The sequence below is a fragment of the Sphingobacterium tabacisoli genome, assembly GCF_017908035.1.
In the GTDB taxonomy this organism is placed as follows: Bacteria; Bacteroidota; Bacteroidia; order Sphingobacteriales; family Sphingobacteriaceae; genus Sphingobacterium; species Sphingobacterium tabacisoli.
On record NZ_JAEQMU010000006.1, the window covers coordinates 230,686 to 288,356 of the forward strand.

At 42.0% G+C, this 57,671-nt stretch carries 43 protein-coding genes (2 of these 43 only partly in view); 19 read left to right on the plus strand and 24 right to left on the minus strand.

Annotated features, from left to right (window positions below):
- Both JKG64_RS19745 and JKG64_RS19750 read left to right on the plus strand, forming a co-directional pair.
- On the plus strand, positions 1 to 190 hold the 3' end of the coding sequence (locus JKG64_RS19745; protein WP_210355993.1) for a helix-turn-helix transcriptional regulator. 803 nt of this gene lie to the left of the window's left edge; the window shows 190 of its 993 coding nt (coding positions 804-993); the start codon falls outside the window, past its left edge; it ends in the stop codon at positions 188 to 190.
- Positions 191 to 457: 267 nt separating this feature from the next.
- Positions 458 to 805, plus strand: a complete 348-nt coding sequence (locus tag JKG64_RS19750) for a hypothetical protein (protein WP_210355994.1) — start codon at positions 458 to 460, stop codon at positions 803 to 805.
- Positions 806 to 876: 71 nt separating this feature from the next.
- On the opposite strand, the gene JKG64_RS19755 is transcribed toward JKG64_RS19750, so the two are convergent.
- From JKG64_RS19755 to JKG64_RS19765, 3 genes are read right to left on the minus strand one after another with little or no spacing between them, the layout of a single operon-like run.
- Positions 877 to 2,253 carry a RagB/SusD family nutrient uptake outer membrane protein gene (locus JKG64_RS19755; protein ID WP_210355995.1) on the minus strand — a complete coding sequence of 459 codons (1,377 nt, stop codon included), beginning with the start codon at positions 2,251 to 2,253 and terminating at the stop codon, positions 877 to 879.
- 21 nt (positions 2,254 to 2,274) lie between these two features.
- The gene (locus JKG64_RS19760; protein ID WP_210355996.1) at positions 2,275 to 5,343 is read right to left on the minus strand and encodes a SusC/RagA family TonB-linked outer membrane protein; all 3,069 of its coding nucleotides are present in this window, start codon (positions 5,341 to 5,343) and stop codon (positions 2,275 to 2,277) included.
- Between the two features lie 27 nt (positions 5,344 to 5,370).
- On the minus strand, positions 5,371 to 6,741 hold the full coding sequence (locus tag JKG64_RS19765) for a TlpA family protein disulfide reductase (protein ID WP_210355997.1): 1,371 nt from the start codon (positions 6,739 to 6,741) through the stop codon (positions 5,371 to 5,373).
- Between the two features lie 842 nt (positions 6,742 to 7,583).
- On the opposite strand from JKG64_RS19765, the gene JKG64_RS19770 reads away from it, so the two are divergent.
- Positions 7,584 to 8,138 (plus strand): hypothetical protein, encoded by a 555-nt coding sequence (locus tag JKG64_RS19770; RefSeq protein ID WP_210355998.1) that lies wholly within the window; start codon positions 7,584 to 7,586, stop codon positions 8,136 to 8,138.
- Positions 8,139 to 8,897: 759 nt separating this feature from the next.
- On the opposite strand, the gene JKG64_RS19775 is transcribed toward JKG64_RS19770, so the two are convergent.
- The 5 genes from JKG64_RS19775 to JKG64_RS19795 all read right to left on the minus strand — a co-directional run bounded on the left by JKG64_RS19775 (position 8,898) and on the right by JKG64_RS19795 (position 16,887).
- Positions 8,898 to 9,725 (minus strand): endonuclease/exonuclease/phosphatase family protein, encoded by an 828-nt coding sequence (locus tag JKG64_RS19775; protein ID WP_210355999.1) that lies wholly within the window; start codon positions 9,723 to 9,725, stop codon positions 8,898 to 8,900.
- A 107-nt stretch (positions 9,726 to 9,832) separates the two neighbouring features.
- Positions 9,833 to 11,506: a RagB/SusD family nutrient uptake outer membrane protein gene (locus JKG64_RS19780; protein ID WP_210356000.1), complete on the minus strand. Its 1,674-nt coding sequence runs from the start codon at positions 11,504 to 11,506 to the stop codon at positions 9,833 to 9,835.
- A 6-nt stretch (positions 11,507 to 11,512) separates the two neighbouring features.
- Positions 11,513 to 14,827, minus strand: coding sequence for a TonB-dependent receptor (locus JKG64_RS19785; RefSeq protein WP_246512700.1), 3,315 nt, complete (start codon positions 14,825 to 14,827; stop codon positions 11,513 to 11,515).
- Positions 14,828 to 15,045: 218 nt separating this feature from the next.
- Positions 15,046 to 16,242 (minus strand): FecR family protein, encoded by a 1,197-nt coding sequence (locus tag JKG64_RS19790; protein ID WP_210356002.1) that lies wholly within the window; start codon positions 16,240 to 16,242, stop codon positions 15,046 to 15,048.
- Between the two features lie 60 nt (positions 16,243 to 16,302).
- On the minus strand, positions 16,303 to 16,887 hold the full coding sequence (locus JKG64_RS19795) for an RNA polymerase sigma factor (RefSeq protein ID WP_210356003.1): 585 nt from the start codon (positions 16,885 to 16,887) through the stop codon (positions 16,303 to 16,305).
- Positions 16,888 to 17,610: 723 nt separating this feature from the next.
- Between JKG64_RS19795 and JKG64_RS19800 the strand changes: the two genes are divergently transcribed.
- From JKG64_RS19800 to JKG64_RS19855, 12 genes are all read left to right on the plus strand, one after another.
- The gene (locus JKG64_RS19800; protein ID WP_210356004.1) at positions 17,611 to 18,270 is read left to right on the plus strand and encodes a MarR family winged helix-turn-helix transcriptional regulator; all 660 of its coding nucleotides are present in this window, start codon (positions 17,611 to 17,613) and stop codon (positions 18,268 to 18,270) included.
- Positions 18,270 to 19,736, plus strand: a complete 1,467-nt coding sequence (locus JKG64_RS19805) for a phytoene desaturase family protein (RefSeq protein ID WP_210356005.1) — start codon at positions 18,270 to 18,272, stop codon at positions 19,734 to 19,736. The genes JKG64_RS19800 and JKG64_RS19805 overlap by 1 nt, the downstream gene beginning before the upstream one ends.
- Positions 19,737 to 19,741: 5 nt before the next feature.
- Entirely contained in the window at positions 19,742 to 20,578 is an 837-nt protein-coding gene (locus tag JKG64_RS19810; RefSeq protein ID WP_210356006.1) for a phytoene/squalene synthase family protein, read from the plus strand.
- Between the two features lie 43 nt (positions 20,579 to 20,621).
- The gene (locus JKG64_RS19815) at positions 20,622 to 21,080 is read left to right on the plus strand and encodes an SRPBCC family protein (RefSeq protein WP_210356007.1); all 459 of its coding nucleotides are present in this window, start codon (positions 20,622 to 20,624) and stop codon (positions 21,078 to 21,080) included.
- A gap of 6 nt (positions 21,081 to 21,086) precedes the next feature.
- Complete coding sequence (locus JKG64_RS19820) at positions 21,087 to 21,548, plus strand: sterol desaturase family protein (protein WP_210356008.1); 462 nt, start codon at positions 21,087 to 21,089, stop codon at positions 21,546 to 21,548.
- Complete coding sequence (locus tag JKG64_RS19825) at positions 21,542 to 22,225, plus strand: lycopene cyclase domain-containing protein (protein ID WP_210356009.1); 684 nt, start codon at positions 21,542 to 21,544, stop codon at positions 22,223 to 22,225. Before JKG64_RS19820 ends, JKG64_RS19825 begins: the two co-directional genes overlap by 7 nt.
- A 49-nt stretch (positions 22,226 to 22,274) precedes the next feature.
- Positions 22,275 to 23,039 carry a hypothetical protein gene (locus tag JKG64_RS19830; RefSeq protein ID WP_210356010.1) on the plus strand — a complete coding sequence of 255 codons (765 nt, stop codon included), beginning with the start codon at positions 22,275 to 22,277 and terminating at the stop codon, positions 23,037 to 23,039.
- A gap of 48 nt (positions 23,040 to 23,087) precedes the next feature.
- Positions 23,088 to 23,648 carry an isopentenyl-diphosphate Delta-isomerase gene (gene idi / locus JKG64_RS19835; protein WP_210356011.1) on the plus strand — a complete coding sequence of 187 codons (561 nt, stop codon included), beginning with the start codon at positions 23,088 to 23,090 and terminating at the stop codon, positions 23,646 to 23,648.
- 101 nt (positions 23,649 to 23,749) lie between these two features.
- Positions 23,750 to 24,121, plus strand: a complete 372-nt coding sequence (locus tag JKG64_RS19840; RefSeq protein WP_210356012.1) for a hypothetical protein — start codon at positions 23,750 to 23,752, stop codon at positions 24,119 to 24,121.
- Between the two features lie 15 nt (positions 24,122 to 24,136).
- Entirely contained in the window at positions 24,137 to 24,601 is a 465-nt protein-coding gene (locus tag JKG64_RS19845) for a hypothetical protein (RefSeq protein WP_210356013.1), read from the plus strand.
- 219 nt (positions 24,602 to 24,820) lie between these two features.
- The gene (locus JKG64_RS19850; protein WP_210356014.1) at positions 24,821 to 25,798 is read left to right on the plus strand and encodes a hypothetical protein; all 978 of its coding nucleotides are present in this window, start codon (positions 24,821 to 24,823) and stop codon (positions 25,796 to 25,798) included.
- A gap of 144 nt (positions 25,799 to 25,942) precedes the next feature.
- On the plus strand, positions 25,943 to 26,605 hold the full coding sequence (locus JKG64_RS19855; RefSeq protein WP_210356015.1) for a YoaK family protein: 663 nt from the start codon (positions 25,943 to 25,945) through the stop codon (positions 26,603 to 26,605).
- A gap of 325 nt (positions 26,606 to 26,930) precedes the next feature.
- Here JKG64_RS19855 and JKG64_RS19860 read toward each other — a convergent pair whose 3' ends face one another.
- The 9 genes from JKG64_RS19860 to JKG64_RS19900 all read right to left on the minus strand — a co-directional run bounded on the left by JKG64_RS19860 (position 26,931) and on the right by JKG64_RS19900 (position 43,862).
- A complete protein-coding gene (locus JKG64_RS19860) occupies positions 26,931 to 29,774 on the minus strand; it encodes a M16 family metallopeptidase (RefSeq protein ID WP_210356016.1) in 2,844 nt (947 codons plus the stop codon).
- A gap of 22 nt (positions 29,775 to 29,796) precedes the next feature.
- A complete protein-coding gene (locus JKG64_RS19865; protein ID WP_210356017.1) occupies positions 29,797 to 32,466 on the minus strand; it encodes a MutS-related protein in 2,670 nt (889 codons plus the stop codon).
- Positions 32,467 to 32,487: 21 nt separating this feature from the next.
- On the minus strand, positions 32,488 to 34,815 hold the full coding sequence (locus JKG64_RS19870; RefSeq protein WP_210356018.1) for a Gldg family protein: 2,328 nt from the start codon (positions 34,813 to 34,815) through the stop codon (positions 32,488 to 32,490).
- Between the two features lie 22 nt (positions 34,816 to 34,837).
- Positions 34,838 to 35,764: an ABC transporter ATP-binding protein gene (locus JKG64_RS19875; RefSeq protein ID WP_210356019.1), complete on the minus strand. Its 927-nt coding sequence runs from the start codon at positions 35,762 to 35,764 to the stop codon at positions 34,838 to 34,840.
- An 87-nt stretch (positions 35,765 to 35,851) separates the two neighbouring features.
- On the minus strand, positions 35,852 to 36,802 hold the full coding sequence (locus JKG64_RS19880; protein WP_210356020.1) for a hypothetical protein: 951 nt from the start codon (positions 36,800 to 36,802) through the stop codon (positions 35,852 to 35,854).
- Between the two features lie 29 nt (positions 36,803 to 36,831).
- Positions 36,832 to 38,256, minus strand: coding sequence for a RagB/SusD family nutrient uptake outer membrane protein (locus tag JKG64_RS19885; RefSeq protein WP_210356021.1), 1,425 nt, complete (start codon positions 38,254 to 38,256; stop codon positions 36,832 to 36,834).
- Between the two features lie 20 nt (positions 38,257 to 38,276).
- Positions 38,277 to 41,885, minus strand: a complete 3,609-nt coding sequence (locus JKG64_RS19890) for a SusC/RagA family TonB-linked outer membrane protein (RefSeq protein WP_210356022.1) — start codon at positions 41,883 to 41,885, stop codon at positions 38,277 to 38,279.
- Positions 41,886 to 41,967: 82 nt separating this feature from the next.
- Complete coding sequence (locus JKG64_RS19895) at positions 41,968 to 43,134, minus strand: FecR family protein (RefSeq protein WP_210356023.1); 1,167 nt, start codon at positions 43,132 to 43,134, stop codon at positions 41,968 to 41,970.
- Positions 43,135 to 43,292: 158 nt separating this feature from the next.
- Positions 43,293 to 43,862 carry an RNA polymerase sigma-70 factor gene (locus tag JKG64_RS19900; RefSeq protein WP_210356024.1) on the minus strand — a complete coding sequence of 190 codons (570 nt, stop codon included), beginning with the start codon at positions 43,860 to 43,862 and terminating at the stop codon, positions 43,293 to 43,295.
- Positions 43,863 to 44,126: 264 nt separating this feature from the next.
- On the opposite strand from JKG64_RS19900, the gene JKG64_RS19905 reads away from it, so the two are divergent.
- Entirely contained in the window at positions 44,127 to 45,023 is an 897-nt protein-coding gene (locus JKG64_RS19905; protein ID WP_210356025.1) for an Imm51 family immunity protein, read from the plus strand.
- 200 nt (positions 45,024 to 45,223) lie between these two features.
- On the opposite strand, the gene JKG64_RS19910 is transcribed toward JKG64_RS19905, so the two are convergent.
- From JKG64_RS19910 to JKG64_RS19935, 6 genes are all read right to left on the minus strand, one after another.
- Complete coding sequence (locus tag JKG64_RS19910) at positions 45,224 to 46,039, minus strand: endonuclease/exonuclease/phosphatase family protein (protein ID WP_210356026.1); 816 nt, start codon at positions 46,037 to 46,039, stop codon at positions 45,224 to 45,226.
- Between the two features lie 4 nt (positions 46,040 to 46,043).
- On the minus strand, positions 46,044 to 46,916 hold the full coding sequence (locus tag JKG64_RS19915) for an endonuclease/exonuclease/phosphatase family protein (protein ID WP_210356027.1): 873 nt from the start codon (positions 46,914 to 46,916) through the stop codon (positions 46,044 to 46,046).
- Positions 46,917 to 46,919: 3 nt separating this feature from the next.
- Positions 46,920 to 48,518, minus strand: a complete 1,599-nt coding sequence (locus tag JKG64_RS19920; RefSeq protein ID WP_246512702.1) for a RagB/SusD family nutrient uptake outer membrane protein — start codon at positions 48,516 to 48,518, stop codon at positions 46,920 to 46,922.
- A gap of 12 nt (positions 48,519 to 48,530) precedes the next feature.
- A complete protein-coding gene (locus JKG64_RS19925; protein WP_210356028.1) occupies positions 48,531 to 51,806 on the minus strand; it encodes a SusC/RagA family TonB-linked outer membrane protein in 3,276 nt (1,091 codons plus the stop codon).
- A 103-nt stretch (positions 51,807 to 51,909) separates the two neighbouring features.
- Positions 51,910 to 52,956 (minus strand): FecR family protein, encoded by a 1,047-nt coding sequence (locus tag JKG64_RS23270; RefSeq protein WP_210356029.1) that lies wholly within the window; start codon positions 52,954 to 52,956, stop codon positions 51,910 to 51,912.
- A gap of 117 nt (positions 52,957 to 53,073) precedes the next feature.
- A complete protein-coding gene (locus tag JKG64_RS19935) occupies positions 53,074 to 53,640 on the minus strand; it encodes an RNA polymerase sigma factor (RefSeq protein WP_210356030.1) in 567 nt (188 codons plus the stop codon).
- Between the two features lie 508 nt (positions 53,641 to 54,148).
- Between JKG64_RS19935 and JKG64_RS19940 the strand changes: the two genes are divergently transcribed.
- Entirely contained in the window at positions 54,149 to 54,814 is a 666-nt protein-coding gene (locus tag JKG64_RS19940; RefSeq protein ID WP_210356031.1) for a hypothetical protein, read from the plus strand.
- 263 nt (positions 54,815 to 55,077) lie between these two features.
- On the plus strand, positions 55,078 to 57,096 hold the full coding sequence (locus tag JKG64_RS19945; protein WP_210356032.1) for a BCCT family transporter: 2,019 nt from the start codon (positions 55,078 to 55,080) through the stop codon (positions 57,094 to 57,096).
- 168 nt (positions 57,097 to 57,264) lie between these two features.
- Here the strand turns inward: JKG64_RS19945 and JKG64_RS23345 are convergent, their stop codons facing one another.
- On the minus strand, positions 57,265 to 57,408 hold the full coding sequence (locus tag JKG64_RS23345) for a hypothetical protein (protein ID WP_380892547.1): 144 nt from the start codon (positions 57,406 to 57,408) through the stop codon (positions 57,265 to 57,267).
- A gap of 120 nt (positions 57,409 to 57,528) precedes the next feature.
- On the opposite strand from JKG64_RS23345, the gene JKG64_RS19950 reads away from it, so the two are divergent.
- Positions 57,529 to 57,671, plus strand: partial view of a TonB-dependent receptor gene (locus tag JKG64_RS19950; RefSeq protein WP_210356033.1) — the beginning only. It continues 3,061 nt past the right edge of the window; 143 of the gene's 3,204 nt are visible here — the first part of the coding sequence; its start codon is at positions 57,529 to 57,531; its stop codon lies off the right edge, out of view.

Genomic DNA, 57,671 nt, shown 5'->3' on the forward strand with positions numbered 1-57,671 from the left:
AGGTGAAACGGACACCACCCCTTTGCAGTACATCAATGAAATGGTCTTGATCAGGGTCAAAAACATGCTCGATGAGCGCCAAAGCATACGCAATGTAAGTGAGAAATGTGGCTTTGCCGAGCTATCGGGCTTTTACAGGTTTTTCAAGCGGAAGACCGGTATGACGCCAAAAGAATACCAAAATAGATAGCTTTCAAGGATTTGCCTATAGACTATCAAGGATCGGACAAAAAGAAAACCAATACCTCCCCCTATCTTTGATTTATCAAAACGCAAGTACAGCGGATCGGCGACACCAGGTGTCAATGAGAAGGGGAAGCTCACCAAAAGGGTACACCGTGCAGGCTGTGCCCAGGTGTATAAAGAAAAAGCGACAGCTACAAAAAGTGGGGTACCAGTGATCACTCCGCCCCCAATAGAATAATGAGGGAGATCGGCTGTTATTAAAATTAATAATATGGAAAAGTTAAAAAGAAATTGGCTACGTGCCATAGGAGTATTAACATTAGTTTTGGGAGTATTTTTCGTTGTAAAAGCAATGGATTACAACAAATTAAAAACATCTGAACCGGAAGAGTTACATTGGTTTCAGATTGATGGAGCCTACACAGATACAGATGCTGTCTCTCCGAGCAACGCTTCATACATCAACTCCAATCCTATTCCTCCCGCAGGAACAGGTTGCAACGGCACAGCAAAACAATGCGTGTCGGGATTCTTAGAGTCTCAGACTGTAGTAGTAGGTGGTGTACGTATGCTCAACGGAGCTCAAACACCAGCAGAAGTTGCCTATTACAAAAACTAATCATCCGTTATACTTAACGGTTAAAAGTCTTCAAAGTCTACGCATCGACTTTGAAGACTTTTTCTTTCCCCCTACCTATAATTGAGATTCTGCTCCATCTTTGGATTGTTTGTTATTTCATCCTGAGGAATAGGGTACCATACATCCCAAGAATTCCATTTAGATTTTATTGCCGATAACACCGCGTCAGCACGACCTGTTCTTTTCAGATCCAACCAACGATGCCCCCATTCGCACATAAGTTCCAGTTTTCGCTGCGCTTCAATCTCTCTTAATACGATATCTTTATCATCTACACTATGAAAATAAGGTATCCCTGCTCGTTGTCTTATATAATTGATATCACTTCTAGCTTCATCAAAATTAGAAAGGTGCGTTTTAGACTCCGCCCGGATTAGATACTGTTCAGCAAGCCTCAACATAACATACCACTCCTTTTGGGCAGCAGGTGTGTATTGCCGGTATTTGTTTGGAAAATGGTATTTGACATTTCTGACCGTACTTGTACCAATCCAAGCCAATTTTCTTTTATCGTCAAGATCAAAAGAATTCAATAGCCCATCGGTCACAATGTACCGTGGTACAGTGGTAGCTCGTGCAGGCACAAAGTAATAACCTTCCCATGTAGCTCTATCAGCAATTACAGGCATCAATGCCCAGATCGTCTCATTGCTATTTTGCTCGAAAACCCGCTCAGGCGTAGATTCCAAGTTGAAACCACCTTTATCAATGACCTCGGTTGTTAACTCCACTGCCGCTACATAGTTTTTTTCGTAAAGATATACCCGAGCCAACAGCGCGAGAGTGGCATAATAACCGGGTCTTTTTATATTTTTTTTATTTTTAGAAAACACCTCTTTGCAATAACTCAGATCCTCTTTGATAAGATCATACACCTCTTGTTCAGAAGATCGTGGTAATACACTGTTCACCTTATAATCCGTACCCAAAACGATTGGTACGCCACCGAAGATATTGACGAGATAGAAATTGATATAAGCCCGAACAAAACGTGCTTCTGCCAAAAGGGAGGCTTTCTGTTCCGCTGTTATTGTACCACTATTCGCTATGCCTTCCATACAGGCATGCACAGCATACAGATACCTATATGCCGAAGTCCACAGATAGCTCACTGTAGAATTGGTACTGGAAATAGTATTCACGAAAAATTCATCATTACTGTTTGATGCTGTCTGTCCGATTTCGTCGGCCGACATACCCGGAAAGGCAGTCATGCCTCCAGAGCAAAAGTCCAATGAATACGCCTGCATCATCGCAACATATACTCCGGATATCGCTGCACTTGCATTTACACTATCGGTAAATACGTTATTATCTGTAATTTCATTTTTGGGTAGGTCAATATCGAGCAATCGACTACAGCCTACATGGAGCAAGAAGAATACACCCAAAACAGCTTTCCATCTATTTTTAAAATTTGGTCCCATACATAATATAGTTTTAATAAATTACAATGACAGTTGTATACCCCCAGTTACCGTCCTGAGAACAGGCACACCGTAGAGCATCTGTGTCTCCGGGTCATTGCCGGCATAATTACTTATCGTGAATAAGTTTTGCGCAGCAACATACAACCTTAGTCCCCGGATTTTCAACTTTTGTGTTACTCCGCCAACATCGTATCCGATTGCGATATGTCGACACTTGATATACGAAGCATCTCCGTATGTGCCAGAGGAGTTTTTAAAGAATCTACTGGTATCAAACACCTCACCATAGGCCGTAGAAAGGCGTTGAAAATCGGAGACATCTCCGGGTTGCCGCCAGCGATCCACCATGGATGCGGGTACATTAAATGCCATACCTGGCATCGATGCATAGACCTGCTGTAGATAATTTGCCCCTATCTGCTTCCGAAAATCAAAATGTACATCTAAAGATATTTTTTTGTATCTAATCGAATTGAGCAACCCTCCGTAATACTTAGGATCAAGACTTCCAAATGCTACATAATCATTCAGCCGACCGTACGAAGGCATTTCAGGAGCAGAACTGACTGCCCCATCCTCCTTTCTAAACTCAAACAAACCACTCGTCGAGTTGACACCCACATAGTCAAATCCTAAAACGGTATTGACCGACTTGCCTACCACATATCTGGTATTGTAACTGGAGGATTCTATCCCCGGAAAGCTGACCAATTTATTCTTAGGGAAGGTTATGTTGAACGAAGTCGTCCATTTCAGACCTCCAGTCTCAATATTCTTGGATGTAATTGCAACCTCTAACCCCTTATTCTCCACTGTAGCATTCCAATTCTGCGGCACCGTATTAAATCCTGCAATTGCAGGTATAGAATAAGTGATAAGCTGATTGCCCGAACGGTTATTGTAATAAGAGGTATTCATCAATATCCTATCCTGTAAAAAAGCTAGGTCTAATCCCACTTCCATTTTTTTTGTTGTTGCCCAGTGTAACTTTGGATTATACAGGTTTTGCGGGAGGTAGCCAGTCTCTCCATCATAGGGGTAGGTAGAACTCGCCCATCTCGGCAGATATAAATAATCCCCTATGGCATCCGATCCTGTCACACCATAGCTCCCTCTCAATTTCCCGAAACTCAAAAACGACAACATATCCTTCAGGAATCTCTCTTCTGTAAGCAGCCAGCCTACTCCAAGCGCTCCAAAGGTACCATACTGCTTTCCGGGGCCAAACCGACTGGATCCATCCCGACGGATACTGACATTTGCAATATACTTATTGCCCCAGCGATAGTTCATCCTTCCGAATGCAGCCGCATAACTGTACTGACTAGACCCATCGGTCACATTTCTAACGGCAGCGGCCGAAATAGACTCGATCAGATCGTCATTACTATAGCCCGATCCCGACATCTCGACCCTACCGTTGCGTTGTCTCTGCAATGTTGCACCGGCTAAGAAATCTAAATTGCTCTTTCCGATAGCGGTATAGTAGGTCAATTGTGGTTCCACAATCCAGGTCTCCCATTCATTCGTCCCGAAACTCGCCGTAGCGGTAGTTCCGAACACAGGATTTTTGGCAGCACGCGGCACTCCCTTATATTCTTTACCATCTACACTGTTATACCCTAAACTGGTCTTAAAAACCAAGCCCTTTAAAATCTCATAGCTCATCATTAGATTACTATTTAGCGTCGTATTACTGATGCTGTATTGATTGCGAAGATAGGACAGCGGATTGTCCGTAGACCCGACACCAAATGGAACGCCCTTATATTCCCATAACAGCTTACCCTCTGCATCGATGAACTCGGGAAAATTTGGTGGCAATCGATATGCCGATAACAGATCTGGGGTACCAGACGAATTATTCTTATTATATGCGTACAGAGCAGACATGTTGACATGAAATTTTTGATCTATCGAACTGTGGTTTAGATTCCATGAAAGACTTCCCCTATTGTCCGAATAGTCCCCCGGAAAAATGAACGTATTTCTATTGAACCCTGCTCCTATGCGAAAATTGGTGGTTCTAGCTCCACCCGACAGCGACATATTAACAATGGTATTGTGAGCTGTATTTCCCATAAAATAATCTTTCCAATCGGTATACCTGTTCTGATCAAACAGCAATAGGTCCGGTGCATAGCCTTCATCCAAAATAGTTAGATTAGGACTTAGGTTTTCATTTTCCAAGGCTTCACTCCGCATTGCCAGATATTCTTTGGTATTCATCATACGCATGGTCTTACCGATCACACTAACTCCAGATACTGCATCCATAACAAAGGATGTCTTTCCTTCCTCATTTCCACCACGTTTGGTCGTGATCAGAATTACACCATTCCCCCCTCTCGCACCATAGATCGCTGTAGCATCAGCATCTCGCAAGACTTCTATACTTTCGATATCAGCAGGATTTATGCCGTTGAATGGACTTATACCTCCACTATTCGTATTGCCTGAACCTATCCCTTGGGTAGCAATTGATCTGAACAAATTAAGGTTATTATTTTGTGGAGCAAATGGCACACCATCTATTATAAACAAAGGATTATCCAACGGCACGCCCTGTTCCTGAATATTAGCGCGCAAACTATTCTGTCCCCTCACCTGTACTGTGAATGCTGCTCCGGGTAAACCACTCGTATTTGCAACAACAAGACCAGGAACTCTCCCCTGTAGCGCTGCCAATGGATTTGAAATCGGCTGGTCGGCAATATCCTCCGCCCGCACCGTAGTTACAGAACCTACATTGTAACGTTGTGTAGTCGTACCATAACCGATCACCTGCACTTCGTCAAGCACGCTAACAGCCTTTTTCAGGACTACCCTGATATCGCGCAATTCGTTTACTAGAACTTCCTGAGCTTCATATCCTGTCCCAGTAAATCGTAGTATGGCAGATCGGTGCACACCTTTTATTAGGAACCGTCCACGATCATCGGTAATGGACATCTGACCCGTACTGATATTTTTTACGGTTATCCTCATTAATGGTATGCCTTCCTGATCAGCAACAGATCCAACGATCTGCTGTGCTGATGCCCACAATGGGAATAGAATAAATAGCAATTTTAATAAATGTCGCATCTTTATTTAATTTATGTTTATTGGTTTTCAATTCGTCGCTTCAGAAATAGTGACTACCCTTATCAGTTGTTGTTTTTCTATCACCTGTAGCCCCACATTCTTCAATCGCTGTTTGATATGATCAATATCAAATCCCTTATTTCCAAATTCCAGTTGACGCCCAGTCCCCCATCCTGTTTCGTCAAAGACAAAAAGTCCTGATGTCTGCTCTAACCAGGAGGCCAGCTGAGGCAATGTATAGGTATGCTCATCAGGAGGCAACTCTAGGGAAATAGGTGATTTAGCGTCGATATCGCGGATGATCCAACAAGGGTATTCCTGCTCTTTCACCGTGACTGTATAGCCAAAAAAACGTTTGAGATCAGCTTGCATGACACATCTAGCCTCTGCCATACTTCTTTCAGGAAATTGCACTTCGTAGACGAAACTATTATCTGCCAGCCAGGTCTTCGAAACACTATCAGTCGAAAACCGTTCGCGATTCACGACATCCAATACAACCTTAGTAGGAATACTCTGCTCTTCTGATGTATAAGCATAGTGGTACAGGTTAAATAGTGGTGTATTGGTGAATGTAATGCGCGAAACTGCTTTGTTGATCTGCTTCTGTACAAAACGCGTGCGCACCAGCCCCGCAGTAAAGGGGGTAATTACAGACCTATATAGATAGGCAGCCGCGCTACCGCCATTTCCCTTCTCAAATAGCGGTTGATCTCGGCAATAATCTAGAGGCTTTACATAAGATGACAATATGGGCTGTCCCTGTATGGCGCGTGCGATGTTAGCATCTGTGATATCTTCACCTTCGGTTACAGCGACAAGTCTATTATGCATTATCCAGACATAATGTGGTACCGTGCGATGCGGAAACAACTTATCTAGAATCGTATCCTTTACTACTGAAGTAAAGTTATAGCGATTTCTGTTTTCTTTGAGCAACTTGCCCACTTTTTCGGGGGTATCTCGTGTAGAGGCGGCGTTTACAAGAAGAACATTGATATCTTTCGCATGGCCCACTTTATGGTCATAGAGATTCGGAAAATTCTTGATGCAGCTACCGCACCAAGTAGCCCAAAAATCTAAGATGATTAACTCCTTATCACTATAGTCAATGAGTTTGATATATTCTTTTCCCTCTGGATGATTGACTACCTGTAAGGGCATGTGCCACAATTCGTCTGGCATGGCATCTCCTATCTGCAAAGCATTAGGCTTAAGGCCTTTGGCCTCCTGCGCCCAAGCAGGAGAAACCAAAAGACCACTAAACAACTCACAGAATAATATTATAACATACGACACGTCATTGCAAACGTAGTGACGCAATCTATTTTGTTTTATCGAGCAGACATCCCCCTGCCCAACAGACAGTCCTCTCCCACCCCTTAAAAAATTGTTCATTTTTTTAAAGATTTAGATTTGAGGCAAAACCGTAAAAGAGCAAATAGGTAAATTTGACGTAGTGATTTTACGAATTCTCAGCTTTACGGTTTTACCGCAATAAAATAATATTGAAAGGCAGACGAGGATTATTGGGTTATCTCATAAGGGTCTAATAATTGGTGACGCCTCATCTGCGCATGAATAAAAACCGACTCGTTTCTTATAGAAAATCTATATTTATTTGATTCGTATCCTTGCAAGTGCATTTATATTTTCCTACTTTTAGATTGCGAAGTCCATAATTGTGGAAAACAAGCCTGCCTTGTGTGGAAACAGTCCATAAGCAAGTCGGAAAAACCAAAAGAGAAGTACTGATTATTGACCATTCAGGCCCTTAATACGTATTAGTTTATAGACTGTGATCTATGTCCCCCCTTCTTTGGTTTTTAATGTTTTGAAGCATTATCCGGGTGGGCAAAGCTTGTTCTTTATCAGTACGCGTAGCGCTGGGTAGCAGTCTCGACCTAGGGTCGCTTGCTGTACACTAGTGTTGGTGAAAGACTCTTGTGTCGTCATAGTTTATAAAATTTGGTTACACATTTAAGAGTCTCGCTGAGGAAAAATAGAGCTAATAAAAAAGGATAGGCTTCTACCTTCCCCCGCCTAGTTGGCACCAGCAAGGGCCGACACGGGTTCCAGTAGAAGCCTATCCCATAGATTGTACAAAGATATACAAAATAGGGAATATGCTCCTAAAGGTCTCGCGTCTTTTAAAATTGCTGGTTTCACTAGACGAGACTCAATCAGCGAACTGATTGTTAGACAAATATAATTGATAATTAATTATAATCAAAATATTGATGAAAAATAATTCAGATTCCACAAAAACATCTTCACTGAAGACCTTGGCCATACTTCAAAACAAACAGATAGGAGAAAGGCTGAAAGGGTTAAGAAATTTGTTAGCCAAGCGACCTGAAGAAATTTCTAGTGTACTGTCAATGAGTACAAATACATTAAAAGGGGCAGAGAATGGAGAAAATGTTGGGATAGAGGTCATCAATGAACTTATACTCTTCTACGGGTATACTCTGCAAGAGTTCTATTCCCTTAAGAAGCTCCCTAGTTGGAAAGCTCTTATGCAAAGAATTATTAAATACCATATATCAATAAAGAGTGTTGCTCACGGGATACTAGAAGAGCGTTCTGGCTTGATGGAACTACTTGAACATAGATTAATACCAAACACAAAGCTTTTTGAAAATTGGGTGGATGAACAAGGGGTCATAGATTATTGTAAGAAAAACTACTCATTTACATATGATACTGCAACAAATACATTGAATAGCGCAGTGAAGAAAGGTTGGTTGCAAAGAGATGATAATATTTCCCCTAAAAAATATAAATTGTCTTGAGTTCTAAATTGAAACAGAAATACCATTCTCTTTAACCAATTATACGACAAACGTCCAATAATAGGTCAGGTATCTCCTGCGGAAGAGAAGAAATAGAAAACGGGAAAACGAACATATAGTTTGTAGATGTCTCGACAAATAATAGCCACCTCCAGAAGAAAACCAAAAGGAGATAAAAAATAAGGGGGAATTATAAAGGCCGCCCCCGATTAGACTTCGATAATGGGTCAAGAATTACCTACGGAAGAGAAAATAGTTTAACACCAGATAATCCAAAATTAAAATCCAGATATTCCAAAGTTTAATATTGTATCTAACTTAAACAATGGAAGTTAATTATGTAGAAAGGATTACAAGAATATTAGCTGAGGAGATTTGGATTTGAAGTGTATGAGATAAAATCCACTCAAACAATAAGCGCACCTTTATTTAAAAACTTAAAGCATTTCGCTGAATTGGTCGAGCATCAAATCGTAATACCTCATTTGATCTATGGTGGTGAAGAAAGCCTGATACGTAGCGGTGTAAAGGTACTGCCCTGGAAAATGACGGTAAAGTAATTGAGACTTCACTGAAAGACCTGGGCAAGAAATGGTTTGCCTTTTCTAGAATGGATAGCTTGGTTGAGGAGGTGCTGGAATAGCGACTATATAAATAAGCCCCTGCTGACGCAAGGGCTACCAAGCCAATTATGACGTCCTCGAGATGAGGATGTCTTAAATTATACTTTTTTAAAAAAGAATAAAATCTCTGCTCTTATTAATCTAAAATCAAAAAATTAGCGACATGCGGCAGATGATCTGAAGCCTCCTCACCAACCATAACATGTGATCCTTTGAACTGAAATAGATCTTTAAAAAGAGAATTAAAAGCAAAAAAGTCAATAGCACGCTTCGGAGTTTTTACTGGAATAGTAAAACCGCATCCACCAAGAGGACAAGAGAGACTAAAGGATTCCTGCAAAAGAAGCATTTCCTCACTGGTCGGTGTCGCATTAAAGTCCCCACCGATTATCAGTGCTGCGCCCAATTTATTTTCCAACTCTCTGATAGCCTGCACCTGAGCTGTTCTATTGGGCACATTCAGATCTAGGTGGGTAGATCCAAAGTAAAACTCTTTGCCATTGGGCAATCTGATCTGGGCCAAAGCTATACTACGCTGTTCTCCAGCTACAGCCATAGGGAGATTAACTCTTTGTGTCGATACCAGAGGGTACTTACTAAACAAAGCAACACCATACTCTCCTCCATCGTGGTCGATAGATTTAGAAAAATAGGCTTTCATATGTAAGAGTTTCTCCAACTCGGCAATCTGATCAACATTGCCCGAACGCCCTGTAAAACGATCCAACTCTTGTATAGCCACTATACTGGCTCTACTTTTTAATACTACATCTGCAATATTTCTTAGGCTTATTTCCGTAGAGTGAGCAGGAGCTCCGTGATGACTATTGTAGGTCATCATGGTGAGTGTATCGCTTTTTATTTCTTTTGTGCCAATACTTACTGAGGAAGTAAGAAACATACTCAGGAACACCAAACCTACGAGCTGTAAAACAGCGAAATTAATTTTTTTGTATCTTATCATAACTATTACTAACAGTTGACTAGAAAGAGGAAAAAACTACTTAAATGATACTAAAAGAACTATATCTTACTATAGTCCTTTTAGTACCTGAAGCTATACGCTCCTATTTACCATCCGACATTTTGTCCCAAATTAGGATTTTTCTCCCACTGTGTCTGTGGCACAGGCCATAGGTAATTTTTTGGAGATTCGAATGCCCGATTCCATTGCACAAGCAAATAACCATCTTCGCTTTTGCGAAAAGTACCGGCGCTCAACTGTGGAAACCACGAAGCCTTGACTCCCTGTATATCACGTGCCAGAATATCACCTTGTTTCCAACGTCTTACATCAAAGTAACGATGCCCTTCTAATACTAGTTCGACACGGCGCTCTCGCTGTATCTCTGTACGCACGTCCATACCGTGCTGTGCCAAAAATGCAAGGTCCATACGCTTCATACCGACTCTATCACGAAGGAGATTGATTGATATATCTAGATCTCCCTGAGTCAGCTTCCCCTGCTCAAACCGGGACTCGGCATAGTTGAGCAACACCTCCGCATAGCGGATATGATGGATATCATTGTCATCACGGTTATAATTCGGTACGGCAGAAGGCTCTACATATTTCTTATAATAGTATCCTGTGGTAGTCACGGAGCCACGTCCGTCCTGACTAAATTTTGGCACCTGAAATATAGTGGGATCGGGATTCTGGGCTATAGGTCTTCCATCGTATCGACCTCCCCAAGTATCTCCTGGTGTCAATATAGTCTGTGTCATACGGGGATCACGGTTTTTAAATACATCGGCATAAGACGCATCGCTATATAGCGGTGACTTATCAATAGGAAGTCCATCCGCACATAAATAGGATTCTACCAGCGATCGGGTAGGTACAAACCGTGCGAACTGATCAGGAACCTGTATCTCACGGCTCAGATTGTGCATGATGATATCTTCGAGATGCATACGGGCAAAGATGGTCTCTTTATTGCGTCCGGTCGCGAGCTTGCCGGCACGGGTAAACAACTCCCAGTATGCTGTCTTCGGGTTACCATTATTATAGAGCTGATATACGCCCAGATCCATAACTGCCTTCGCGGCTGCTTCAGCCTCCTCAAAACGGCCATAGGTCAAAGCAATACGGGATTTGAGCGCCAGAGCGGTACCTCTGCTCACGCGGCCGAGATCCTTGTCTGTAGGGATCTTGACGGGCAGTACTGATGCCGCTTCGTCTAGTTCTTTCAACAGGAAATCCACTACCGTGCTCTGAGGATCTCTAGGGCCATAGAGCTCAGGATCCTCTGGGTTAAGAGTTTTCGTAATCAATGGAATATCACCATAAAAAGAGGTCAGAAAACTGTAGGCCAAAGCTCGGATAACGCGCACCTCGCCAGCTAACCGTTCTTTGGCTCCGGTCTCATTTTCAGTAGCCCCACTATAATTTTCTAGAAAGGCATTGCACTCGCGTACATCCCGATACATATTGGCCCACTCACTATTTACCGTAGGCTGTGTCACGGGGAAAACACCCGAACCTATATCTTTATACTGATTGGTGGTAGGCCACATCGTATTCTCAGCCAGGTTCTCCATATCAACAAGGTTCTTAGCCTTGACACGGGAGTAGATCGCCGTAACCGCCATCTCCAGATGTTCTTGCGTCTTCCAATAGGTCTCATCTACAATCTCGTCCTGTGGAACCCGATCTAAAAAATCACTACAGGATGAAAACACCCCTACACTGAGCAACAAAACACAAGCTAGCCTAGTATATTTTTTATATTGAATTTTCATTATTATCTATCTTAAATTTAAGTTGACACCAAACACAAAAGTCTTGACCTGAGGATAGTAAGCTCCATCGTTGCCGGAAGGTACTTCCGGGTCGTAACCGTAGAAGAAATCTGTTTTGGTAAATAGGTTGTCCGCCGACGCGTAGATACGTAACTTGCTAATACGTGCTTTTTCGGTCCATTTAGGTGAAAAAGTATAACCGACCTGAACATTTTTGAGCCGTAGATAAGACGCGTCTTCTATCCATTTGGATGATAATCGGGTATTGTGGGTACGCATATACACTAACCGCGGGTACGAAGCATCCTTATTATCTGGTGTCCAACGGTCTAAGTGTATCTCTTGAGGCATTGCACTGTTATTGATGAATGGATGTCTGGCATTCCCGGCAAGGTAACCATCGGCTTTGCCGACCCCCTGTAAGAAGAAGCTAAAATCAATATTTTTATAATTAAGATCTCCACGGAAACCATAGGTATATCTGGGAATATCACTACCCAATACATGTCTATCATCTTTTACGGTGATCTCTTTAGCATTGGGATCAGTAGGCACATAGATCAAATCACCTGGAGCGACTAAATCGCCTTTTTGAAAAGGAAACTTAGGTACATATTGGCCATTGACCAAATCAAAATCACTCGCCTGTGCAATACGGTCGGCTTTAAATCCATAAAAAGCATCAAGAGGCTGACCAACCAACCGTACTTTGTCTCCCAAGTTGACTGCATAGTTATCCAAACTTGTAATCTTATTGCGCACATCAGACAAATTGAAGGTGGCACGGTAGCCGACTTCACCTATTTTGTCCTGCCAACCGGCAACTATCTCCCACCCTTTATTCTGCATAGCTCCAGAGTTTTGAGCAGGGTAACCGCTGCCTACACCAATGACATCTGGAAGGGGTGGATATAATAACAGATCATTCGTATTATTGATAAAATAATCTGCCGTAAGATTCAAGCGCCTATTAAAGAAGGCTAAATCTAAACCAATATTAGTTTTTTCTGAAGATTCCCACGAAACCATTTCATTCGGAATAAAGCTAGGGCGGAAACCGACAACCCCGATATTTCCGATAGGATTATTCGAATTGACCTGTGAAGAGGCCAGTGTAGACATATAAGGATGATCGCGCCCTACCTTGTCATTACCCTGTGTCCCGTAAGAGAACCTTAACTTACCAAAATCCCATACACTGCGAAGCTCTTCAAAGAAAGCTTCTTCGGAAAATACCCATCCGGCAGAAAATGATCCGAACCAATTCCAACGTACACTAGGATGGAATCGGGAAGATCCATCCCGGCGGAAGTTACCCTCTAAAAGGTATTTGTTCTGAAAATCATAGTTGACCCGTCCAAAGAATGACATCAAGGCATTCTGGCTACTACTGCTACTATTCAACTGATTTTCTGTTCCTATAGCTAGAGATGGAAGGTCTACAGGCAGATGCGTGCGTGATGCACCAAAATCTGCTCCAACAGTCTCTTCTAAGGAGTATCCTAAAAGGGCCTTAATGTTATGCTTTTCTGCTAGTGTCTTTGTGTAGTTGGCTGTTGCGATAAAGGTCTGATAGGTACCCGAATAATGATCCATTGATACTTTGTTAGGATTATTGGTCTGGTAGATCAACTTGTCATCATCTGGACTATAATAGTTGATGGTCTTTAACAATGTCGTACGCTTGGAGTTGTACTTTACCAAGCCATACTGTCCTTTCAGATCCAATCCCTCAAATAGGTTGATCGTAGCACTCATGTTTGCTGTAATCTCCTGAGAGGTAAACGTATTAGTCCCCCCGTCGGTAGCAATAGCGACTGGATTGCTCTGCCCCCCGTGGTAGCCCCAGCTCCCATTGGTAAAACGAACCGGTACCAATGGCCGAATACTGAGCGCAGCAGTTAAAGCTCCTGTACCAGAAGCGCTACCATCGTATGAGCGGTCTACATAGCCTAAATTACCATCAATCTTCAACCGGTCCAAAATCTCTGTGTTCAACCGGAGACGCGCATTGTGACGGCCCGATTTAAAATTGTCTCCAACGACTAGCCCTCCTTCATTAAGATAACCGTAGGAAGCATAATACTGTGTCTTGTCTGACCCTCCGTTTAAACTTAAATTGTGGCTCTGCTGCGGTGCACTCTTTCTATAAACTTCGTCAACCCAATTCGTATTGGCAAAATAATTTGGATCGCTCCCGTTACGGGCGATCTCTATCTGCTCGGGTGTGTAGGTTGGGTTGGTACCTGCATTGATATTGGCCTCATTCTGAAGGGTCATATAATCAGCGGATCCCAAAAACTTAGGTAACGCTGTAGGTGTTTGATAACCGAAATAGCTATTTAAGCTAACATTAGTCTGTCCAGACTTACCCTTTTTCGTAGTCACCATAATCACACCGTTAGCCCCACGGACACCATATATTGATGAAGATGCAGCGTCTTTCAAGACTGAAATGCTCTCTATATCATCAGGATTAATAATATTTAGATTACCTCCTGGGATACCATCAATAACGATAAGTGGATTGGCATCTCCCCAAGTGCCTACTCCACGTATACGGAACTGTGGTGCCCGATTGCCTGGCGCAGTATTGGCTGTGCTCCGTACTGTAAGCCCAGGCATCTGGCCTTGAAGCCCTTGTCCAACATTAGCCAGCGGCCTGTTCTCAAAGGCCTCGCCCGACACCATGGATACCGCCCCTGTAAGATTGGCTTTACGCTGGGTACCATACCCTACAACCACGACCTCATCGATATCATCGGTACCCTCAGCAAGGACAATGTTGAGTTCAGGCTGACCATTCCAATTGACCTGTTTGGTCACATAAGAGATATGTTTAAAAATCAGGATCGCATCAGACTGATCAATAGTGATACTAAATCCGCCATCCTGCTGCGTAATGTGACTTCCAGCCCGTTCTCTAACAGAAACCGATACCCCCTGTATGGGAGCCCCAGATTGATCGGTGACAGTACCACGTACAGTGGTCTGCTGATGAACCAGAGAAAGGCTCCGTGCCTGATGCCCTCCACGGCGGACCAGGATATGATCGTCCATAATGGTATACTCCAGTCCATTTTGATTAAGCACTCTATCCAAGCCTGGCTTTAACTCTACAGACTGAAGATTGATACCTTCTACATATACATTGCCAAGCTCTGCATTATTGTAAACAAAACGAAAAGGAATCTGCCGCTCAATCTTTGTCAACAAAGTGGTGAGCTTAATCTTAGACTCCCGTAAAGAGATTCGCTGGGCATAAGTCTCTGCACTTACGGTGGTAAGTGTCAATAAGAACAAGACTATTACAAATTTCATGATTCTTAAAAATCGAAAAAGTTTATCTTGGCTCCCGCCGTAAACTTTCAAATTAAAATACATACTTTTAACTTACTTTAGTTCATTAAATAATTGATCTGTACAATTCACGTGGACAAAAGAAAACAAGTCTCAGGGAGTGTTACAGCACTCCTTGAATTTTTATATTCTTAGTCATTTTTTCTAAAATCTTCCATCTATCTCATAGGCTTTGTTTTTTATAAAATGATTAATTTATTATTCAGGTATTTACTTTTTATCCCCAGGTAATCCAACATCTCTATCATCTGAGATAGTTTGATTTTACGGGATATGGTACCCGTAAACTCTTGATAAGGATTTGCACTCTGCACAACCACTTCAATATCATACCAACGGGCAAGCTGAGCGGCAACGCTATAGGCGTCTGCACGATTAAAATAGAAAAATCCGTCTTTCCACAAGATGTGGTTGTTGATATTGTCTACCCTAGTAGTAACAATACGGCCATCAGTCCCAACTTTGGCCAGCTGATGTGGATGCATTCGTACTTGAGCTGTACTGGATTCTAATCGAATGGAGCCTTCTACAAGTGCTGTAGTACTAGACGACCTATCATAGGCATTGACATTAAACTTGGTCCCTAACACATCAATCTGCCCAAAGTGTCCATTGACTAAAAACCGCTGTCCCTGTCGCTTGACTACTTCAAAATAAACTTCGCCTGTCATATCAACGACTCTATCTGCTGACATCATATTTGATGAAAATGTAAGGGAAGAAGACGTATTCAACCATACTTTGCTACCATCGGGCAACAAAAAGTTAATCTGACCTCCGCGCGGTGTCCTAACGGTATGCCTTTGAGACGACTGCACCTGTCCCGTACTCTGATACTGAATCTCTCCTGATTCTAAACGGACAATACTAAAAGACTCTGACGATTTTATAACACCGACCTGTTTACTATCTAATGCCACCTCTTCGCCACTTTCTGTAACGAGAATAGCCCTATCAGTACCTGGCTCCACATCCTGAGCTGGGGTATTAACGGCTAAAGATTCTGCAGGGGAGTCAATACGATCGGTATAGAGAAATAAGCCAACACCTACTGTAATGAGCAACACAGCCGCAACCATATAGCGAACTAAAACCTCCCGACGTACGCTTTTACCGCTTGGGTATGAGATTTTAGCGGGGCTATCTCTTCGTAAAACTTTATTAAGAATGCGCTTCTTTTCCATGTCTGTGAAAGTCTGCACAGTTTCTTTGCCTTCGGACAACACTTCCTGCCATACATGGTGAAAAAGCTCCCTTTGCTCTTCTTCTGGAATACTATTTAAAAATCGATCGAATACAGTCGTATCATCTGCGGACAATTGCCCATTAATGTACTTTCTAATAAGATCTGAAAAGTGCTGTCTATCGCTTTGCATATACTATAACAACATAATGTTCTATATACACTAGACAACAGCAGAGAGAAAAAGGGGGTATTAAAAAATAAAAAAAGCTAAAAAGATACTTATAACAGAATCTTTACGCCTCAATAAATAGTTTTTTACAGAAATAGAGGCTAACTGTAGGTACTTTTTGACCGTTTCGCGTGATATCTCCATATCTGTAGCAATTTCCAAATATTTTTTGCGTTCAAATCTGCTCAGTACGAATGCGCGCTTTTGCTGATGAGGTAATTGCGCTATTGCTTCATCTAAAAGCTTGTCGAACTGCTGCTGATCTGAAGTTGTATCTATGAAATCAAAATTGGGGTTATTTTCAGCAAAAAAATCCTGCTCTAGTTTTTTACGACGAACATCAACTTTAATCCTGTTCAATGCAGCATTACGAGCCAGGACAAACAAATATGCCTCCATATTCAGAACCGAACAGATCTCAATGCGACGGTTCCATACTGTGCAAAAAACATCCTGGAGCACCTCCTCTGCCTGTGCCTTATTTTTTAAAAGACACAAAACAGCTGTAGCTAGACGATCAAAGTGTATGCTGTAAAATGTAGCAAAAGCTCCTTCATCTCCTTCGGATATAGCCTTATAAAGGTGTCTACTTTCGTGTCCTTGCATGCTGGAAAATACTCCTCATAATTTAGTAAAATTAACACTATATTCTGTTTATTAGTGGCTTAATGAGGTTAAGTTTATATTAAGGTTTTTACTAAGACGATAGTCTTCCTCTATCTAGCTAGATACAAATCTAAAAAATTCTAATTAGAATTGCTATCCCATGGGTATTCATGAGCAGTATCTCTCTAAGGAGCTAAATAACAATTACATCTTCAACTGGTTCCACAGCTCCATTAATTCTATTTCTTATTCAATCTCTAAACTCACAAAAAACATTTTACGCTTCGGCAGACATAGAAAAAACCAGATTTAGCAGGATATTAAAACTTGGGAGATTGGACGAAATATATGCAGACGAAGTTTACGGAATCGTAGCAGCTATCGGCGTAGAGCCATTGGTTCTTTTTGAATATTTCTTTGAGGAAGCTAAGCATACAACTTATGAGCTGTAATTTAAGATTCTAGAGCTAAATGCTACGCACAAAAAGGAGTCAATCCATGAACAACCAAGAAAGACAATAGATATAAGCAATAATAATTATCCAAAACAAAATAAACCTAAAAACCTATAAAACAGCACAAATACACTAAAACAACGTATTTCTATGTGTGTTATAATATAACCAAGTGGGTGACCATTAAAACGAAACAACAGAAAATATAAGTATAAAATTATACCATATATAAATTAATTAGTATGTTTGTATACTTAAATGCTCTGAAATGAATTACGATTTTATTAAGGATATACTGGATTTGGTAGAGGAATTTGAAGATCAAAACGTTGGTCTGAACAAATCGACAGTAACCGTCGAAGATTTCAAAAAGTGGATTTCAACAAATTACGACCCCCAGAGCCTAAGTGCTGAACCAGATTGGGAAGGAAAAGAAAAGGGCCGCTCGCCCGAAAGTGTTATAAACACGCTGATCGTACATATGAACCGTTATGCTAAAAGCTATTCAAAATCGGCTATTTTCGGTTCTGATTTTTCTTCGCAGGAAGATTTCATTTACCTCATTAATCTCAAAGCTTTTGGTGAAATAAAAAAAATGGACCTTATAAAAAAGAACGTGCACGAAAAACCTGTCGGAATGCAGGTTATTAACCGCCTGATCGGAAAAGGGTGGGTAGAGCAGGCTGATTCGAAAACAGATAAAAGAAGTAAGGTCTTAAAAATTACACAAAAAGGTATCCAGACTCTGGAAGGCCAAATGGATAAAATCAGAAGAGCAACTGAAATTGTAACAGGCGACCTAACCACAAATGAAAAAATGGAATTGATCCGCCTACTCAATAAGCTGAATGATTTTCATAGGATGATATATGACAAAAATATAGAACCAGAATATCTGTTGGACAAAGCCTTAAAAAATATCGGCTGATGAAAAAGAAAATAGCTGTGATCGGTGCAGGATTTTCGGGTTTGTCGGCGGCGGCATATCTGGCCAAAGCCGGTCATGATGTACATGTTTTTGAAAAGCACGACCGGCCTGGAGGTAGAGCCAGACAATTTACTACGGGACAGGGATATATTTTTGATATGGGACCAAGCTGGTATTGGATGCCAGATATAATGGATGGTTTCTTTGCCGACTTCGGTTATAAAACGACTGATTTTTTTGAGCTGGTACCCCTGAACCCACAATTTCAGATGATTTTTGCAGAGGACAAAATTAATATTCCTGATAGTATAGAAGAGCTAAAAATAGTATTTGAAGAGATCGAAAAAGGTGCAGGCCGGCAATTAGAAAAGTTTATGCATTCGGCAAAATTTAAATATGAAGTGGGAATGCAGGATTTTGTGAATAAGCCATGCCACAGTTGGACTGAATTTATTTCTATACAGATAGCAAAAAGTGCACTAAGATTAGATTTACTTACGAACTTCAGGTCCTACGTATCCCGATATTTTAAAAGCGATAAACTAAGAACATTAATGGAATTTCCGGTGATTTTCTTGGGTGCCTCTCCTAAAAATATTCCTGCATTATATAGTCTTATGAACTATGGCGGCTATGCACTGGGGACTTACTATCCGATGGGCGGGTTTTACGAATTGGTATTGGCCATGAAAAAAATAGCCGAGAAACAAGGAGCCAGCTTCTACTTCAACAAGACTATCGAAAGTATCAATGCGCAGGACTGCGAAGTAAAATCTTTGATTATAAATGGCCAAAAACATGAATACGATGCGGTGATCGCGTCTTCGGATTATCATCATACGGAAACTCTTTTGAAACCGGAGTATAGAAACTATGATGACAATTATTGGAAAAAAAAGATGTTTGCACCATCTAGCCTAATCTTCTATCTGGGTATTAATGAAACCATCCCAAATCTTAAACACCATACGCTCTTTTTTGAAAACGAACTGGATGAACATATAGACTGTATATACAAAGATAAAAAATGGCCCGAGAAGCCACTATTTTACGCCTGTTGCCCTTCTAAGACGGATGGCAATGTTGCTCCTAAAGGAAAAGAAAATCTGTTTTTGTTAATGCCGCTGGCCACCGGCATAAATGATGAGGAGCCGATGAGAGAAAAATACCTATCAGAAATGCTTTCAAGAATTGAAAGACTTACGGGGCTATGCAATCTGCGGTCTAAAATTGAATACAAAAAAAGCTACTGCGTCAGTGATTTCCTATCTGACTACAATGCGTATGGTGGTAATGCCTATGGATTGGCCAATACGCTCGGACAGACGGCGGTCCTAAAACCTAAAATAAGAAACAAAAAGTTAAAAAATCTATTCTACACAGGCCAGATTACTGTTCCGGGACCGGGCGTACCACCGTCGATTATATCAGGAAAAATTGTAGCAAACGAAATAAACAAAAACTGAGTACTATGAAACAGCTATTTGATGAACTCTCTTACTCGGTAAGTAAGATAACCACGCAAAAATACAGTACAAGCTTTTCTCTGGGGATCCTAGCTCTAAACCCCAAGATCCGAACAGCGGTATATGCTATTTATGGTTATGTAAGGCTGGCGGACGAAATCGTAGACAGCTTTCACGGTTATGATAAAAAACAGTTGCTGAACCGATTGAAAAAGGAAACAGATATCGCTCTAGCAGAAAAAATATCGCTGAATCCGATTTTGCAGGCGTTTCAGGAAACAGTACGTAAATATGCTATCGAAAAAAGTCTGATTGATCAATTCTTACATAGTATGGAAATGGATCTACAGCAGATAGATTATAATTCTGATCGGTATAAGGAGTATATCTTTGGTTCGGCGGAGGTGGTAGGACTGATGTGTCTGAAGGTATTTACAGAGGGCAACAAACAACAGTATGAGGAGCTGAAACCTTATGCCATGAAGTTGGGTGCTGCGTTTCAAAAAATAAATTTTTTGAGGGATCTGAAAGATGACTATCATATTCTAGGACGCTCTTACTTCCCGAACATCGATATGAGGGTTTTTGATAATAATGTTAAATCGCAGATAGAAGTAGAAATTGGAGAAGACTTTAAAGTGGCACTGACCGGAATAAAGAAGTTACCAAGTTCTTCCATATTCGGGGTGTACCTGGCTTATAAATACTACTTGTCTTTATTCAAAAAAATAAAAAGAAAATCGTCCATAGACATATTAAATAAAAGGGTGAGAGTGCCCAATTCTGAAAAAGCTTATGTAGCGTTAATAAGTTACCTTAGGTACAAAACTGCTTTTTTATGATGTCGGCGTTCGGAAGAACTGATTTATTATTGGATAAAAGATAATGAAACATCAACTATACAGAGAACAACAATTGCACTGCGATATACAAACGGCCTGGGATTTCTTCTCATCGCCAATGAATCTCTCAAAAATCACACCGGATGATATGGGATTTACAGTGCTGTCCGACTTCAGGAACGAGCCGATATACGAAGGAATGATTATCGATTATACGGTCTCGCCGATACTAGGTATCCCTCTGAAATGGAGAACAAGAATAACACAGGTTGATAGCCTCAAAAGTTTTACCGATCTGCAAGAAAAAGGACCTTATAAATATTGGAACCATTTTCACGAATTTATACCCAACGCAGATGGCGTGCTGATGAAAGATACGGTAGATTATGAATTACCCTGGGGGATACTAGGGGCCATCGCACACCAGACATTTGTAAGAAATAAACTGGAATCTATTTTTGATTTCCGCTACCGAGTATTAGAACAAAAATTTAAAATATAACTCTGGATGAATGTACTAATCGTATTGTCAACATTTGTGCTGATGGAAGGGGCAACCTGGCTGATACATAAATATATCATGCATGGTTTTCTTTGGAGCCTGCACAGAGACCACCACGACCATACCACTGCGGGCAACCTGGAAAAAAACGACTTGTTTTTCGTGATATTTGCATTGCCCACCATAGCGCTGATGTACTTTGGCTCATTAGAGCATTTCAATCATCTTTTTTATATAGGCCTGGGAATAATGCTGTATGGAATGGCTTATTTTTTTGTGCACGATATTTTTATTCATCAACGGCTTAAATATTTCGCACGCACCACAAACCCTTATTTCTTAGCGCTTCGTAGGGCACACAAACAACATCACAAGCATATGGGAAAAGAAGGAGGTGAATGTTTCGGATTTCTATATGTGCCGTTTAAATATTTCAAGATAGTTTTAAATGCTCGTAAAAAATGGTAGCATATACATACGCATTGATATTATTTTTCACGGTCATCATTTGCTTTGTCGCATCTTTTGATCGGAGATTACTTTTTAATTTGCATTTCGGTGCATTTTTGAAAGCGGCTGTTCTGGTAGCCATTCCTTTTATCACATGGGATATCTGGTTTACGGCCAAAGGGGTCTGGTGGTTTAATACGGATTATACGCTCGGAATAGTGATTGCAGGATTACCGATAGAAGAATGGCTATTCTTTATTTTTATCCCGTTTTCCTGTGTATTCACTTATTTCTGTTTCGATAAGTTTTTCAAATTAGAATGGCTCTCGGGATTTAATAATTTAATCATTTTTGTGAGTGTAATTGTATGCGCGGTGATAGCTCTGTTATATCACGACAGAATTTATACCCTAACCACTGCTGTAGTTACGATTGCAACCTTAATATATCTCCATTTCATTGTCAAAGCAGATTGGATTGCCAAAGCTTCTCTTGTTTTTACGATTTTGATGTTAGGTTTTTTTCCGGTAAATGGTGTCCTGACAGGAACAGGCTTGGAATCTCCTATCGTAAATTACAATCCTGACGACTTCTTGGGAATAAGAATACTCACAATACCGATCGAAGATGCTGTATATGGTTATACCCAATTCCTTTTGATCTTATATTTTTTCAAAAGGTTTAAAAGAGACTAAAAACGCAAACCAGCACTAGAAAATCATAAATCATTTAAACTAACAAGCTATGAAAACAAGTCTTGGAATATTAAATATTGCCGCTCTGTTACTCACTGTCTCTATTAGTTATTTGTCTAACTTGGGATTTTTAAACGGCGAAACAATGGCGAGTATATCGGCAAAACATCAAACGCTGTTTACACCTGCAGGATATGCCTTTTCTATCTGGGGTATTATTTATTTGGCATTGACGGGTTTTGTGATTTACTATAGTCCTGGAAAGAAAAGGGCCAATCAGAAAGAAAAGGTGGTTTTAGCTATCGGATGGTGGTTTGTTGTATCCTCTGTCGCCAACAGCTTGTGGGTAGTCACATGGATGTATGGCTATACCTTCATTTCTATAATTTTAATGCTTTTAATTTTTGCCTCATTATTGATCATAATACAAAAAACAAAAACCGAAGTAAAAAATTGCAGCGTGAAAACATGGCTTCTTCTACAATTGCCATTTCAACTATATGCTGGTTGGATTTCAGTAGCTTTGATTGCCAACACTGCCTTTTGGTTAAAAAAAGTAGAATGGAACGGCTTTGGTATTTCAGAACCTATCTGGACAATAATGATGATCATTATTGCTGCTTCTGTCCACTTGTATATGATATGGAAGCAACACATGCCTGTATTTGCTCTAGTTGCTGTATGGGCGTTCATTGCAATCGCGGTGGCCAATCAACAAGTTAACTACGCTGTTGCCGCTACAGCATTAAGTCTGGCGGTATTCATATTTCTAAATATTGCTATCTATGCTTTTATCAGAAAATCAGTCCAATAAAAAATAGAGTGATACCAGCGGTCAAAAGCGTTTTCTAAAAATTTATATATGGAAAGAAATAAAGTTGTGCTTGTAGACAGGAATGATAATGCTACCGGAGAAATGGAGAAGATACTCGCACATCAGCAAGGTAAGCTACATCGGGCCTTCTCTGTTTTTATTTTTAACGATAAAGGTGAACTACTCTTACAGCAAAGAGCTAAAAATAAATATCACGGCGGAGGTCTATGGACAAATACTTGTTGTTCGCATCCCCAATGGGAAGAAGATGTACGCACTAGCGCCATAGAACGCCTGAACTATGAAATGGGGCTGCGTACTGATCTATCATTTGTATTTTCATTTATATATCGTGCTCCTGTCGAGAATAATCTGACAGAACACGAATTGGATTACATTTTTATCGGTTATTCTAACCAAGATCCCGTCCCAAATCAAGAGGAAGTTCAAGACTATAAATGGATCGGTACAAATACAATACTTTTGGACATAATTGAGAATCCATCGCATTATACGGTTTGGTTTAAATCAGCTCTCCCGACACTGCTTTCAAAGATACAGTTATGCAAAAAAGATTTATTGGAAGAGGAACGTGTTTCAAAGGGCTAGCAAGCACCTTGAACTAAAACTGATAAAACTTTGTATCTTTAGATTGACCGGGTGTCAGCTGTGTTGAATTACAAGGCAACAGCGAACATAAGTAAAAAGATATGAAAAGACTACTATTAATACTCCTAACGACGACGATTGGTTTCACCGCTCTGGCACAGGAACAAAAAGCAACAAGCCCTAAAATATCGGTTACATATGCTTACGTGACGGTGAGCAATAAATTCCTATCAAAAAAGCTAAAGGTAAATGTTGACCTCGGCGACAAGCCCGAGCAGCAGGAAGAGGGAAACCGTCTCTCTGACGAGCTATACAACAAAGAATCGCACGCAGCGATACTCAACTATATGGCAGAAAAGAACTTCGAACTGGTAGAGACCATAGCAAAACAACATCCGCACTCTACCGATGCAGGTGCACTGGACGGTATCGTATTCATCATGCGGAAAACACAACAAACCGACAGCTATTAGAAAAAAAACACGATCATGAAGTCAAATTATTTTATACTATTACTACTACTGGCAGTTGGTACCATTCAGGTTGTCTATGGACAACTGCGTATAGTAGAAGAAGTCGAGCATGAGATATACCGATCCGGAAAGAATACGACATATGAGATAGGTAGTCTCGAACTAAAAAATGGGCAGAAAAAAATATATTACCGCAATGCCTCCGAAGAAAAGGATGAAATAGCCTTTGGTGAAATTGTGATTCAGACCCGCCAAGATTTTGACTATCTCTATACCGTCATCATGGACGGCTTTACGGAGAAAGCAGAGCTTCCTATCAAAATGGATCTAGGAGACTCCTACCTCTTTCTGTACTATGACAGGGTAATAGGTGGACGCGTATTGAGAATAGGCCACGCGTATAAAAGCGCTCCTTATCAAAAGATGTTAAGCCATAGACTAAACGAGAAGGATATCAATAAGCTTTTTGGAAAGATGTAGGTTCTGCTAAATTATCGTTACGATCAACAATCCTTGCATGATGAAAACGATTATTGATTTTTAACCGACGAATTGTAAACGGCTCAGAAAATATTTGAAAAAACCGATTATTTTAGAAAAATGATTTGGAGAATATTCGCTATGGACGCGTTCAAAAATTCGATATACGGACTATGTTTATCCTGGTTCATCCTAATACCATATATGCTCCAGGCAAACATGGCACAACCTTATTTTGAAGGCAGCCGCAATGCGGCGATGTATGGCAATGGCAATTATAGCGTACTGGATGAAGTAATTGATATTGATATCAGAAAGGACTCACTTGAAAACAACCTTTACGCTGTATTTAAGGTGCGTTACACCATCCAATCGCCTGGCAAAGTACAGCTTCCCCTATTGTTTTTGGCGCTATACAGATCGCCTAGCCACCGGATCAAGGTAAACGGCAAGACAATTTCTAATCAAGAGCTCACTCCACTCAATTACACAAAGTTCCCGTTCATTTCAAAACTAAAAGAAACGACCGACGATTTATCCTACAGCATAGCTTATGCAGAAAACGAAGGTATTGCCGTCAGATTGGACGATCTGATCTATTTTAATGCGCCACTACAGGAGGGCAAGAATGAAGTTTACATCGAATATGAAACGGATCTTGGATCGGACACCTATGGCTTCTTAAGAAACTATAGCCTTAAATACTCGCTCTATCCGTCAAAGTTCTGGAAGTCATTTGGTCCGATACAAGTCCGCCTGCATCTGAACGGCCTGGCTGAACTCACCGAATCTAATCTCGGAAAACCTGAATACGAGACAGGTACAGCAAAGTGGACTTTACATACAACGGACAACGATCTGGATATCGTGATCAATCATAAAACCAGTCTAGTAGGCAAAATAGTATTATGGCTACACCCTATAGGCATTGCCTCTTTGCTACTGATCGGCATGGTTCTGCTACATGTAAAGTTGATGTCAAACTATCCAAAAAGTAGAAAATATATTTATTGGCTAGGAATCATCATTGTCCCAGCTATTTTTTACACGGCATTTTTTCTATCCTTTGATGCGATAGAATGGATTTTGGGATATACTTCCAAACACGGATATGTATTCTTGTATGTGGTTACCTATCCAATTTTTGTCTTGCTTTATGGTCTTTCCCTATCTTTTCTGAAAAGAAAATACAAATAGCTTACTAAAATATTATTCAAGACAGTCTCTAGGCTTACTGACTACTAGTAATATATTCATTACCTTAGCGGTAATCGCTCTAAGACAATGTTTCGTCACAAAGGAAAAAGAAGGAATTACACACACAATCTAAGACTAGCTTCGATGCTTTCATTTGTCGCGGGCCTGGTAAATGTATGTGGCGTAATGCAGATTCAGATCTTGACAACAAATGTCACTGGTCACTTTGCATATTTTGCGGAGAATATAGTACTTAACAAATATGCAGTGGCCATTACCTTCATCTTGTATGTCACCGCATTCTTAGCGGGTGCATTCTGTTCTAGCTTATTAATCGAGTTATTTTCTCGAAAATCGGTTGTAAGCTCCTATGTCTTTCCAATTTCTATCGAAATAATATGCCTACTCTTTGTCGCATTTTTTGGAGATGCAACCGTCCATCCGTATGTGATAGCCTCTATCCTACTATTCGCGATGGGAACTCAGAATGCATTGGTGAGCAAAATATCAAATTCAGTAGTACGCACGACTCACCTGACAGGTTTATTTACAGATTTAGGTATAGAGCTTTCACTGTTGCTTTTTCATAAAAGAAACAATCAGAACATACGGAAAATCAAACAGAATATTTACTTAAAATTTGTCATCATTTTATTATTTTTCTTTGGATCTGTATTAGGCGGATTTCTCGCTTTACAGTTTCACTTTAAAACGTTGTTTGTGGCAGTAGTCTGTTTGATACTAGCAATGTCCTATGACTATTTTAAGCTGAGCTACGTGCACCTAAGACGAAGGCTATCACATTGACACTAGACAAGCCTCCATTCTTATTCTAAATTGTGGCTAGAAATTGAGCAAATAAAAAAAGAAACTCGATAACCAAGACAAAAACTTAGAGGTTGTATTTTAGTATCTCCACGAAATGGCAGACAAAGAGAAACAGCCTATAACGGAAAGGCAACTGATTGGGTACGAGCCAAAAACCCGATGGGTGTAATCCATAGTCTAGAAACAGTAATAAGTAAAGTGCCCTACCTGTATGGTAGTAAGACAGACATCTTACTTACAATAATCCCCTACCTCTGCACGCATTGGCAATGATAGGGGATTATAATTACATTTTCGACAGAAGTTATGGAACCTCTGGATACAACACAAACTTAAATAGTCGCTCTGCAGACAAGTACTGATCAGCCAGCTGTTGCAGCTCTTTCTTTGTGATACTTTTTAAGCGCTCGTCAGCTGAGAATACACGCAATGGATCTTTTTGATCAATTTCTGTGCTCAAAAGATATGATAGCCAGAATCCATTCTGAACAAGAGCCTGTTGATTAGACAGAAGCTTCTCTGCTATAAATTTATCAACATCTACTTGATCTGGGCCATCTTTTCTTATTTTTTCGATTTCATCGACTGCAGCTTCGGTAAGTTTAGCTACTAACTGTGGATCTGTCGTAAAGGAGATGTTCAATCCAAAACGCTCACGCGGTATCTTTGAAACCGATGGTGAAACGTTGATACTATAAACCCCACTTTCCTTCTCCCTCAGACGTTGCAGTAGCTTCACATTGATACAACTGGATAATGCTTCCATAAGCATGCTATTTCGATCAGAATAGTTAAAATCTCCCAAATAGGCCATTGCTACTGTTGCTTTTTCTTCCTTTCCTTTTCTGATATCCAAGTCAAACCCTTTTGCTGGGGGGTAGCTCGCATTATCTACAAACTGCTCTTTCCTCCCAAGGTTAGGCAATGTACCTAGATATTGAGCAGCATATTGCTCCATTTCATCAAGATTAAAATTACCAACAATCACGAAGGTAAAATCAGAGGCATCAGCAAAGCGGTCCTTAAATATCTCTAATGCGCGATCAAGATTAATCTGTTTGATTTTCTCTTCGCTCGGTCCGGTCTTTCTCGGATCATTATTATACAATACCCTGGTTATGGAATCGGAGAAAAATGTCCCAACATTATTCAGACGATTCTCTAATCCTATTTTGGATTTTTCTAGGTTTGCTTCAATCAACTCGCGGTCTAATCGTGTCTGATAGAAGAAGGCATGAATCAGCTCGAAAGCTGTCTTTACATCCTTCTGTACTGTACTCGCTTTTATTCCTTCTCCGATTTCATTGATGTAAGGCGATACAGATACACTCTTACCATTGAGATATCGGGACAGTTGCAAAGCATCAAAAGGTCCTAATCCGCTAGAACCGACGATGGAGGTTGCATTGACCGCAGACTGAAAGTCTTCCAGATTATACAGTGAATATCCACCTGGGCTAAAAGAAGTAATCTGGATTTCGTCGTTCATGAAATCAGTGGGTTTCATGACTACTTTTACTCCGTTGTCCAATAATATCGTGCGAGAACCAACTCCTTCATTCTGTCTTCTGTCCACAATCTTCGCTGGAGCTGGAAGATCAACCACTAGATCCTCTCCTACAATATCCTCTTGATAAGACTGAGGTTGTACCTTGGTCGCATCATCAATCCAAGCAAGCAGTTGTTTTTCATTGGGCAATTCCTTTGCTTTATTCTCAGGAGCCGTCAACACCATATCCCTGTTCTTGGTGTCTGTATACATAACGGCATGTCTTTGTATATCCTGTAGTGATACTGTTTCTATATTTTTCAATAGAATGGGGAATATGTAATCAAAGCCGGGCGCAGGCTGATCTTTTAGATAATAGGCAAGGATTTCCTCCATATAACTCTGTGATCTTTTTTTACTTTCCTCCGCTTTACTACGCTCTAGTGATGTGCGGTAATTCGTCTTTGCGCGTTGCAATTCGTTGTCTGTAAAACCGTATTGGCGAACTTGCTCAAAAGCCTCATACACAGCATAGATACTCTCCTTCAGTTTACCTGGTTTTGGCGTGATACTGATCGAATTGGTTTCTAATCCTCCTAACAATTCACTACTGCCGAATCCTGCCGACAGAAAAGGGGTACTTGCCTTTCGTGTGAGCTCGCCCAACCGTGCATTCAAAAGTTGCGTAAACAAGCCGCGTTCAAGCGCAATCTTATAGTCCGTGGATTTCATAACCCGAAAAGCAGGGACTTTATAACTGATCTGCAGGCTGGTGGAGGTTATTTCCTCGTCCGTAAAAGTAAGGAACTGGTTCTTTCCGGTCAGTGTTATAGTGTAGTAATTGCGTTTTGGTGCCTTGGAGGGATTTTTAAGATCGCTAAATAACCGGATGACTTCCTTCTCTATAGCGACCTCATCGATATCGCCAACGATAATCAGTGCCTGCAACTCAGGCCTGTACCAATCTTTGTAGAACTCGCGGATTTCGCTGTATTTGAAGTTCTTCAATATCTCTTCTGTCCCTATGGGCAACCGGTTAGCATAGCGTGAATTATTGGTCAACATCGGAAAAGTCTTCTCCTGAAGTCGGCTAGACAGTCCTCCTCGTTGTCTTTTTTCTTCTAATATGACGCCTCTTTCCTGATCAATTTCATCGTCTTCCAGAAGGGCACCATGAGCCCAGTCTCTCATGATGATAAGCCCCTGTTTCAATAATTCGGGATCATTGCTCGGAAGAGGAAGCTGGTACACCGTCTCGTCAAATCCGGTATAGGCGTTTAGATCTGCACCGAACCGTATTCCTGAGCGCTGTAAATAGTCAACCAGCTCATTTTTTGGAAAATGCGTGGTGCCATTAAAATTCATATGCTCCAAGAAATGCGCCAGCCCCTGTTGTCTGTCTGTTTCTAGAATAGACCCGACCTTGTTGGCAAGGTACATCACCATCCGGTCTTTGGGCTCTGCATTTTTGAGTATATAGTACTCGAATCCATTGGGCAATACTCCCTTTTTCACCTTAGGGTCCAGTGGTATCTCTAAGCCCCTCCCTTTTTTTTGATAAGCCTTTGTATTTACATCTTTTTGGGCCATGGCCGCTAGATGTGTAAATAGCAAGGCTATAATCCATAAGACCTTTATCTCTCTATAGTATACATTCATTATTATCTAATCTTTTCTATTTTTAATTATTCAGTAGATCTAAAATCCCTTCATTCCTGATAATAACCATACCATGCTTATCAGCACTGATCCCCTCCTGAGCGATATAGGGATACGTCGGCACCGCATCCACCATTACGGTGGGCATATACCTAAATGTGACGGTTTTATCTTCTTGGGCAATGACTTCGCCAACTTCGACAATATGAGTGGATATGATAAAGAAGGTGTGTTTGAATGTCACAAAACTCTTTGTGACAGCCAGCGTAGCATCAAACGCATCTTTTACATTAGTGCCTTTAAACAGTTCATCAAACAATACAAATAGGTATTTGCCCTGTTCGACCTGCTCCGCAATGGTCTTTACCCGCATCACCTCTGCATAGTAATGACTGAATCCTTGCTGTAAACTATCATCCACATTGATTGAGGTAAATATCCCCTCTCGTACAGAAAATGTCATTGCTACCGCAGCAATAGGAAATCCCATATGGGCGAGGTAAAGGTTTATACTGGCTGTTTTCATAAATGTCGACTTGCCAGCCATATTGGCTCCAGTCAGAAAAACAAGGTTCTTGTCTGTCTGCATGGCCATATCATTGCCCACTCCCCTGACCAGTCGAGGATGTCTTCCTCCTTTGATCTCCAACACATCGGCAGACCGCTCCAATGCGACAGCATAGGCAAATCCTCTTTCTCTCGCCAGAGTGCCTACAGCATGGAACACATCGATCTGATAAATAAGGTCGATAAGCTCTAGTAGCTGATCGGCATGGGCACTCAATTGATAATCCAGGTCTGCGAGCCGCTGCCAATCGATTCCCTTCGAGTCAGGTTTTCGAAGCACATCCTTTTGGACCAATGATCCCAATAGGGTATAGGCCCAATGTAGTCTTGCGCTGAAGTCACCCCCTCCTGTTTTAGACAACTGCTGCTCCAGATAGTCTTTCAGCACATGGAGAGTTTTCAATGATGAGAAAATACCTAGAGCCAATTCTGAAATCTTCTCATCCTTGACTACTTGTTCAGCGATCTTCTGACAGAACACACGAATCACAGTAGCCATTTTGTTCGTAGGCCTACGGCTCGCCACATAACGCTCGAATAGGGCGAACTCTTCTCTGTCGAGCTCCAAGAGTACACCGTGTTCGGTGAAATAGCTGAATGTAGCTGATCGGTTGTTGATTTCGTCAGCATCGACCATAGGTTCCTGAAACCACCTTTCCAACAGAAGTTCGCCGCCTTTGGTACGTGTCCTATTGAACAACGAGAAGATGGAGTTTGGATCAAATCGGCCTACCAGATTTAAATCTTTTTGGGTTTGGGCATCGGTAAGAAATATCTTTGCCGCTGCTGTCTTAATATTGCGATCAGCTTTTGATAAACTCTCTAAGATACCCTCATTATTAATGATCAGCATTCCATGTCGATCGGCCGTAACCCCCGCCTGCAAGGTATAGGTATATCTCGGCTTTGTGCCCTCCATAATGGTTGGCAAGAAGAGGTACTGTATCCCTTGTGTGTCCTTTTTTAGATCTGTAGCAGCCTCTATAATATGAGTTGATATGACAAAGGCACTATTCCGCTTTGTGGCGAATGCTCTGGTCAGCTCTACGGTGCCTTCATAGGCGTCTTTAACATTGGTCCCTCTAAAGAGCTCATCAAACAGCACAAATAAGCGCTGTCCATTGGAAAGCATCTGCGCCACCATACGGATCCGCTTTACCTCTGCGAGAAAATGGCTATATCCCATATCAATATTGTCCGACAGGTTGATACTACTGATCAACCCATCGAACGCACTAAACACCATTTTTTGTGCCGGTACGGGAAAACCGATATGTGCTAGATACACTGTTATACCGATAGACTTCATAAATGTTGACTTGCCTGCCATATTGGCTCCTGTAAGAAACACAACATTATTGTGGCTATCCAAAGAGACTGTATTTGCTTTGGCATTAGGTACCAGTGGATGGTACAGGCCATCGACTTTCAAATCGAACGTAGTATCATTGCGATCTACCACCTCAGGTAGTATAAAACCCCGTTCCTTGGCTACAGCTGCCACCGATATCCAGGCATCCAATTGATAAATATGGTAGAATACCCGAAATACCTCCGCTCTTTTCTTAAACCGATACAGTGTATCACACAAGGCAAGTTGATCAAAAGATACTTTTTGCTGAAATAAAGGCTTACCCACTCCGGAAACCTCTTCAAACAGCACATCCATATCCAACAACAGCTGCTTAAAGTACGCGTCATTCTGGTCGAAGGCAGCAAGAAAGGTGCGCAGTGTGGCGAATACATCCAACATGGCCTTAGCTCCCTCGATCAGTAATTTGGTCTGGCTATCGACCCCAAGTACCTTATTCAACTTTGAATCATAATTCTCCTTTTGGGCACTGAGGCGACTGCGCTCGTCTCCATTCTCTAGATAAGTTGATGCTGCATCAAGCATCGGTCCATCAAAAGGAAAAGCAATATCCTTTGACATAAAATAGTGGAGAATATCGATCCGCTTTCGAATAGCATTGGCGTCCGCCATAGGACTCGCCATAATGTCGTTTAGGAATTCAGCTCCTCCCCTTGTTTTACTCTTATTAAAAAGCTGCCTGACAGAGGCTTTTCCTCCAACAGAGGAAAAACCTAGATCGTTCAGCGTTTGCTTGTCCGCATAAAATCTCATATCGTCTAACTATTTTATAAGCTATCTGCGCTTACGTCTGATCAATATCACCGCCGCAGCCAGTAGCATACCTACCGGTATGACCACTGTAAAAACCATCTTCAACCTTTTCAACCCATCTTTGGTCGCTTCCAGCGTATTATCTGTAGGGAAAGGACGCGTTACGTCTACAGGGATCTTCCCGTCGGACAACCAGTTGAATATACCTGGTATTATAGAAAAATTAGACGTAGGCCAGCGGCGCGTGACAGGATTCAAACCTCCGTTGCTGACTGTCCCTGCATCGGAAAGCACAAAAACACGTTGCTGCTTTCCTGCGACATCACGAGTCGCACCCATCGCAGTAGTATGCCATGCGATCTGCTCACCAATAGCCGGATTACAACGTACACTATCATTTACAAAATCTCTTGTTTCTAATTCATTCCAAGTCTGTAAGGTATCGGGACTAGAATACAGTTTGACTGAATCAGTACGTAATATCGGCTTAAGAACAAATCCTTTATCTGCTAATGGTATTAACGAAGCCGCATTCTCCATGCCGATAAAGAAACGTCGGTCATTGATACTTTGGAAGAAAGAATTTAAAGCCGCACCTTCGGCAGTAGCTCTGGATAGAACCACATTGGCCAATACATCCTGCTTAGGCTGTACAAGACGCCCCGGCATCACCCCTATCCCAAAACGAGCGATAAAATCATTCATCACTTTCGATCCTGGTTTTAGCGCAACCATCAAGTTGCCTCCTTTAGCAATATAAGCTTCGATCTTTTGTTCCTCTGCAGGGGACAGCGCATTATCCATATCTGAAATAACGACAATGTCCATATCTTCAGGGATACCCTGATCGCCCGAAATATCCAAACTTTCTACATCACAGCCTTGATTGGTAAGTGCATACCGGAAAGTTTTAGCATCACTGAACATCGAATAATCACGGATGCGATCCCCTTTTATAGTCGGCTCGCCATGGCCCTGCAGGAAGCCGATACGTGGCAACTTCATAACCATACGTTTCAATGCGGCAGTGATCTCACTTTCGGACGGAAATTTTTCAAAGTCTTCGTAGATACGTAGGAAAGCCTTTTGTCCATTTTCACGCTCCACAACACGTACAAAAGTATTGCCCTCATCGGTCAAATCTATTGTTTTTTTAAGCTCTGCGGGTGGCATAAACAGCTTAAAATTAAGGTCTCTTAAGTCAGCAACTTCTTTTGCCTGTTCTTCTAAAGACATACCCTTAAACTTGTTATCTACCCAGGGGTTATTACTAGGCTTATCGTAGTAATAGACGTATTTCATCTTAGTCTCCGGTTTAAAGCGGATATAATGCCTTAAACGTTCCATATCGGCTTTGACATTGGATGGTATACCATGCACATACTCTCGATCCAATAAGTTGACATAGGTGGTGATAGTCAGTCCTCCTTCCAATTTGGCAACCACTTCCTGGCTATTCGGCGTCAAGGTATTGTATTTGGTTCGTGTACCGTCATAATATGCCATAATCATTGGCCGGGATGTTACGTAGCCCAAGGTCATTGCAACCGCAGCTACCAGGGCATATCTTCCCCAGGCCCCGGCTTTCGTATCAAAGGTCTGGAAAGAGCGCACTCTTAAAACACTGAATCCTAAGAACATCCCAGTCACAATAACAAAATACAGAACATCTTCAGAACATATTAACCCTTTCGCAAACTCCAAACTACGTCCCGAAAGCGATAGCCAATAGGTAATCTCACGGACAAACTCCATGTCCTGCCAGACCTTATTCATATAAGCTAATGCCGAAAGCACAACTAACGTACCTAGCGCGGCGACTACCTGATATGATGTAAGACTGGACATAAACAATCCAATAGCTGCATAGGCGCAGATCAGGAGGTATATTCCTAAGACACCAATTAATACCGGAGTGATATCGTAATTTTCGATGGTAAACGCCCCCACCAGCACATAAGCTAGAATAATCAATGTCAATAACAATCCATAGCCCATCATCGCTATAAACTTGCCCAATATAATCTGTCGGGGATTGACGGGCGAAGAGAACAACAACTTGATTGATCCACTGCTATACTCTCGACTCATCAGTCCCATAGTCAGCAAAGGCAGATATAAGTGCAAGTATTCCTGTATCTTAATCAACAGACCAAACTGTCCTCCATATAAATTAGCAGACAATGCTACCTGTGGCATTCCCGTAAGCTGATTTTTTAACGTACTCTGCATCAGCTCCATGAAGACCATCCCCGTCTGGAACGCAAATATGATCAGTATAAACCAGGCTATGGGCGAATAAAAAAGCGTATACAGCTCAGCCTTGGCAATTTTTAAAGTCTTTCTCATCTATTTCTTGTAATGTTTAGTATTATGAATTCTTTTTTGACAGACGAGCAAATACATCATCCATAGAGCTCTTTTCAATCTGGAGTCCCATCAATCCCCAACCTTTGGAGACACTATACTCTGCCAGGCGTTGCACCGTATACTTCTCGCCATCGTACCGTAACCTAAATCGGGTTGGACTCAATGATTCCGAGGCATGAATACCTTCGATGGCCATCAACATATCTTCTGTCGGCGGATTATCGAGTGTGACGACGAGCGAATTCGGCTCGATATAGTTATCAAACATCTCGAGTGTCCCCGAAAATACCAGTTGCCCCTCATCAATCATCTTTATTTCCTGGCAGGTAGCCTGTACTTCGGACAAGATATGCGTGGATAGCAAAACAGCTCTCTCTGTAGCGATTTCGCGGATGAGATGCCTTACTTCAAGAATTTGGTTGGGATCCAAACCATTTGTAGGTTCATCCAACACCACAAACTTTGGATTATGAACGATGGCCTGTGCGATCCCTACGCGTTGCTGGTATCCGCCGGAAAGATTGCGAAGCAAGCGATTAGAAAAATGGGCAACACCACAGCGCTCTGCCGCGGCTTGCACCGCACTAGCTATAGCGGCTTTATCATCCATTTTCAGTTCAGCACAATAGGTCAAGTACTCCTTGACTGTAAAGTCCAAGTGCAACGGCAATTTCTGAGGCATGAATCCGATTTGCTTTTTTGCATTCACCGGATCCTGTTTCATACTTATGCCATCGATAAAAACCTCGCCTTTACTCTGTTTCAACACACCACAGATGATGTTCATGGTCGTCGATTTGCCAGCACCATTGGAACCTAACAAACCCACCACTCCTTTCGAGTCAATCTCAAAACTGATATCTTTTACAGCCCATTGGGTCGCATACTTATGCGAGAGATCCTCCACTTTTACAAGCGTATTTTGCATAATATTATATAACGTGAGTTTTAATTGCTTGAGTTAGGGGCACACTTGACTCTCGAATAATAGAGCCAAGTGCAACCCTAGTTTATTTTAGTATCTATCATTAGCTATTGCCCGAACATCAATACCATAGCCATTCTTAAAGTGATTGACCAAAAGGTCAAATTTCTCCTTGATCAATGGATATTGCAGGTACTTAGCCATTTCTGCATCATTACGCTGTATCAGATGCAACAAATAAGAATTCAAGTCGTTACTTTTAGCTTGCGTCCAGGCATAACTGCCATTATACCATTCCATCACCGTAACAGCACCGCTCACGGTATTGACAAAATAGCTCCCTGGCAAAAATCCCCGATTTCTATAAGCGGCATTATTTACTGAGTTTGCTTCCGTCACGGGCAATAGTGGAGCCGCTGTCGTAGCATAATTACTTTTCGTATAGAAAGCTGCCGGAATTGTCACAATACCATTAGCGACATAATACTCCCAAAGCGCTTTCTGCAGTTCGTTTTTCCGCGCCAGTCTCTCTGCTTTCGATAGCGTGCCTAAGGATGCATTCATACCGGCAATGGTAATTCCTTTGCCAAGAATCTTGTAATTGAATACCAGATATGGCTGCCCCGGAGGGCCTGCGGCACCGCGCCAACGTTTTATAGAGTCCACCATCATAACCCTATACGGTAAGGCGGCCCCTTTTTTCATACTCTCTGGCAGGTATTTGAGCCATATATCATCAATATAGTCGAGCATAGCTCCAGTATATTTAGGGTCTCCCAGCACAATAGAGTCTATTGCACTGTTGCCGCTGCCCGTCGATTGGCTCCAGGAGAAATCCTTTTGCGTCACCACATAGAGAAAATATGACCCGTACTTGTCTTTTAATGCCTGAATACGATCATTGTCCGCTTTCGAGGCATTGCCCTGTGGCAGGATATAGTCTGGTTGTATATGGATTTCTGGTTCCAATTTGTCTTTATCACTGCACCCCCATAGCAGTGTATAGCATAGGATCGTCAGTATATATATTCTTACATTCATGTCTACTGTTGATTAATTATTACTATGGTCTATTTAGGATTTCGTTCACCCATAATTCCAGATGGATTTTGCTGCATCTGTGGATTTGCCAATAGAAGGCTGTTGGCAAAAGGAACGGTATACATCGCATCGTTTTTCTCTAACACATATGTCTGCACATTCTCCCCTGCTGCATTCAGGTAACGATGTTCGATAGCAGGCATGCCATAGCGTCGCAAATCAAACCATCGAAATCCCTCATAACAAAATTCTTTGCGTCGCTCGCCACGTATTATCTCCAACAACGCAGTCGCATCTGTAAAGCTATGGTCGACGTAGTCTGTTATCCTATTACGGCGCAGGGTGTTCAGATCTTTGGATGCCGCTTCTGTTTTCCTTTGCTGTGCATAGGCTTCGGCTCTATTCAAAAGTGCCTCCGAACTACGCATCACCTGTTTCAGTGAAGCTCCTGTAGGTAACTTACTCAGGATATGCCAGTCTGGATTTGTTTTTGAGAAGTAGGTACTTCGCACATCTTTTACATCAAATGATGCGACCAGTCCACGGTTAGGGATATATGGATACTGTCCGGGCTGGGTAGCTCCTCCATAAACCCATTCTACCTCTGGATTATCGTAACTCAGATAATTATTTGAGTTTGTTGCCCAAGGTAACAACTGTGCCACACGACCTCCCTTTTCAAATACGGCATTGGCGTGTTTTATACAATTGTCCCAATCTTCCATATGTAAGTATATTCGCGAAAGCAGGATATGTATCGCCCGCTGGTTGATATGAAAATCTCCTCTTACAATGTCTAGAGGTTCCATCAATCGAGAAGCTTCATTTAAATCCGCCAATACCTGACTATAGACCTCCTTTACCTTTACTCGTTTGAAAAAATTCTCTTCCAATCCGGAATGCAGTTTCAACGGTACAGCCAAAGACTCTGGATTTGTACTATATGGCTCTCCATAGATATTTACGAGTTGAAAATAGAGGTAAGCCCGTACAGCCAGCGCTTCTGCCTTGACCCTATCCTTGGCAGATTCGATACCGATAGCTTTATCAATATTGTCCAATATAGCGTTGCAGCCCATAATCCAGACATAGTAACGTGCATAGGGTGTCGATGCGGGGGCTATTGCATACTCGACACCATTACCATCCCTATCCACGAAGGAAGGCTGCCAAGAAAATGTTGGCAACAATCCCTTAGCTGCACTTGATCCAAGCTGACTCGCATCCATTGCAAACTCTACATCATCATCCATATAATAGGTAAAATTGGATGGATCCGGCTTGTCATCAGGATACCCTGACCCCAGCAATAGCTCTTTGTAATCGACCACTGTCTTAGGGATCACCTCGTCCTGCGACTCTTCTTTCAGAAAGTCATTACAAGACAACATACAGCACAGTACCCCTATCGTGCCTAGCGTACGCGTAATATTTTTTATATATAAGGTTTTCATTGTTATCGTACTTAAGTATATTATAATGACATATTAAGCCCTATCGATCCCGTACGGCGTGCTGGCCAACTTCCCGTTTCGGGGTCATAGCCCTGCCATGCTTTATCAAATGTGATCAGGAACGGATTGGTCAGACTTGCAGAAAAGCTCAGTCTTTTTATATGTAATTTTTTTAGAGTTTGTGCTGGCAGGTCAAAGGTCAATCCTATTGACCGACAACGTATAAAATCAGCATCGGCGACCCTTCTATCAGACATACTGTACATTTCGTATGGGCTCATCATTGCTCCAGTTGCAATAGTTGGAAGCGTGACCAATATCTGATTAGGATTTCCGGGAGGTATTGCCGGAATATCTGTCAATAATTCGTCACCTGGTTTTTTCCAGCGATCCAACAAGAAGCGTGAAGCGTTTTGATCTGGCAATGGAGCTCCCGAATTATTGTAAATGATAGGCAGGCGTTTTTGATTTCCGAATGCAACTGCAAATTGCGTCCTTAATGAAAAGCTCTTATAACGGATGCTAGTAGATACCCCTCCCGAAAAATCAGGCTCGAGTTTTCCCGACCTGACCAGGTAGTCCAAGTCATTGTCCGTCTGCGTTATATCCATATAGCCAAAGGTGGGAACTCCCTTAGCATTCAAACCGTTATACGCGTAGGAATAGAATGTCGAATAAGCCTCCCCATTCATGATTGCAGTTCCTGCAAGAAAATCCGCTCGTTTATTGATACGCTCGTTGTTAAGCAACTTGTTACGTGTAAATCCAGAGTTGACCGATACTTGCCAATTAAAATCTTTAGTACGAATAGGGACGACATTAACGATAAAATCATAGCCTCTGTTTTCAATTTTAGACCCCAACACAATCGCCGACGCCATACCATTTTCAATAGGCACATCACGCGCGGCCAATACATCTCCTTTTTTGGCAAACATATTTGCTGTTGCATTGAGGCGACCATCCAAAAAGGAAATATCGAGTCCCAGATTGTAGGACTTTGTTTTTTCCCATCCAAGATTTGGATAGGGTAGAGATAGTATCGATAAGGTATATTGCTGGAAGTAAGGATTCAATCCCCCATCACGCGCTATCAGATAGGGCGACACCGCTTCTACAGCATTTCCTTGATACCCGTATGAACCATAGATATCCAACGCTCCCATCCAAGATTGCTGTTTAAAGAAAGCCTCATTGCCCACACGCCATTTGGCCCCTAAAGACCAAGTTGGTGCAAAACGTTTATTCTGATCCTGTCCAAAGCGGTTGGAAGCATCCAAACGACCGCTAAAATTGATGACATAACGGTTGTCATAACCATATACAGCTGTCAGATATTCGCTCAAATAATTGGTCCGTGCATTGACGATACGCGAATTGCTACGCATAGCATCGTGTAAATTTTCGACTCCCCGGTTACCTACGAGTTCTGGGTTCTGCGGTACCGGAGCATATTTTTCGCCGCGGTAGTGCAGGTAACCATAACGCGTATCCGTACTACCGGTCTGCAAGCCGCCACGCGCCTCAATTCCCAGCTGCGCTGTAACGCTATGCTTTACGGAAAAGGTCTTGTTATACACAATATTATTCCTAAACGTATATCCAGTACTCACAGCATTGTTGAGAATTACCAAACCTCCAAAAGGCAACCGTGTCGATTTTTCTTCTGCCGAATTAGATGGCACTGAGCCAAACTCGTACCCTCGGATATTGGTCACATAGTTACTCAACTCAGTAGCATAATTTTTAGAATCCGTGCTGCTACCCGTATAAGAAAACAACCCTTGATACTCGAAATCTGAGGTCATTTTGTATCTTACATCCACACTTGTGGCGAGATTTCGTGTGGTACTGGTATTACCTGTATTATCCAATTCGTTCTGGATATTGTAGAGATAGCTCATCTTTCCAGGTATTGCCGTGCTCGTTGTCCCAAATTTTTCATGGTAGAAAAACGTTCCGTCCTCATTGTACATCGGTAAGGTACGTGACGTATTCAAAGCATAATTAAGTGGATTGACTCCAAACGCAAAGCCATCCGTCTTTCTAGTGCCTCCGTTGAGTAATAAATTGACCGAAAGTTTATCACTAAACCGCAGTGTCGTATTTGAACTGGCCGAGAACGAAGTCAAATTATTTCCTGTGGCTTCTCCCAGTTGATTCTGAAAACTGAAACCAGTGCGATTCGTTAATTTTTCCGTCCCCCCTGATACATTCACATTATGTGTTTGGCTGATCGGATTACGGAATAACAAATCGAACCAATCGGTATTCATATACTCCATTTTACGAAATTCACGCATGTAGGTATCATAATCAATTTCCTTATTCTGTAACCGTTGCACCAATCCACCATAGCCTATCGGTAATATCGTATGGGTATAACTATCCCTGCCTTCATAGATTTCTTTCGACAGTTGCATCAATTCCTGAGAGTTCATCAGATTGTAATCTGAATAACGCGGTCTCCTCCCCAACGAAATATCGGTTCCGTAGGTAACCGCTACCGTTCCTGGCTTAGCCTTTTTCGTTTTAATAACGATAACCCCATTTGCTGCCTGTGAACCATAAATGGCTGTTGCAGACGCATCCTTCAGGACTGTAATCGTCTCGATATCCGAGGGACTGAGCCACGAGATAGCATTAGCGGCCAATAAGCTCATGTCGTTCATATCACCACTCAAGGAACCGACACCGTCCTGCATAGGGACAGGATTACGCTGTACTATTCCATCCACCACCCACACTGGCTCTTGGTTGCCCAGCAACGTTGAGGTACCTCGTACGCGAATCTTAGCTGTCGCCCCTACCTGCCCCGAAGGCATCGTAACCAACATTCCTGGCACAATCCCTTGTAACATTTGGTCTATGCTTACCTCACCAGCGATTTTTATATCATCTGCCCGCACTGTAAATGCGGAACCTGTAAATTTACTTTTATCGATATCCATGTATCCTGTCACAACGACATCATCAATCGCGTTATTACTATGGGCCAAGACAACCGTAAAACGAGCCGAAAAATCATTAAAGAACTCAGGTTTTACGTTGTCTGGCATAGGATTTTTACTAGCATTATATACTTGAAAACGTACGGATTCGTAACCAACAGAGGAGATACTCACCTCTGCATTCCGAGGTACATTTGGGAAAACAAAATATCCTTGTTGATTGGTAGAAACGCCCAGGTTCTCTGCACCGACCAGATGCACAGTCGCACTCGGTATGGGTCTACCTACGCTATCCACAATAGCACCGGATATTGTAATCTTATCTTGTTGTTGTGTTGTACTTGCGGTGTTGTCTGTTTGCTTCTTTTTGTAGATAAATATACTTTTACCTTCAATTTTTGCCCCAAGGTTGGAGCCACTCAAAACATAGGTCATAAACTCTGCCAAGGGCATTTCCTTGACATTGACATCGACAGGGGGAACATCTTTCAAGAGTGTATTCGCTCCAGAAACTCCAAAACCCGTCTGCTGATAGACCATATTAAAAACGTCTGGAAGACGTATTTTCCGTTTAGAAAGGGTGATATTTTGTGCTGACAGTAAGGGGATACCCCATATACTGAGAACCATAAACGCCCATAAACTTCTCTTCGTTAAGTTAAGTTGGTATTTATTCATCAAATTAAATAGGTTAGTATTTAAAACTCGGTGTTTTATTCAATTGTTAGTTATTCAAATGGTTTAGGTGATTAGGTGTTCCTCATTTGCCCTCCTTTCTTTTGTTGACGATGACCAATTTGCTTTTTCTTTGCCCATCATAGGTCGTAAGACGATAGGTAATATCAGCACTCTTCAAAAGATGGAGAATCGCAATTAGTTTTTCTGAACGATGAGCACGTCCAAAAAAAGAAACGTTTGGTACTTCCCCCTCGTACTCGACGTCTACGTTATACCACCGTGCCAATTCGTCCATTACCTCGGTCAGCTTTTTACCTTCAAATGAAAACAGGCCATTCTTCCAGGCAATTTCATGTTGAACATCGACCATCCTAACCGCTACCTGTTCTCCCTTCATGTGGGCTTGATGTCCAGGAACAAGAAAGACACCTTTCTCCAATTCTGGTCCCTTTCCATGAACCGAGACTTTGCCCGTTACCAAGGACACCTTTGTCGATAATGCAGGGCTATATCCCTGTACATTGAACTGGGTGCCATGTACCTGTACCTGATAATCACCTACAGCTACGATAAAAGGCTTCAATTCTCCATGATCAACATTACTTGGCTGTTTAGCTACGGTGAAATAAGCTTCACCACTCAACTCCACCTTCCGTTCTTCTCCTTTAAAAACGACTGGATAACGTAATGAGGAGGCCGCATTGAGGATCACTATACTCCCATCAGATAAGGCTACCTGATACTGCCCTCCATGAGGGACCGATACTGTCACATATTCGTATTTCTCTACATTGAGCAACCCATCGCCATCTTTGTAATAGATATGGTTGTCCAACATCTGTATCCCTCTTTGCTCATCATCCAGCTTAACTGAACTACCGTCTGAAAATGTAAGCATCACATCATTGCCATCTTTTTCAGGCATTAATTTTTCACTTTGTGATAAGGCCCCCTCTACCTCCAGGATACGGATATCATCAGCTGGCTGAAACAAGAAAGTACGGACTAGAAAAAATAAAGCGATACAGGCTGCTGCAGTATAGGGAATCCATCTATACCAACGTACCACCGGCTTATTCAGCCGATTCCATACGATAGAGACATCCTCTATAAGGAAATTCTCTCCATACTCTTCGACAGGGGCAGTATGGTCCGACAGATACCATGATTCTAGGAAAACCAGATCTTCTTCCGTTGCAGTTCCTGCCCGGTAACGCTCCAATAATGCTATTAATTCTTGTTCCTGCATATCAGCTTATCTTTAGATATCGATGCATGACTGCACCGATTCTATCTGCCCTATATACCAATGACAAGGAAGTCAAACGCAACAGGTAATTAAAAATTGAATTTTTTTCAATTTTCTCTATTAAGCTTAAAAATTGGAACTATTCTAGGAGAAGAGATCTAACGGAATAAAAACAACAAGTATACCAGTAGCCCTAACTTATCTCTCAATATCTTCAACGCATTAGTAATATGCTTACTGACAGTCTGCTCAGAAAGCCCTAATCGGATAGCTATCTCTTGATGGCTCAAATGTTCTTTACGGCTCAACTCAAAAACTTCGCGCATCTTAGGTGAGAGCCGCTCTATTTCTGATTCGATCAATATTGCTAGTTCTTTTTCACGGATGGCCTGGTCGACAATAGGCACGCCCTGAGCGGCAAAATGGCGCATAGAGTCTAGGTATTTTTGCTGAACCCCTTGTCGAGCGATCTGGTTAAGAATCACATTTCGTACAGAAGTGTATAGAAATCCTGATAGATTTTTGCTGAACACCAACTCTTTCCTTTTTCCCCAGATTGTTGTAAACACTTCTTGAACAATATCTTTGGCTTCATCCCGATCCTGCGTTTTGTTGTAAGCATGATTTAGCAACAATAATGCATATCTATTGTACAGTTCAGTATAGGCTCCCCTATCATCTTCCCGTATCAATTGGGCTAAATCTAAATCTGTAAGTTTGCTGTACATCAGGCGGGTAATTGACAAGCAAAAATAGAAAGTAATTTTAGGATTACAAAACATGCTTTCTAGATGCATCAGAAACACAAGATCTCAACAGTCTCTTAGAAAGGGGGGTATCCCGTAATACTAGAGAATCAATAACAACCAATTATCCCACTAGCTGATGTTTTTATTTTCTTTATCTTAGTCAGCATCAAGACGCCACCGAGATATCATCAGATTAGCGCGTCCTGAAAACGTAATGATCAACGCTTAAAAAAGGAATAGACAATGCCTAATGATTTCTTCCCCTGCAAACTGGTAAAACACCAAGACAGCTTCTCCATTATCTGTTCGGATTTCCATTTTTTTGATGATTACTTTGGCGACAAAGAGGCGGGCGGATATGGAATTGAAAAATTGGCGAAGAAACTAGCGAAGGAAAACGGACTATCAAAAGAAATCGGTTTTGATAGCGAGGCGGGCATGTTCTGTGCGTATGCAACAGACAAAAACGTGCTACACCAACTCTGCCTAGCACTTCAAAAGATAACAGGCGGTGCAGACAGGCATACGTCAAAAGGTAATACGGAACTACTGGTACCGAAGGAGGAGGCCGAGAAACTGCTGCTACAGGGATTCGTTATAGCTTTAGATAAAGATAAACAGGCTGAGTTTTTAAAGAACGCTCCTTTTCCACATATATCCCTAAAACAGAAAGAACAGCTCCATGCTATAGAAAATGGAACAGCTAAAGAAAAAATAACAGCGGCCAAAAAGATAAATTCGGAAGCAAGAACGAAGACCAGAATGTGGGACAATTATCTGTCGCATCCGCAGACCGTAACTGTTCTCCTTAAAGCTATAGACCATGAAACAGAAAGCAAAGTCATACAGGAACTGCTATGGGCCCTTGTATTTATCTGTGGCAGACATCTACCGGACCTAAGGACGAAGTCTTATTTTGAACAGGCTCTGGAGCACAAATCGGCTACCATTAGATGGCTGGGGCTGATGGGATTAAATTACCTATGGGAATGCCCTTTAGAATCTGTCCTGAAGATGAAGGAGGATAAATCCGAAAAGGTGAGAAAAGAAGCAGAATCTGTATTAAAATATGCAATAGTTAACAAAAGGGAATTCGCGCCCTGGATGTTTGACAAAGAAAACTACAAGGCAATGTTATAGAAACGTATCGAAATCCATCTGGATGAAGATACTGTTTAGCCATCACTGGATCAGATGTGTAAATCACCTAAAAGAGACAAATCAATTATATCCAGACAATTATAAAAAAACATCTGCAAGAAGCAGAAATTAGCACACAAAACAGGCCCGAAAAATAGATTCGGGCCTGTTATCTTATATATAATTATATAATATCTCGATTAATCGTATTGGTATATGGCTACCACAGGTAGGTGATCCGAAGCATATTGTCCGGTCATAGCTACTCCCGACAACAAACTATAGGTCTGTTTTGCCAACGGATTATACACGATAAAATCAATTGCTTTGGTCGGATTTACAACAGGAATTGTAAATTGACAGGTGCCCATACATGAAAAACTGAACCCTTCCTTAAGCTTAAGCATCTCCTCGGACTCGGGTGTTGCATTAAAATCTCCACCGATAAACAAAGGCTTTTTAGTATCAGCGCTCAACTCATTGAGAAACTGTGCCTGTGCCACCCGAATGGTATTAAGGTCAAAATGCGTGGCCCCAAATTCGAAGGTCTTACCGTCAGGCAGCGTCACTGTAGCCAAGGCAATACTACGCTGCTCGCCTCCCGCTATTGCAGGTAGATCGAAACGACGTTTGTTGGTCAATGGATACTTACTAAGGATTGCATTGCCATACTCTCCTCCTTTATAATCAATCGACTTGGAGAAGTAATATTCCATCCCTAACAATTCAGCTAATTTTTTCGCCTGATCAATCTGGTCTGCAGCATTGGACGAACGCTTGGTGTTGACATCGACTTCCTGTAAAGCTATGATATCAGCTTTGCTCTGTTTAATAACGGCCGCGATATTGTTTAGGTTGATCACGTCCGAATTGTAAGGTGCACCATGCCTAATATTATAGGTCATCAGCGTCAGTCTCTTTTTTTGTGCTTCCGGCTGGGGGCTTTCTCCTGAGCTACTGCAACAGGTAATGACCAAAAACATAAGTGCCCCGATAACAAGTAATCCTTTTTTCATCTGTTTATTTGTTTTCTTTTTTTTGTGTTTTTACTTTAATCTCTGCTGTTGTAGGAAAAAAGGTGTTGGCTGTTTCTGGGTTCTTGAATGCCTCCAAATCTTTGTTAACAATCAACAGGTTGCCGGGATCTTGATAGGTAACATAATCAAAAGTCCCTGTCGGCTTGGCCTTAGGCGCATTAAAAACACAACCTGCCGAAGCACAGGCGTATTTAAAATTACCAGTAATATAAGTCAATGCGTCCCCTGGTTCCGCCCACTGTTCATTAAAATTACCGGCCAAAATAACCGGATCAGTCAGTTTTTCGGTAGCACGGATGATGTCGATAGCCTGTGATCTGCGGTCGTCGGCATTGGTTTCTAACTCGGTACCGGCAAACTGTACGAATACTCCAGGCTCAACTTCAACCTTGATCATGGCCAACATCCGCTGTTCGCCCCGGCCCGGATCTTTTGTAAGATCGAGACCAAAACGCTCCGTAATCGGAAATTTAGACAGCACGGCATTGCCAAATTGCCCACCATTATAACTACGTCCCTTCATAAAAACTTCCATTTTCAATTCATCAGCGATGACCTGAGGTCGATCTATACCTCCAGCGCGTGTGGTCTTGCTATCGCATTGTCTCAAAAACAATAAGTCTGGATCATATGCTTTGATCATCTCGACCATAACTGGAAAATTTGTAGCAGTGCTTGACAAATTCATATTAACTGACATTATCTTCAGTGTTTTGGTCGGTCCTGTATATTCATTAGGATCTCGAAATTTTGTAGGCGTAACCTCCCAGTCTCCAGCATCAAAAGTTTTACTGCAGGATAGTGTTAGCACCAGTACTGCACAAATGCCCAGTAGGGTAAAAAATATCTTTTTCATCTCTTAATAGTTTGGATTTTGAATCATGTTGGGGTTTGTACTTGTTTCAGTTTCCGGTATAGGCCATAGGTATTCGCGATTTTTATTGTATTTGCGCATCTGCACCTGCACGATTTCGCCCGTGGTCGGATTGGTGGCTCCATAAACCTGTCCATTCATCACTTCGGTATCGATTCCCCAGCGCCGTATATCAAAATAACGGCCTCCTTCAAAAGCTAATTCAGCCTGTCTCTCCCGACGGATCAATGTACGCATACGTTCCTGAGAATTGTATAGGGCGATATTTACCGCCGGCATAGTAGCGCGGGCACGCACCTGATTGATGGCATCGAGTGTCTCTGCATCACCCCACTCATTTAGTTCAATCTTGGCTTCGGCATAGGTTAATAATACCTCGGCATAACGGATAATCATAAAATCAAGCTCCCCCGACTTTTTCTGCTGATCCCTGGCATCGATATATTTCTTGATCCAATATCCTGTAGCGGTAGACTTCGTCAGCCCGATCTTGTCCGCAGGACTATAGAAAGGGTCAAGTGTATATTTACCCAGGAACTTTTCATTAGGGACAAATACAGAGGCCGAAAGTCGTGGGTCTCGGCGATTCAGATGGTTGGGGTCCCTACGGTAAACAGCTAGCGAATCAGGTCCCAGCTCAAAGATGGTTTTCCCTTGTTTTGTTTCGTAGTTATCAACAACCCGATTAGTTGGTGAAAGATAGGTTTCGCCTCCTATGCCGTATGGAGCAAAAGAAGTCCAGGCATTGCTCGCGCCCTGTTCTTTGAAAAAAATACGTTCATTGTTCAACTCTCCGGTATAACTGAACAGCTCACTGTAGCTTGCCTGCATATTAGCCGTATTCTGCCATAATTTGTACACCTTGGAATCAATGATTTTCTTGGACGCCATCTTAGCTAACTCATAATCCTTTTTATAAAGCCCCAACCGCGATAACAGTGCCCAACAAATACCACTCGTGATTCTTGTCCTATCGGCATTAGTATAGGTCGCTGGCAATAGATCTGCACACTGCTTTAGCTCTTCGACCACAAATTCATAAACCTGCTCTGCCGGAATGCGCGACTGCTTATTTTCTTCAAGCTTCAACGATGCAGTAAGTAATGGTATATCACCATACAACATCATCAGTTCCATATGGTAATAGGCCCGCAGCGCACGAGCTTCTAACTTCATGCGTTCCTTCAATGCCGCATCAGCAAACACCCTGTCCACGTTTTCCAAAAAACGGTTTGCTCTACGTATACAGGTATAATCATCCTGCCATAAGGACTGCGAAACACCCCAGCGACTAGTAGCCAATCCTCTGGTAAACCCGTCGTAGTCACCCTTAAACTCTCCCCTCTGTACAGCCTCGTCCGAAAGACCGGAATAGTACATGATATTGCGACCGGAAGAACCTCCCGGGATACCGGCATAAACTGTAGACAGTGCGTTGTAAGCATCTGTCTCCGTATTCCACCATTGCTCATCCGATACGCCCGTAGGGCTGTCTATAGTCAGGAATTTTTCGCAGGAAACCTGTAGCATCCCTACAGCGACCAAGCAGTATATCAATATTCTCATCTTATATATCGTGTTCATATTTTAACCTAATTAAAAGTTTGCAGTCAGTCCAACGGTAAATGTTTTCATAATCCCATATGTCCAGGAGCCCCCTTGTGACTCGGGATCGGCCATTTTCACTCCCGTAAACATCAATGGGTTTTGCGCATTCAGATAGATACGTGAGCTCTTGATACCATATTTATTTAGTGTTTTTCCACTCAGGCGATAGCCTGCCTGAATAAACTTGACTCGCATATAGCGTGCATTGAACAACCAGAAATCACTGATGAATACGTTTGTACCTGGGGTAGTTTTTATCCGCGGATATATCGCATCCTGATTATTTTCACGCCATGAGTTTGCTGCCCTATATGTTGTCGGCACACCACCCGAAGCGCTCATATTTAGAGGATGCCATAGGTAACCACTTGATTTTCCGCCGAGATTGGCCGAGTAATCATGATTGCCCGCTCCTTGGAGTAAAATCTCTAGATCGAACTTTTTGTAGTTAACGCTGAAATTCGCAAAATAATTAATACGAGGTGTGGGATCACCGATCATCCGTTGGTCATCGTCATTGATCACTCCGTCACCATTGAGGTCTTTATAATGAATATCACCAGGCCCTTGGCTTTCATTAGCAAGCAGCACATTGGCGCGCCCATATTCATCAAAATTGGAGAGCTGCAAAATGCCATCGGATACATAACCATAATAACTACCCAACGCATATCCTTCGCGCTGTCTAACAATCCCAGTCTCACCAAATACTCCTCCGGCCAACTCGAGAATTTCATTCTTGTTGTAAGTGATTCCAGGCTTTATCGAAAAAGAAAGGTTCTTGTTTACTTGCTCATTGTAGGTCAACTGGGCTTCAACTCCCCTATTCAGAACCTTTCCTGCATTTAACCTAATCGCGCCCATTGCCCCGGACGGAGGAATCATGGGTTTCATCAACATATCTGTCGTCAGCTTGTCGTAGTAATCGAAAGTCAATGCAAATCTGTTGTTGAAGAGAGACATATCAAATCCTAAATCGGTAATACGTACTTTTTCCCAGCTGATATTAGGATTTCCCCATACGGACTCTGTGCCATTGGTCTCATTGATCAGATTCTGATATTGGTAGTAACCGATATTCTCGTTTCCTAAATGACCATAGGAGGCCCTTATTTTTAAATTATTGATAGCCTCGAGCTTGAAAAAATCTTCATTGTGCACATTCCATCCAACTGCCACCGAAGGGAAATAACCCCATTTATTGCCTGGTCCGAATTTTGAAGACCCATCGGCACGAAAGGCCAGTTCAGCCAGATAGCGATCGTCGTAAGAATAATTGACTTTACCATAAGCCGACGCTAATGCAGACATGTCCCAGTAACCTTCATTGAAACGTTCTGTAGAAAAACCTCCCAATGCAAACACATTATGCTTATCGAACCGTTTCGAATAATCTATGGCTCCACTGGCAAAAAGGTAAGTATCTCTTTTCTCAGAGTATGAATTGCGCTGTACTGCCCAAGTCTGAACCAACTGCTTACTGTAATAATCAAAGAAATAAAAGTTATCACGGTTTTGTTTATATACATCCGAATTAAGTCTGTAACTAAACTGTCCAGTCAGGTTAACATTGTCAGAGATTGTCCACTTAGGCTGCAAATTGATCGTAGCCTGATCGAATTGATAACCGATGGATCCTCCAACCTCTGCATAGGCCACCGGATTGACGATATCAGCATAACGTCCATATATGGTAGGCCATCCCTCTTCGGCCGGATATTTTGGTAATATATTGGGTGGCAACCTATACAGATCATCCAGCATGCGGATCCCCCCATTGCCCAGCCCACGATTTGGATATAAAACATTGCGGCGGATTCCCAGTACATCTAGATTGACCAAGAATTTTTTGGAAAGCGATACCGACGTATTCGCTCTTATATTGAAGCGGTCCATTTTATTGACCGGCAACATTCCTTTCTGATGCATATAATTACCCGTGATGGCAAACCTAGCAACATCGTTACCTCCACTCAGTGCCAACGAATGTGAGGTCAATGGGGCATACTCATCTATGACCTCCTTGGTCCAGTCTGTATTCGGAAAATTAATCGGATCCTCCCCCGTCTCAGTCTTACGAATCTGATCTTCGTCAAACAGAATAGATCCTCCCGAAGCCAAAGAGGCGTAATTATAAGTACGCATGTATGTTGCGGCATCAACTAATTCGGGCATCAATGTTGGGCTTTGCAGGCCATAGTACCCATCATATAATACATTGATCTGTCCGGCCTTACCTCGTTTGGTGGTAATCAATATCACGCCATTAGCTGCTCTGGCACCGTATACTGCTGCAGCAGCGGCATCTTTCAGAATGGTCACACTTTCTACTGTTACGGGGTCAATATGGTTCATATCCATAGGAACACCATCGACAAGAACCAAAGGATCGGAGTTATTCATGGTGGATATACCTCTGATCTTGATCGTAGCAGCATCTCCTCCCGGGAGCCCCGATCCCTGTTGGACATTGAGTCCTGTAACCCCACCCTGTAAGGATTGAGAAAGATTCGTAATCGGTTTACCTTCAATATTGGATTTGACATCTAGCGTAGCGACGGAACTGGCAATGTGCTTTTTCTGCATCTCGGTCATTCCCACTACCACGACCTCTTCGACACCTGAGACATTCTCCCGTAAGGATAAACTGAGGTTATTCTCGCTCTTATTGACCAATACTTCATGAGAGCGATAACCGACCAGACTAAAGACAAGATACGCCCCTTTTGGCACCGAGACATCGTAGTAACCGCCGGCGGCGGTCTTACCTACAGAGCCTCCTCCTTTGATCGAAATACTTACATTTTCCAAGGCCTGCGGAGGTTCTTCACTATTGAACACCCGACCCTTGATCGTTATTTTTTCCTGTCCCACATTTTCTTCGACAGCCGCTTTACTGTAAGAAGGATTCGGTATGATGGTAATCTGCCCATCAGACTCCTTGAACGTAAGATGATACCTGGACAGCTCTTTGGACAAGAGGTCCTTGAAATCCCGGTTCTTAGTATCCACCGTGATCCGTTTGTTGGCCACTAATTGATCCGAATACAACAAGGCCACATCGACCTGTGTCTGTACCTGCTCAAGAAATTGTTTTAGTGTTGCGTTTTCCATTTTAACGGTGACACGCTGAGGGAAGGCAACTGCGCTGATGGACAAAAAGATACCAGTCAGTGCTAATGTTCCTATTTTCATGCTATAGCTCCATTTTGACGGCAATCGCCATCGAGCGGACGTGTATTGTTCCGCCTGTTTTTTTTTCATAATTTTGAATAGATTAAATTGTGCAAACGATTTATTTATCAATTGATAAAGGGGAGGTGCAACTCCTCTTTATCCTCTTTTATACCATTCTTCTTTTCTTGATTTATTTTCTTCTGATCCGGACCTCCTTTTCTATTTGTGTGATTTCATAATCATTCAATTCATAGAGACTTCTCAGTGACGAGACGATATCCACATCAATGTTGAGCCTACCAGAATAGGCAACTGGTAGTGTCCGTAGCTCGCTATCCAAATGTATCTTTACATTATAGATGCGTTCTAGTTTTCGTGCCAGATCATCTATGCTCAACTGCCGCAACACCAATTGGCGTTTGGTCCAGAGGACATCATCTCCATTGGCATTACGGTTGATACTTATTTTCTTGTTCTTGCTATCGAAACTAACCCGTTCTCCCGGTTTCATCTGGATTCCTTCAAAAAGACCTTTGGTACTTTGCAGCGATACGCCACCTGTGAGTAGTTCAATGATGGTATTACTGTCCTCTTCGTAAGAATTAACATTGAAAGTTGTCCCCAACACATTAATGTCGGTCTCGGCAGTACGTACGACAAAGGGTTGGCCGGTATGCGTAATGTCGAAATATCCCTCCCCATTCAGATATACTTCGCGTAGACCTTGGCTCATATCCTTTCTAAATGTCAGGTAAGAACCTGCGTTGAGCCAGGCCGTAGACTTGTCCGGCAGTACAAAAGCCTGCCGCTTGCCATAAGGGACATATACTGTAGCATACTTTTCCTTTCGGTCCGTATTCGTCATATGCTCATCAAGCTTAAGTATATGATTACTACTATCGACTTTCAGTGCATTAATCATCGTATTATCTGATGTACCTACAGAAGATACCAACAATAGTTCTCCTCCCACATGAACAGCATCTTGATTATATCGCGCGGTCTGAACAATATCGAACGGTTCGACAGGTATTTTGGCGATATAGTTTGTATACAGTAAAAAAAACAGTGTGAATGTAGCTGCGATACCTGTTGCGTACCCAAACATGCGCCTAGAGCGCCTTCTACGGTATTGCCGCAGGATAGACCGATATAGATCCGACTTGGCTTCGGCATCCAATCGAGCATCCGGTCCAATATTAAAAATCCTCTTATAATTTTCTTTTCTTCTGTCCACAACAAGTGCCTTTACTTATATAGAGCAGCAACTGTCGTTTTATTGACTATGAATTATGAAAAAAATTACGATTTCGCTAAATATTCCTAAAAAAGGGCAGAACAGGTTCCGATAACCTTAAGAAGCAGGTATATTCAGATAAAAAGCAAAAAAAATAATAGAAAGTGCTTCGGGCGAATTCAACTCTAGGCGAAGCTGTTTCAAGCCTCGGAAAGATAGGGTTCTACAGGTCTCTATATTGATCGACATCATCTCAGCGATATCCTCGTACCTAAAGTTCATGTAGTATTTTAAGAAAAGGACCTCCTTTTGTCGGCTAGGCAGTTTGTCAAATTTTTCACGCAACAGACCGATCTGCGCTTCTTTCATCTCCTCCTGCTCAAAACTATTGTCCTCGGACCAGTTCAGGACTTCCTGCAGCTGCACATTGCTAAATTTGTCCTGTGCAACCTTATTACGGTGAAGACGTCGGCGCAGTGATGCAAACAGATAGTACTTGACATTGACGTCCTTGGCTATTTTAGGATTTCCGAAAAGATCTCCGAATAAATCATGGATAGAATCGATAACTGTCGCGTGGTCTGTATGATAGTGGGTACCATATATATACAGATCATCAACAAACTCGTTGTAGATCTGCTCAAATGCAGCTGTATCTCCCTCTATAAATTTAACCCAAGACATAGTTAACTTTCCTGTTTTAATCGCTTAAAAGCTCTAGCAAAGTTTGATAAATCGTATTAATTGTATATTAACTGAAGATGAACTTCAAGTTTACTTTCTGTTGAACGGTCTATAAATCAACGGCAAGATAAGTATTTTATACAATTCTATAAATAGCCAATGTACTAACCGCATAAAATAGCGCTATAAGCAAAATCTTATCTTTCATATTTGCTTTTCGCCCTCACGTTCGTTTTTTTGCCCTTTCATTAGGTATACTTCATAGCTGAAGACTGTTAAATATCATTAGTACTATACAGATATAAGATGAATTTAAAATTTTCAATCAACATCTTTGTCTTCAGGAGTTCCCTTCATTCCATCTAAAGTAGACCGTTCGCCACAAAAATCACTTTACAATACGAACTTGTACCTGTTGTGCAAAAATTATTGAAATGTAAAAAAATACTTATTATATTCGCAAGAGCTTAGACCCTGTATACAAGACCTCTAAGACAAAAAACCGTATATGAAAAACTGGACCATGAGATTCACTTCTTGGCTAAACAATATTGAAAAGAAGCTCCTAAAACAAGGTGTGCGCAAAGACGACATGCCAAAGAGTACCCTATCAGATGCTCCGGCCATGATAGATTTTGAAAGAATACCAGGAAAATATTATCCCGACCTACACGATTATAGAGACAAATATGCCTATCGGCATATGAATCCTTCAGACAGGAAAAAAGCGAAATCCAGTCCGCTTCGCTCTTTTCCCCAAAAAGAAGTATACAAATGTTTTGGTTGGCAGCTTCATCCTTATGACATTGAGAAACTGGCTTCCTATATCGTTGCGAACCCACGCCTATCTTTTGTCGTTACCCAAAGTGCCATTGCAGGTGCCACAGAAGCCGATATCCTCATCCTGACTAGCGGATCGGGCAAATACCATATCGACAGCTTCCTATGTGATCTGGACACTTCTGAAAAACTGATTATCATTGCTTCTGTCCGTGATCTTGATAGTGTACAGCAGGATATCACACACCGAATCGATGCCCATTTCAATAAATTACAGCCTTTTTCACAGCTGGACTTTAACAATCTGATCGATAATACCATTGCAGCAGCTATTGCTAAGCATTCAGGAAAGGAACAGGCAACAGAGCGGCTCAGCGAACTAAAAAGCGAATAAAACGAGAAGAGCGTCAAGCATCCATAGCACCTTTAAAAGAGAACAAAAAAGGGGTTAAAAATATTTTGTTACCTTTGTCCGCTGTGCGCCATTTCATAATTTCCATTTTCATAGCGCGGTAGTCCCACTATATAATTCAAAGCGCACATTGGTCGTCTACACTTGAAAATCCCGGAGCAGGAAGTTATTTCACCCCTATTTCGAAAGAAAAAAGCCTCCTTCTGAAACAAACCAGCTCATTCGCTGTTTTTGTTTCAATACACATGATGATCAAATTTCCAAAAATAAGAACCACCCTCAGTAAAGGCGTTACGCTACCCGCCCTGATTTTTATCCTTGGTATCTGTCTACTATCCGCTACCTTCCCTCTACTGACCGAAGATCTACTGAATACCGTCAAATCCTTTATCTTTATCAACCTCAACTGGGTATACGTCTGGGCCGTGACCATCTTTGTCATCTTCCTCGTCTACCTTATGTTTAGCAAATACGGGGATATCAAACTTGGCAGCAACGATAGCAAGCCCCAATATTCGTTTTTCTCCTGGGTATCGATGCTCTTTGCCGCAGGTATGGGGATCGGCCTCATGTATTTTAGTGTCGCCGAGCCGATGCAACATTACTCAGACCCGGTATTCGACGGCAATACGCTGATCAATCGCGCCAAGAACGCACAGCTGTACACCTTTTTCCACTGGGGTATACATGCCTGGGCTATATATGGAATGGTCGGCCTATCCTTAGCTTACTTTGCACACCGCTACCGATTGCCGCTATCTCTGCGCAGTGGCTTCTATCCCCTCTTAAAAGACAAAATCAGTGGTCGCTGGGGCAATGCTATTGATGTATTCGCACTATGCAGTACTTTCTTTGGGATCACTACTACGCTCGGTTTTGGTGTTGTACAGATTACCTCAGGATTAGAGACGCTTCATATCATTCCAGAGAGCAGCTTTACCTACCAGGTCATTATCGTTGCTGTACTGGTATCTTTATCCATATTCTCCGCAGTATCTGGCGTAGACAAGGGCGTGCGTATACTCAGCAATGTCAATGTAGCCAGTGTTATCGTACTCCTTCTGGCTGTACTGGCTCTCGGACCGACGGTCTATCTTATCGGGAGCTTTACCGAAGGGCTGGGCAATTACTTCAACAATTTCTTCAACCTCACCTTCGGCACTCACGTGTATGAGGAAGATACCCTACCTTGGTTCTACAACTGGACTATCCTATACTGGGCCTGGTGGATCTCCTGGTCGCCTTATGTGGGGCTATTCATAGCCAAGATATCGAAAGGACGTACCATCCGCGAATTTATAGCCGCAGTCCTCATCCTACCGACGCTGTTCAATTTTATATGGATGTCGGTCTTTGGCAACAGCGCTATGTGGATCGACCTTAACATTGCCGATGGGGCATTGAGTAAACTGGCTACAGACCCCGATGCGCTCATGTTCCGTTTTTTCGAATACCTGCCTCTGTCCACCTTGTTTAATTTTGCCACCATTCTGATCATCGTGATATTTTTTGTCACCTCTGCCGATTCTGGCATCTTTGTGATGAATGGAATCGCTACCAAGAATGCCAAGATATCGCCCAAATGGCAGATTATATTCTGGGGAGTACTGTTGGCTACACTAGCGCTATTACTACTCAATGCTGGCGGTTTACAGGCCCTACAGAGTATGACCCTGATCACGGCCTTACCCTTTTCTATTATTGTACTTTTATTTATTGTCAGCCTGGTCAAGGCCCTGGCCATCGACAGAAGCTACTACGAAAAGGACTTTTCGGCTTCCACCGTTCCCTGGTCTGGAGAATCCTGGAAAGAACGCCTAAAACAGATTGTATCCTTTAAGGATAGCAAAACCGTGGATAAGTTTATACAGACGACTGTACGCGCGGCCTTCGACGAGTTGCAGGCCGAGTTTCAGTCCAACGGTATCGAGGCCAAGATCAACACCTACGAAAATCCCACACGGATAGAGATTGAAATCCACCACGACATTGTCAACAACTTTATCTATGGTGTAGAAAACAGCGCCCGTGAGGTGTCGGACTATCTGCTAACTGAGGACAATCTGCCGGATATACGCGAAGAGGAGAACCATTTCCCGAAATCCTATTTTGGCGATGCCCGCGAAGGATATGACGTACAGCTATTCACCAAAAATGAGCTGATATCGGATGTTCTCAAACACTACGAGCGCTTTATTGAAATCATTGTCGAACAGCGCAACGAAATGTTTATCAGCATTAATGCAAATCGCCGCATGAAATAGTGGCCAAAACACGAAGAGAAGAGGGAACTCCCCTCTTCTCCAACGACGATGCGCCATGTGTACCATCGCTATACACTGCAGCTGTTTATTATGAAGTGTCCATCCTCCAAAAGCGCCGATCAGACTACCGATAACGATATCCAGACGCCGGGCAGCAATCAATAAGTCTTAGTCTACGCTAAAAGCGGATCCGATCTCCGCCAAAAAGAAAGTCAGTGGTGTAATGAATATTACAGCAAGAGCATAATGTCGTACAACAAGCATTTCGATTATAAATTGTAGCATTAATATGAGCAAACAAAGATGTGGCATTGCAGGATTGGAGGTGAGCAATTAACCCGTATTTAACCAAACCATAACAATCTATTATTCAAAGCACAGCACTATCTTAACACAGACCCTATAGATTTGTTACAAACACAAACTCACACTATGTCTATAGCTCCACTTCGCACATTCAGGCCGCTACTGTGCCTACTTTTCTCCACCTTGATCCTCTTGTTGCATCAGCAGGCCCAAGCCCAGGGCACACAGGCCTCTATCAACGGGCGTGTCACCGACGAGCAGGGCAATAC

Coding starts and splice junctions, on each gene's coding strand:
- JKG64_RS19750 (WP_210355994.1), top strand. CDS start 458: ATGGAAAAGTTAAAAAGAAATTGGCTACGTGCCATAGGAGTATTAACA.
- JKG64_RS19755 (WP_210355995.1), bottom strand. CDS start 2,253: ATGGGACCAAATTTTAAAAATAGATGGAAAGCTGTTTTGGGTGTATTC.
- JKG64_RS19760 (WP_210355996.1), bottom strand. CDS start 5,343: ATGCGACATTTATTAAAATTGCTATTTATTCTATTCCCATTGTGGGCA.
- JKG64_RS19765 (WP_210355997.1), bottom strand. CDS start 6,741: ATGAACAATTTTTTAAGGGGTGGGAGAGGACTGTCTGTTGGGCAGGGG.
- JKG64_RS19770 (WP_210355998.1), top strand. CDS start 7,584: ATGAAAAATAATTCAGATTCCACAAAAACATCTTCACTGAAGACCTTG.
- JKG64_RS19775 (WP_210355999.1), bottom strand. CDS start 9,725: ATGATAAGATACAAAAAAATTAATTTCGCTGTTTTACAGCTCGTAGGT.
- JKG64_RS19780 (WP_210356000.1), bottom strand. CDS start 11,506: ATGAAAATTCAATATAAAAAATATACTAGGCTAGCTTGTGTTTTGTTG.
- JKG64_RS19785 (WP_246512700.1), bottom strand. CDS start 14,827: ATGAAATTTGTAATAGTCTTGTTCTTATTGACACTTACCACCGTAAGT.
- JKG64_RS19790 (WP_210356002.1), bottom strand. CDS start 16,242: ATGCAAAGCGATAGACAGCACTTTTCAGATCTTATTAGAAAGTACATT.
- JKG64_RS19795 (WP_210356003.1), bottom strand. CDS start 16,887: ATGCAAGGACACGAAAGTAGACACCTTTATAAGGCTATATCCGAAGGA.
- JKG64_RS19800 (WP_210356004.1), top strand. CDS start 17,611: ATGAATTACGATTTTATTAAGGATATACTGGATTTGGTAGAGGAATTT.
- JKG64_RS19805 (WP_210356005.1), top strand. CDS start 18,270: ATGAAAAAGAAAATAGCTGTGATCGGTGCAGGATTTTCGGGTTTGTCG.
- JKG64_RS19810 (WP_210356006.1), top strand. CDS start 19,742: ATGAAACAGCTATTTGATGAACTCTCTTACTCGGTAAGTAAGATAACC.
- JKG64_RS19815 (WP_210356007.1), top strand. CDS start 20,622: ATGAAACATCAACTATACAGAGAACAACAATTGCACTGCGATATACAA.
- JKG64_RS19820 (WP_210356008.1), top strand. CDS start 21,087: ATGAATGTACTAATCGTATTGTCAACATTTGTGCTGATGGAAGGGGCA.
- JKG64_RS19825 (WP_210356009.1), top strand. CDS start 21,542: ATGGTAGCATATACATACGCATTGATATTATTTTTCACGGTCATCATT.
- JKG64_RS19830 (WP_210356010.1), top strand. CDS start 22,275: ATGAAAACAAGTCTTGGAATATTAAATATTGCCGCTCTGTTACTCACT.
- idi (WP_210356011.1), top strand. CDS start 23,088: ATGGAAAGAAATAAAGTTGTGCTTGTAGACAGGAATGATAATGCTACC.
- JKG64_RS19840 (WP_210356012.1), top strand. CDS start 23,750: ATGAAAAGACTACTATTAATACTCCTAACGACGACGATTGGTTTCACC.
- JKG64_RS19845 (WP_210356013.1), top strand. CDS start 24,137: ATGAAGTCAAATTATTTTATACTATTACTACTACTGGCAGTTGGTACC.
- JKG64_RS19850 (WP_210356014.1), top strand. CDS start 24,821: ATGGCACAACCTTATTTTGAAGGCAGCCGCAATGCGGCGATGTATGGC.
- JKG64_RS19855 (WP_210356015.1), top strand. CDS start 25,943: ATGCTTTCATTTGTCGCGGGCCTGGTAAATGTATGTGGCGTAATGCAG.
- JKG64_RS19860 (WP_210356016.1), bottom strand. CDS start 29,774: ATGAATGTATACTATAGAGAGATAAAGGTCTTATGGATTATAGCCTTG.
- JKG64_RS19865 (WP_210356017.1), bottom strand. CDS start 32,466: ATGAGATTTTATGCGGACAAGCAAACGCTGAACGATCTAGGTTTTTCC.
- JKG64_RS19870 (WP_210356018.1), bottom strand. CDS start 34,815: ATGAGAAAGACTTTAAAAATTGCCAAGGCTGAGCTGTATACGCTTTTT.
- JKG64_RS19875 (WP_210356019.1), bottom strand. CDS start 35,764: ATGCAAAATACGCTTGTAAAAGTGGAGGATCTCTCGCATAAGTATGCG.
- JKG64_RS19880 (WP_210356020.1), bottom strand. CDS start 36,802: ATGAATGTAAGAATATATATACTGACGATCCTATGCTATACACTGCTA.
- JKG64_RS19885 (WP_210356021.1), bottom strand. CDS start 38,256: ATGAAAACCTTATATATAAAAAATATTACGCGTACGCTAGGCACGATA.
- JKG64_RS19890 (WP_210356022.1), bottom strand. CDS start 41,885: ATGAATAAATACCAACTTAACTTAACGAAGAGAAGTTTATGGGCGTTT.
- JKG64_RS19895 (WP_210356023.1), bottom strand. CDS start 43,134: ATGCAGGAACAAGAATTAATAGCATTATTGGAGCGTTACCGGGCAGGA.
- JKG64_RS19900 (WP_210356024.1), bottom strand. CDS start 43,862: ATGTACAGCAAACTTACAGATTTAGATTTAGCCCAATTGATACGGGAA.
- JKG64_RS19905 (WP_210356025.1), top strand. CDS start 44,127: ATGCCTAATGATTTCTTCCCCTGCAAACTGGTAAAACACCAAGACAGC.
- JKG64_RS19910 (WP_210356026.1), bottom strand. CDS start 46,039: ATGAAAAAAGGATTACTTGTTATCGGGGCACTTATGTTTTTGGTCATT.
- JKG64_RS19915 (WP_210356027.1), bottom strand. CDS start 46,916: ATGAAAAAGATATTTTTTACCCTACTGGGCATTTGTGCAGTACTGGTG.
- JKG64_RS19920 (WP_246512702.1), bottom strand. CDS start 48,518: ATGAACACGATATATAAGATGAGAATATTGATATACTGCTTGGTCGCT.
- JKG64_RS19925 (WP_210356028.1), bottom strand. CDS start 51,806: ATGAAAAAAAAACAGGCGGAACAATACACGTCCGCTCGATGGCGATTG.
- JKG64_RS19935 (WP_210356030.1), bottom strand. CDS start 53,640: ATGTCTTGGGTTAAATTTATAGAGGGAGATACAGCTGCATTTGAGCAG.
- JKG64_RS19940 (WP_210356031.1), top strand. CDS start 54,149: ATGAAAAACTGGACCATGAGATTCACTTCTTGGCTAAACAATATTGAA.
- JKG64_RS19945 (WP_210356032.1), top strand. CDS start 55,078: ATGATGATCAAATTTCCAAAAATAAGAACCACCCTCAGTAAAGGCGTT.
- JKG64_RS23345 (WP_380892547.1), bottom strand. CDS start 57,408: ATGCCACATCTTTGTTTGCTCATATTAATGCTACAATTTATAATCGAA.